General features: G+C 35.8%; 46 protein-coding genes (2 of these 46 cut by a window edge). 25 read left to right on the top strand and 21 right to left on the bottom strand.

The features are described 5' to 3' along the window. A protein-coding gene (locus EG344_RS13445) for a hypothetical protein (RefSeq protein ID WP_123909861.1) crosses the window boundary here: on the top strand, positions 1-421 show its 3' portion. The gene continues 461 nt to the left of window position 1, outside the view; 421 of the gene's 882 nt are visible here — the last part of the coding sequence; its start codon lies off the left edge, out of view; its stop codon occupies positions 419-421. 49 nt (positions 422-470) lie between these two features. Continuing rightward, positions 471-1,502 carry a hypothetical protein gene (locus EG344_RS13440; RefSeq protein ID WP_123909860.1) on the top strand — a complete coding sequence of 344 codons (1,032 nt, stop codon included), beginning with the start codon at positions 471-473 and terminating at the stop codon, positions 1,500-1,502. 113 nt (positions 1,503-1,615) lie between these two features. On the opposite strand, the gene EG344_RS13435 is transcribed toward EG344_RS13440, so the two are convergent. Beyond that, entirely contained in the window at positions 1,616-4,348 is a 2,733-nt protein-coding gene (locus EG344_RS13435; RefSeq protein ID WP_123909859.1) for a M16 family metallopeptidase, read from the bottom strand. 126 nt (positions 4,349-4,474) lie between these two features. Between EG344_RS13435 and EG344_RS13430 the strand changes: the two genes are divergently transcribed. Continuing rightward, positions 4,475-5,185, top strand: coding sequence for a diphthine--ammonia ligase (locus EG344_RS13430; RefSeq protein ID WP_123909858.1), 711 nt, complete (start codon positions 4,475-4,477; stop codon positions 5,183-5,185). 150 nt (positions 5,186-5,335) lie between these two features. Here the strand turns inward: EG344_RS13430 and EG344_RS13425 are convergent, their stop codons facing one another. After that, positions 5,336-6,745, bottom strand: coding sequence for a pyridoxal phosphate-dependent decarboxylase family protein (locus EG344_RS13425; protein ID WP_123909857.1), 1,410 nt, complete (start codon positions 6,743-6,745; stop codon positions 5,336-5,338). A 176-nt stretch (positions 6,746-6,921) separates the two neighbouring features. On the opposite strand from EG344_RS13425, the gene EG344_RS13420 reads away from it, so the two are divergent. Then, positions 6,922-8,028, top strand: a complete 1,107-nt coding sequence (locus EG344_RS13420; protein ID WP_123909856.1) for a serine hydrolase domain-containing protein — start codon at positions 6,922-6,924, stop codon at positions 8,026-8,028. Here the strand turns inward: EG344_RS13420 and EG344_RS13415 are convergent. Genes EG344_RS13415 through EG344_RS13405 form a run of 3 tightly spaced genes read right to left on the bottom strand, consistent with a single transcriptional unit; the run spans position 8,012 to position 9,721 of the window. Then, a complete protein-coding gene (locus EG344_RS13415) occupies positions 8,012-8,626 on the bottom strand; it encodes a hypothetical protein (RefSeq protein ID WP_123909855.1) in 615 nt (204 codons plus the stop codon). The genes EG344_RS13420 and EG344_RS13415 overlap by 17 nt on opposite strands. A 43-nt stretch (positions 8,627-8,669) precedes the next feature. Next, a complete protein-coding gene (locus EG344_RS13410; RefSeq protein ID WP_123909854.1) occupies positions 8,670-9,398 on the bottom strand; it encodes a hypothetical protein in 729 nt (242 codons plus the stop codon). After that, positions 9,398-9,721 (bottom strand): PadR family transcriptional regulator, encoded by a 324-nt coding sequence (locus tag EG344_RS13405; protein WP_123909853.1) that lies wholly within the window; start codon positions 9,719-9,721, stop codon positions 9,398-9,400. The genes EG344_RS13410 and EG344_RS13405 overlap by 1 nt, the downstream gene beginning before the upstream one ends. Before the next feature lie 81 nt (positions 9,722-9,802). Here EG344_RS13405 and EG344_RS13400 point away from each other — a divergent pair, with 81 nt between their 5' ends. Further along, complete coding sequence (locus EG344_RS13400) at positions 9,803-10,333, top strand: 2'-5' RNA ligase family protein (protein WP_123909852.1); 531 nt, start codon at positions 9,803-9,805, stop codon at positions 10,331-10,333. Positions 10,334-10,452: 119 nt separating this feature from the next. Further along, positions 10,453-11,007 (top strand): crossover junction endodeoxyribonuclease RuvC, encoded by a 555-nt coding sequence (ruvC, locus tag EG344_RS13395; protein WP_123909851.1) that lies wholly within the window; start codon positions 10,453-10,455, stop codon positions 11,005-11,007. A gap of 13 nt (positions 11,008-11,020) precedes the next feature. On the opposite strand, the gene EG344_RS13390 is transcribed toward ruvC, so the two are convergent. Together EG344_RS13390 and EG344_RS13385 are read right to left on the bottom strand one after the other, a co-directional pair. After that, a complete protein-coding gene (locus EG344_RS13390; RefSeq protein ID WP_123909850.1) occupies positions 11,021-11,677 on the bottom strand; it encodes a hypothetical protein in 657 nt (218 codons plus the stop codon). A 59-nt stretch (positions 11,678-11,736) separates the two neighbouring features. Continuing rightward, complete coding sequence (locus EG344_RS13385; protein WP_123909849.1) at positions 11,737-12,201, bottom strand: hypothetical protein; 465 nt, start codon at positions 12,199-12,201, stop codon at positions 11,737-11,739. 215 nt (positions 12,202-12,416) lie between these two features. On the opposite strand from EG344_RS13385, the gene EG344_RS13380 reads away from it, so the two are divergent. From EG344_RS13380 to EG344_RS13370, 3 genes are all read left to right on the top strand, one after another. Next, a complete protein-coding gene (locus EG344_RS13380) occupies positions 12,417-13,487 on the top strand; it encodes a DUF4407 domain-containing protein (RefSeq protein ID WP_123911816.1) in 1,071 nt (356 codons plus the stop codon). Positions 13,488-13,501: 14 nt separating this feature from the next. Then, complete coding sequence (locus EG344_RS13375) at positions 13,502-15,394, top strand: AAA family ATPase (protein ID WP_123909848.1); 1,893 nt, start codon at positions 13,502-13,504, stop codon at positions 15,392-15,394. Positions 15,395-15,566: 172 nt separating this feature from the next. After that, positions 15,567-15,764, top strand: a complete 198-nt coding sequence (locus tag EG344_RS13370) for a KTSC domain-containing protein (RefSeq protein ID WP_123858013.1) — start codon at positions 15,567-15,569, stop codon at positions 15,762-15,764. Between the two features lie 50 nt (positions 15,765-15,814). On the opposite strand, the gene EG344_RS13365 is transcribed toward EG344_RS13370, so the two are convergent. From EG344_RS13365 to EG344_RS13325, 9 genes are all read right to left on the bottom strand, one after another. Beyond that, entirely contained in the window at positions 15,815-17,680 is a 1,866-nt protein-coding gene (locus EG344_RS13365) for a T9SS type A sorting domain-containing protein (RefSeq protein ID WP_123909847.1), read from the bottom strand. A gap of 310 nt (positions 17,681-17,990) precedes the next feature. After that, positions 17,991-19,451 (bottom strand): IMP dehydrogenase, encoded by a 1,461-nt coding sequence (guaB, locus tag EG344_RS13360; RefSeq protein ID WP_123909846.1) that lies wholly within the window; start codon positions 19,449-19,451, stop codon positions 17,991-17,993. A gap of 189 nt (positions 19,452-19,640) precedes the next feature. Beyond that, complete coding sequence (locus EG344_RS13355; protein WP_123909845.1) at positions 19,641-20,345, bottom strand: hypothetical protein; 705 nt, start codon at positions 20,343-20,345, stop codon at positions 19,641-19,643. 25 nt (positions 20,346-20,370) lie between these two features. Beyond that, positions 20,371-20,871: a DUF4252 domain-containing protein gene (locus tag EG344_RS13350; RefSeq protein WP_123909844.1), complete on the bottom strand. Its 501-nt coding sequence runs from the start codon at positions 20,869-20,871 to the stop codon at positions 20,371-20,373. A gap of 10 nt (positions 20,872-20,881) precedes the next feature. Further along, positions 20,882-22,162: a DUF4252 domain-containing protein gene (locus EG344_RS13345; RefSeq protein WP_123909843.1), complete on the bottom strand. Its 1,281-nt coding sequence runs from the start codon at positions 22,160-22,162 to the stop codon at positions 20,882-20,884. Positions 22,163-22,207: 45 nt separating this feature from the next. Then, positions 22,208-22,879 (bottom strand): hypothetical protein, encoded by a 672-nt coding sequence (locus EG344_RS13340; RefSeq protein WP_185145560.1) that lies wholly within the window; start codon positions 22,877-22,879, stop codon positions 22,208-22,210. Next, positions 22,854-23,363 (bottom strand): RNA polymerase sigma factor, encoded by a 510-nt coding sequence (locus EG344_RS13335; RefSeq protein WP_123858023.1) that lies wholly within the window; start codon positions 23,361-23,363, stop codon positions 22,854-22,856. Before EG344_RS13335 ends, EG344_RS13340 begins: the two co-directional genes overlap by 26 nt. A gap of 99 nt (positions 23,364-23,462) precedes the next feature. Beyond that, complete coding sequence (locus EG344_RS13330; protein ID WP_123909842.1) at positions 23,463-24,623, bottom strand: putative sugar nucleotidyl transferase; 1,161 nt, start codon at positions 24,621-24,623, stop codon at positions 23,463-23,465. A 281-nt stretch (positions 24,624-24,904) separates the two neighbouring features. Next, complete coding sequence (locus EG344_RS13325; protein ID WP_027375398.1) at positions 24,905-25,156, bottom strand: type B 50S ribosomal protein L31; 252 nt, start codon at positions 25,154-25,156, stop codon at positions 24,905-24,907. A gap of 183 nt (positions 25,157-25,339) precedes the next feature. Between EG344_RS13325 and EG344_RS13320 the strand changes: the two genes are divergently transcribed. The 6 genes from EG344_RS13320 (at position 25,340) to EG344_RS13295 (ending at position 30,821) form a co-directional block, all read left to right on the top strand. Beyond that, positions 25,340-26,749, top strand: coding sequence for a hypothetical protein (locus tag EG344_RS13320; RefSeq protein ID WP_123909841.1), 1,410 nt, complete (start codon positions 25,340-25,342; stop codon positions 26,747-26,749). Next, a complete protein-coding gene (locus tag EG344_RS13315; protein ID WP_123909840.1) occupies positions 26,749-27,075 on the top strand; it encodes a nucleotide pyrophosphohydrolase in 327 nt (108 codons plus the stop codon). The genes EG344_RS13320 and EG344_RS13315 overlap by 1 nt, the downstream gene beginning before the upstream one ends. Before the next feature lie 75 nt (positions 27,076-27,150). Then, positions 27,151-28,377 (top strand): 3-phosphoshikimate 1-carboxyvinyltransferase, encoded by a 1,227-nt coding sequence (locus EG344_RS13310; RefSeq protein WP_123909839.1) that lies wholly within the window; start codon positions 27,151-27,153, stop codon positions 28,375-28,377. 84 nt (positions 28,378-28,461) lie between these two features. Further along, on the top strand, positions 28,462-28,950 hold the full coding sequence (locus EG344_RS13305; RefSeq protein ID WP_123909838.1) for a hypothetical protein: 489 nt from the start codon (positions 28,462-28,464) through the stop codon (positions 28,948-28,950). A 19-nt stretch (positions 28,951-28,969) separates the two neighbouring features. Next, on the top strand, positions 28,970-29,650 hold the full coding sequence (locus tag EG344_RS13300) for a hypothetical protein (protein WP_123909837.1): 681 nt from the start codon (positions 28,970-28,972) through the stop codon (positions 29,648-29,650). A gap of 172 nt (positions 29,651-29,822) precedes the next feature. Beyond that, entirely contained in the window at positions 29,823-30,821 is a 999-nt protein-coding gene (locus EG344_RS13295; protein ID WP_123909836.1) for a phosphatidylinositol-specific phospholipase C, read from the top strand. Between the two features lie 312 nt (positions 30,822-31,133). On the opposite strand, the gene EG344_RS13290 is transcribed toward EG344_RS13295, so the two are convergent. The 3 genes from EG344_RS13290 to EG344_RS13280 all read right to left on the bottom strand — a co-directional run bounded on the left by EG344_RS13290 (position 31,134) and on the right by EG344_RS13280 (position 37,501). After that, the gene (locus EG344_RS13290; protein WP_123909835.1) at positions 31,134-32,960 is read right to left on the bottom strand and encodes an alkaline phosphatase; all 1,827 of its coding nucleotides are present in this window, start codon (positions 32,958-32,960) and stop codon (positions 31,134-31,136) included. Positions 32,961-33,076: 116 nt separating this feature from the next. Beyond that, positions 33,077-34,585 (bottom strand): RagB/SusD family nutrient uptake outer membrane protein, encoded by a 1,509-nt coding sequence (locus EG344_RS13285; RefSeq protein WP_123909834.1) that lies wholly within the window; start codon positions 34,583-34,585, stop codon positions 33,077-33,079. 27 nt (positions 34,586-34,612) lie between these two features. Further along, positions 34,613-37,501, bottom strand: a complete 2,889-nt coding sequence (locus tag EG344_RS13280) for a SusC/RagA family TonB-linked outer membrane protein (RefSeq protein ID WP_123909833.1) — start codon at positions 37,499-37,501, stop codon at positions 34,613-34,615. Between the two features lie 414 nt (positions 37,502-37,915). Between EG344_RS13280 and EG344_RS13275 the strand changes: the two genes are divergently transcribed. The 10 genes from EG344_RS13275 (at position 37,916) to EG344_RS13230 (ending at position 53,358) form a co-directional block, all read left to right on the top strand. Next, positions 37,916-38,704: an SDR family oxidoreductase gene (locus tag EG344_RS13275; RefSeq protein WP_123909832.1), complete on the top strand. Its 789-nt coding sequence runs from the start codon at positions 37,916-37,918 to the stop codon at positions 38,702-38,704. Positions 38,705-38,809: 105 nt separating this feature from the next. Further along, the gene (locus tag EG344_RS13270) at positions 38,810-40,414 is read left to right on the top strand and encodes an autotransporter assembly complex protein TamA (RefSeq protein ID WP_123909831.1); all 1,605 of its coding nucleotides are present in this window, start codon (positions 38,810-38,812) and stop codon (positions 40,412-40,414) included. Positions 40,415-40,703: 289 nt separating this feature from the next. Then, the gene (locus EG344_RS13265) at positions 40,704-43,862 is read left to right on the top strand and encodes a SusC/RagA family TonB-linked outer membrane protein (RefSeq protein WP_164464433.1); all 3,159 of its coding nucleotides are present in this window, start codon (positions 40,704-40,706) and stop codon (positions 43,860-43,862) included. Positions 43,863-43,880: 18 nt separating this feature from the next. Further along, positions 43,881-45,401 (top strand): SusD/RagB family nutrient-binding outer membrane lipoprotein, encoded by a 1,521-nt coding sequence (locus EG344_RS13260; RefSeq protein WP_123909830.1) that lies wholly within the window; start codon positions 43,881-43,883, stop codon positions 45,399-45,401. A gap of 82 nt (positions 45,402-45,483) precedes the next feature. Then, positions 45,484-47,826, top strand: coding sequence for a phosphocholine-specific phospholipase C (locus EG344_RS13255; protein WP_123909829.1), 2,343 nt, complete (start codon positions 45,484-45,486; stop codon positions 47,824-47,826). A 189-nt stretch (positions 47,827-48,015) separates the two neighbouring features. After that, positions 48,016-48,594, top strand: a complete 579-nt coding sequence (locus EG344_RS13250; RefSeq protein WP_123909828.1) for a hypothetical protein — start codon at positions 48,016-48,018, stop codon at positions 48,592-48,594. A gap of 105 nt (positions 48,595-48,699) precedes the next feature. Then, positions 48,700-49,500, top strand: coding sequence for a WxL protein host-binding domain-containing protein (locus tag EG344_RS13245; RefSeq protein ID WP_123909827.1), 801 nt, complete (start codon positions 48,700-48,702; stop codon positions 49,498-49,500). Beyond that, positions 49,493-52,243, top strand: a complete 2,751-nt coding sequence (locus EG344_RS13240; RefSeq protein ID WP_123909826.1) for a hypothetical protein — start codon at positions 49,493-49,495, stop codon at positions 52,241-52,243. The genes EG344_RS13245 and EG344_RS13240 overlap by 8 nt, the downstream gene beginning before the upstream one ends. Continuing rightward, positions 52,240-52,767 (top strand): hypothetical protein, encoded by a 528-nt coding sequence (locus EG344_RS13235; RefSeq protein WP_123858066.1) that lies wholly within the window; start codon positions 52,240-52,242, stop codon positions 52,765-52,767. Before EG344_RS13240 ends, EG344_RS13235 begins: the two co-directional genes overlap by 4 nt. A gap of 9 nt (positions 52,768-52,776) precedes the next feature. Further along, the gene (locus EG344_RS13230) at positions 52,777-53,358 is read left to right on the top strand and encodes a hypothetical protein (RefSeq protein ID WP_123858068.1); all 582 of its coding nucleotides are present in this window, start codon (positions 52,777-52,779) and stop codon (positions 53,356-53,358) included. A 108-nt stretch (positions 53,359-53,466) separates the two neighbouring features. Here the strand turns inward: EG344_RS13230 and EG344_RS13225 are convergent, their stop codons facing one another. Next, on the bottom strand, positions 53,467-55,362 hold the full coding sequence (locus EG344_RS13225; RefSeq protein ID WP_123909825.1) for a SusD/RagB family nutrient-binding outer membrane lipoprotein: 1,896 nt from the start codon (positions 55,360-55,362) through the stop codon (positions 53,467-53,469). A 16-nt stretch (positions 55,363-55,378) separates the two neighbouring features. After that, a protein-coding gene (locus tag EG344_RS13220) for a SusC/RagA family TonB-linked outer membrane protein (protein ID WP_262697349.1) crosses the window boundary here: on the bottom strand, positions 55,379-57,671 show its 3' portion. The gene runs 461 nt beyond the window's last position; only the last 2,293 of its 2,754 coding nucleotides appear in the window; its start codon lies off the right edge, out of view; it ends in the stop codon at positions 55,379-55,381.

Raw genomic sequence — 57,671 nt, 5'->3', positions numbered from 1 at the left:
TCAGTTTATTACAATTCTTACTCCTTTTAAAAGGTTCAGATCCAGCTCTTTTTCAAAAAACCAGATCAATATTCCTGCAGATAATGTCAGGATGAGCAATATATTCATTTTTGAAGGAACAGATTCTCAAAATGGAGTTCTGAATGACAACAAATCTTTTCTTCTGGTCAATAAGAGAAATATTAAGGAAGATGGAAGTCTGAATCTCAATCTGGACCAGGCAAAGAAGTTTTCTTTTAATCCTAAAAATAAAGACTTCATTTATTTTCTGGATGGAGAGGAGATCACCAAAAAAGAGTTTGAACAATACCAGCAAGAAAATAAGATCGACTCCTATTTTCTACCGGAAATCTATGCTGAGGAACTATTTGGATCCGATTATTATTTCGAAAATGGTGCTATTGTAGCTTATCGAAAATAAATTTTCCATTCTGCTTTACCCATCACAAACATCACAAAAGACTATAATTATGAAAAACTATTTCAAAAGACTTTTATTTCTATCTGCTCTGTGTTTTACAATAATCACATCAGCACAAAAGCAACCTGACGAATTCACTATCAGCCTTCCCGCTAAAAAACTGGATAAGAGCTATTATAAAACCATTAAACTGATTGACCGCAGAATTGATACTACTTCATTAGGAACTTTCCGAAAGGGACTCTTAAATACTCCTGCAAATCTGTTTGCAGCCCAACCTCTTTCTGATCAGTTTCAAAGTGTTTTAAACAGCCTCAATGGGGAGAATACCGAAAACGGGACTTTAGTTTTATATCTCAGACAATTGTTTTTTACAGAAGTTACCGTTCATGGCTATTTTTATTTCCAGGCATTTTTATTTTCAAAAAATGAAGATGGCACCTATTCTCTCATGGATCAGGTCAATCATGTTATTGACCATAAGGCTAAGTCTGATGTTACCAAAGAAATGCTTCAGAAAGGAAGCGAGTTCCTTGTTGATTTTATTGCTGCAAATGCATCTAAAAAACCACAATCCGGGAATCATTATACTTATGAGCAGATTAAAGATTTTGAAGGGATTGCTAAGGAATCCATCAGCTTTTTCCGCTCTTCTGAATTGAAAGATGGCGTATATAATGATTATCAGGCTTTAAGAAATCAGCTGCCCAACAAAGAAATTACCAATGTAAAATTCTACGGTAATGCTCCGAAAATAGTAAGAATCTATGAAACTGTAGATGGCAAAGAAAAAGAAATTAAAAAAGATCATATTTATGCGATCGTCTACAAAGGTGAACTTTATCCCTATCTTTCCATAGAAAACTTATTTACAAAGGCTGAAAAGAGAGACAACGATTATTACTTTATCGGAAAAATAAAATTAAATCCAAACTCACCTAATTTAAATATTCTTCCTTCATTCTCCTATGGAAGTGTAGGGGTTTCCTTCACCAGTAATCCTATTGCTCCATTTGAAATGAAAATTGATTACTTCAATGGGGATTTTATTCCTATCAAAGAAGTTGAGAATAAAAGATAGGTGTTGGATGAAAGCTGGAAGTTGTTTTCTTCATATCATTACTGGCATCACCAACGATATAAAAAAACAAAAACCGCAGAGGATTCTGCGGTTTTACTTTATGGGTATGAAAACTATTTCTTATTGAAATCTCCTGCAAACACAGAAGTCAGTTTGTCTTCACTGATATATTTTTTAAGAACATCATTTACCTGTCCAACTTTTAAGGCTGAAACTTTCGCTTCCAGTGTATCGTAGTCCTCCAAAGGAATACCATACTGAAGCTGAGTGTTTACAAGTCCCATCAATGTACTTTCATTTCCTAAGCTTGTTTTTCTTGAAGTCAGCCATGAAGTTAAGTTGGATTTAAATTCTTCCTCAGTGAATCCTTCTTTCACCGCTTTATTCAATTCTTCTTTTAATGCTGCATTTACAGCATCTTTTTTAGTAGGATTAAAAAATGCATACCAACCCCAAGAGGCCACATTATTATCTGCCGGAACTCCCATGTATGAACCTGCACCATAACTGATTCCTTCTTTTTCACGAAGCCTCATAGGAATTCTTGCAGTCATGAACCCTCCACTACCCAACATTTCATTGGCAATCAATAATGCCGGATAATCAGGGCTTTTTCTATCCATAGAGAAGCTTATTTTCCCAACAGCAGCTCCATTTTCTTTATCCGGAGTCAAATAGATTTTATCTTCTTTTTTAGTCGCAAAAAGTTCAGGTTTGATTTGTTCATAGTTAGACTTAGAGTTCCATTTCCCAAATGTATTTTCCATTAAAGAAGATGCTGTTTTAGAATCAAGATCTCCAATCATGGTTCCTACTCCATTATTACTTCCTATAATTTTATTGTAAAAGTCTACAAGTTCCTGTCTTTTGATTGTTTTATTAGCTTCAATCTGTTCCTTGAAAGATGGAGTATAGTAAATACTTTCTTTAGGGTAATTTTCCGTTACTTTTCCTATCTCAGTAAATGCCAATGCTTGTGGATCATTTAAAGAACCTTCAAGATAAGTATTGTATTCATTAACAGTTTTTACTAGTTCTGCTTCAGGGAAGTTAGATTCTGTAAGGATTTCTTTCATCAGATCCATTACTTTGGGCAAATGTTCTTTGTATGTATTGATATTCGCAGATAATGTTTGCCCTTTGAATGAGAAACTGATAGAAGATTTCCACTGATCCAGCATATCCTGAATCTGTTCTTTGGTATGAGTTTTAGTTCCGGTTTTCATCACCTGAGCCATTAAAGCCCCTATTTGAGCTTTTCCACTTAAATCTTTAGCATTACTTACAGGAAAACGGAAGCTTCCCAACACTTTCCCTCCTTTAATCTCTTTCTTAATAACTCCATACTTCATTCCGTTGCTTAATTTTCCTTCAGAGAGATTCGCTTTTAGATTTTTGATGCTTGCTTCAAAAGGAGCCACTTCTTTTTCTAAAGCTTTCCCTTTGTAGTCTTTCGTCAAGGCCGCAATCTGACCATCAGAATATTCTATATTTTTTACTCTTATTTCATCTTTGGAAGGAACAAATACTCCTACCGTTCTGTTATTGGTTTTAAAATATTTATCCGCAACTCTCTGGATGTCGGCCAAGGTTAATTTTTCAACATTATCACGATACAACATTCCTAATTTATAACTTCCGGCTCCTACAATCTCAGTAAGCCCAATCGCAAAATTGATCGTATTATTTTTAGTATTTTCAATTTGCTTTAAAATCTTAGCCTTGGCTCTTGCAACATCCTGTTCTGTGTATTTAATGGTTGAAACTTTATCGAGCTCTGTTCTGAACTCACCTTCTACCGCTTTTACATCTTTATCTGCAGGAACTTCCAAACCAAAATACATAAATGCAGCATCTCTTACTGTTGGCTGGTAAGAATATACAGAAGCTGCTTTATGAGAATCAATCATTGCTTTATATAAATACCCTGAAGGATCTGCTGTTAAAATTTCTGATAATGCATCTAATGCTGCATAATCTTTATCTGCATAAGGCGCTGTATGATATAATGCCCCTACAATTTTGCTATCTCCTGAACGTTTCAATTCTACAAAGCGTTCTCCATCCTGAGCTGGCTCAACAGTATAGGTCTGATCTAAAACTCTTGTGGGTCTCGGAATTACAGAGAAATATTGGGAAATATAATTTAAAGCCTGCTTTTCATCAAATTTACCTGCTACAACTAGGGTAGCATTATCCGGTTGATAATGTTTCTCATAGAACTTTCTAAGCGTTGGTGCTTTTACTCTTTCGATATCTTCTTTACTTCCGATGGTACTGTTTCCATAGTTATGCCATAAATAAGCAGTGGATACAATACGCTCCATTAAAACCGAACCTGGATTATTTTCACCAATCTCAAATTCATTTCTTACCACAGAAAACTCTTTATCCAAATCAGTCTGAAGAATTGTAGCATTCACCATTCTGTCGGCTTCCATCTCTAGAGCCCACTTCAGGTTATCATCACTTGAAGGGAAAATTTCATAATAATTTGTTCTGTCATACCAGGTTGTACCATTTGCATCTCCTCCTTTATCTGACAATTGTTTTTTAATATCCCCTAATTTCTTTGTGCTTTTAAACAACATATGCTCCAGTAAGTGAGCCATTCCTTTTTCGCCATACCCTTCGTGCTTAGAGCCTACATTATAAATAATGTTTACCACCATATTGCTTTGTGAAGCATCCGGAACCAAAAGGACTTTCATCCCGTTGCCCAGGGTGTATTCTTTTACTCCCTCTGTATTGCTTACAAATTTTGGAGCTTCAGCTTTCTGCGAAAATAATGGGGTCGCAATTCCCGTGAAAAATAGGACGGCAGTCCCAACCAATAGATTTTTCATGTGTTTTATTTTAAATCTGTTTAATTTTGTATGTTTTCAAGTATATTATACTAATTAGACTCTATAAATCACCGAATTGTTACAAATTTTGTCATAAAATTGCAGGATTAATAGAAATTGAAAGTAATGAAGCCTAAAGCCTTATTCAACTGGAGCAGCGGAAAAGATTCTGCATTGGCTCTTTACAAAATCCTACAGCAGGATCAATATGAAGTATGCACTCTATTAACCAGCATTAATAAAGAGTTTCAAAGAATTTCCATGCATGGTGTTCATATTCTTCTTTTGGAACAACAAGCTTCCCTCCTTGGCATTCCGCTTACTAAAATGGAACTTCCAAAGGAACCTTCTATGGAAGAATATCAGGAAATCATGAATACAACAATGGCAGAAATACAGGCTCAGGGTATTACGCACTCTATTTTCGGGGATATTTTTCTGGAAGATCTTCGTCAATATAGGGAGAAACAATTAAATACCATTGGGATGCAGGCTGTATTCCCTCTTTGGAAACAAAACACCTCCGACCTTATCCGGGAATTTTTACATTTAGAATTTAAAACCATCGTCACCTGTGTGAATGGTAGTTATCTGGATAAAAGCTTTGCTGGAAGAATCATTGACCAGAAATTTCTTGATGATCTCCCAGACAATGTAGATCCCTGTGGAGAAAATGGGGAATTCCATACGTTTACTTTTGATGGGCCTATTTTTAGAAGTCCAGTTCAATTTGAAATTGGAGAAACAGTAAAAAAAACTTACCCTAAACCGAAAACCAATCCGGAAGACGAGGATGAAGAATATATTTTCTGGTTCTGCGACCTGATTCCAAAATAAATCAGCAATTTTTTTGCCACGAATCCACGAATAAAAATGCTTAGAATACTTTGATTATTACCAATGGAGAATAATCATTAAATAACTCAGCAGGATACCTTAGCGATGAAAACACAATTAAAAAATTCGTGTATTCGTGGCATTAAAAATTTATTTTAATTGTGTAATGATACTGTTCATGGTTTCAAAGATCAACTGAACATCTGTTTCTGTGGTTTTCCAGTTGACAAAAGCAGCTCTGATCCCTTTACGCTGATTATAGAAAGTGGGAGTCATAAAAACTTTTCCAGTACTATTCAGCATTTCAAGAAATTTCTCTACTTCATCCTGTTTTTTGCCATCTTTGAGGGTGAAACATACTGTATTAAGGCGAACCGGAGCTAAGAGTTTAAAATCATTACTGTTTTCAATCAGCCTTCCAAAGTTTCTGGCCAGCGAAACATTATTTTCTACAATATCTTTATAGCCTTGTTTTCCATAAGCCATTAAAGAAAACCATGCCGGAAGTGCCTTTAAACGTCTTGAATTCTCAGGAAGAAAATTTAAATAGCTGAAATTATTCAATGGATCACCCAAATAAGGAGCATTTGAGTTCTGAAAGGTTTCTACCTGCAACCTATTGTATTCTTCTTTCACCAGAAATAGGGCACTTTCATAGGGAACATTCAGCCATTTATGACAATCTATCGTAATACTGTCTGCATATTCCCAACCTTTTACAAGATGTTTATAGTGTTCTGAACACGCTGCAAAACCTCCAAATGCGGCATCAATGTGCCACCAGAATGTATATTTTTCCTTTAATTTTTTGATCTCCATAAAATCATCGAAGTCTACAGTATTTACTGTTCCACCACTTGAAATCAATATAAAGGGTTCATGGTCCAGTTTTAGGATATGCTCTTCCAGATCTTTAATAGAAATAGCTTCACGATCATTTCCATCTGTTTTAATTTTGATGATATTATTGCTGCCCATTCCTAAAAGAGATAATGACTTTATGGATGATGAATGGGGAGTTGCCGTTAAAACTTTCATGGTTTCAGAAACTCCATCTTTAGCAAAGTCTTTCCCTTTTTCTTTTCCTAGCCATTGGCGGGCCACTGCCAGACAGGTAAAATTAGACATGGTGGCTCCGGTTACAAAGCCTCCTAAAAAATGATCAGGAAGCTCCAGCAATTCAAGAATAAGTTTAACCGTTTCCATTTCTACATTCGCTGAAATATCTCCAGATCCTTTTGTTGATTGGGTATTTTGGTCATAAATGGTGGTAAGCCAATCACCGGCTATAGAAGCTGGAGTAGTACCGCCGGTAACAAATCCAAGATACCTCGGTCCAGCCGATCCTACCATAATAGGTTCAAATCTATTATTGAATAGTTTTATGACTTCTTCTGTTCCATAACCATACTCTGGAAGATCTATTGTTTCCGGTATAAGAGCATTATTGATGGAGGTAGGTCTGTCTGCAAGACTTTTCAGATATTCAGTTCCTTGCTTTTTTATAATGTCCAACAGATGGCTTATATTCACTGAATCGTTGTTCAAATGCTCTTTCATGATTTAGGGATTACATATAATCTATTCAAATGTATTGAATAGTCTTCAAAGAACCATTAAATGTACATTAATTACTTTAAATATCCCTTCTTAGCACGCATTTTGCATCTTACAACGCTCTTAAAAATTTCAGTATCTTTAAGAATATCAATTTTAATTTCAAAAAATAAACACCCGTGATCAAAAATTTAATGTTCCTTCTTCCCTTTTGTTTTTTATTATCATGTAAAACAGAAACTCCACTACCACCTGTCGATAAAAAAGCCATTGTTGATTCCACCATTACGGCTTTTCAGAAAACACTTTTGGAACAGCAGATTGATTCTGTATTCAAAAAGTATCATTTCAACGGAAGTATTGCGGTTTTCAAGGATTCCCTTCCTCTTTACAGAAAAGAAAACGGATATTCTGATTTTAAGAGAAAAGCTAAAATGGACAGTAGTACCATCTTTGCCATAGGATCAATAAGCAAACAGTTCACTGCTGTTATGATTCTTCTTCAGATGGAACAGGGAAAATTAAATGTTACGGATAAAGTTTCCAAATATCTAAAGGAATTCCAAATCAAAGAATATGAAAATATTACGATTCATCAACTTCTGAACCATACTTCCGGACTGAATATGATGGGAGGAAAACTGATGTTTAAAAGTGGAACTGATTTTTACTATTCCAATGATGGATTTAATGCTCTCGGGAAAATTGTAGAAACCGTATCCGGAAAATCATATGATGACAACGCATTGGAACTGTTTAAAAAAGCAGGAATGACCCAGTCTTCAACCGGAGATATTTTTAAAGGCTCTGATTTTGCGTCAGCCTACCTTGGAAATACAAATAAATTTCAGGAAGTTCCCAACATGCCTAAAAGACTAGGTGGAAAAGAAATCGGGACACCTGCCGGAGGAATTCTTTCTACTATCCAGGATCTTCATACATGGAATAATGCACTGTATGGAGGAAAGATTCTGAAACCGGAAACGCTTAAACTCTTTATGGCAAAAAGTGCAGAGAGACGCCATGCCATCTTTGGAAAAATGGGCTATGCCTATGGAATCATGTTGAACATCGGCAAGCCCAATTCTTATTTTCACAGTGGATATGTAAAAGGATCTCCTTCTCTGAATATCTATTATCCTGAAACAAAGACTTCTGTTATTATTCTGTCTAATATTGCAGATGAAGAAAAAGGAAAAGGCTTGGTCTTCAAACCACATATTGAAGTGAAAAAGATTACAGATCATCTTGAAAACACCCTTACTCAGCTTAGATCAGGACACTAGCTTTTCGTGCCTTGTAATACAGGAGCTGAATTTTTACTGCCATCGCATATAAAAAGAAAAATTTCATGATTCCGCTTCCCGCCATTGCCAAGTCATCATAAAAAAGATAAACAGAGGCAAAAAGCACAATACCAACAAGGGCATTCTTTAGAATCAAAGGGTGAAAGCTAAGTTGTATATAATGGTACAGCTTCATTTTTCGAAAGATGATATTATAAGCAAGCAGGGAAACCATGGTTCCTATTAATATCATTTCAGAATACATAAATACATCTGGAACAGTAAATATAAATTTGGAAAGAAGCAATGTGAAAACGGCTGCATACAGCATCATATTTCTAAATCTTTTCTGAAGGATTTCTTTTTCGAGTCTTGTAATTTTCCTGAATGAAAATATATCTGCTTTTATAAGATTCAGCTCTTGTTTCCAGCTCTCTTTCGTATTCTGAAAAGCTTCATCAAAGTTAAATTGCTGTTCTTCCATAAGACCTGAAATCTGTTGGATAAAATGGTCTTTAATTTCAATAAATAATTTGTGATTCAGGTTCTTTGACAAAAGATACTGCTGTATTTGTTTTTCTTGTGTAAGAGTAATCATATAAAAATGGTTATTAGTTTTTAATTTTTTAAAATTAGTCTGTTTACTTACCATCAGTAGTAAGAGTAAGAAAATCGTGCATTTTCAGCAGATTTTTCTTATGTTCATAAAAATTGAGCAATGTAAAAATTACTCCGGTCTGCAACAAAAAAGGGATCAGTAAAGTAGTCATCATCATAAAATTATCTGCATGATTCTGTTCTCTGAAAAACTGATAAGCATAATGGCCATCCCTCATCATCATTTGGAGCATAGACAGAGCACACAAGAACATTAATCCCATATTTTGCTGATACATTGTATATAGGCATTTGCCTTTGTACTTAAAATCCGGTTTCATGTATTGGCGGATTTTAAAATTCAGGATCCATACTGCTGCCAATGCCAATAAAAACATTCCGTTCAATCCTTTAAAAAGAAAACTGTAAGTATCTGCATTATTGGCCAGGTAGATCAACAGGATATTAACGCCTAAAAACAGAAGCCCGGTCAAAAAAGATTTCTTCAACAACTTGTTGTACTTTTCACGGATGACTTTTTTTGCAATTAATGGAATAGGTTCCCGAAAAAACATCCAATAATTTGCTGTGATAAACTCGTCCTTCCATGATTCCTTTACTTTGGAAAAAGCATCTTCAAAACTAAGATTTTCCTCCAGCTGCAGATCCATGATCTGATGGATCATATGATCTTTAATTTCTATCTGTATATCCAGTGAAAGATTTCGGGAAACAAGATAGTCTGTAATTTTGTGTTCCTGCAGAGTATTCATTATATACTAAATATAGATTGAAGATTTACCAGATAGCTTTTCATTTCATTCTCCTGCTCTGTCTGCTGTTTTTTTCCTTTTTCAGTGAGCAGATAATATTTGCGGTCTCTTCCGTTTATTTTCTGAATTTCTGAAGTAATCATTCCTTCTCCCTCCAGCTTATGCAATAACGGATAAAGTGCCCCTTCTGTCATTTCGAGTTCACCTTGGGTAAGCTCTTTGGCCCTTTGGGTAATTTGGTAACCATACATTTTAACCTCTTTTGAAAGTAGCTTCAAAATAATGTTCTGTAAAGTTCCTTTATAAAGACTATTTTTTTTCATGGTGGTCATTTCAATACATTGCAAATCTATGCATAATTTTCTTATGTATTGAAATTTATTTTAAAATTCTTAATTTTCATTATGAAAAAAATGTACTTTATCGCCATTTACCCACCAGAAGAAATCATTGAGGAGATAAGGACTTTTAAAAAAGATCTGGCTTTTTCTTATGGAAACTCTAAGGCGTTAAAAAATGAAGCTCACATCACTCTCTTTCCTCCTTTCTCCAGAGAACTGGAATTAGAAGAAGATATTCACATTGCATTTCAGAAAATTGATACCAATCTGCTACCATTTGAAATTGAATTGAATGGTTTTGGAAGTTTTCCCAATCCTCAAAATCCGGTGATCTTTGTACATCCTGAAAACAATACTCATTTAACAGATCTTTATAACAGGGTAAAGCAGCAGTTCAATTTTTCAAAATATTCTTTTACTCCACATGTGACCGTAGGATACAGAGATCTAACCTGGGAAAATTATCTTAAAGCCTGGGAAAAATATGAACATACAGAATATAAAACTAAATTTTTAGTTAGTAAAATCCTATTATTACGACATGATGGGAAATGGGTTCCTATTGCAGAGAAAGCCTTTACGGAAGTGCAATAAAAAAGCTCCTTACTTATTCTCAATTCTTAGAGGTCACAGTTTCCTTCTATGATCTTTTTGTCTCTTATCTATTCGTCTTCCTTCTCATTATTATCTTATAAAGTCCTATCTTTGACCCAATGATTGCAGAGAAGATAATTTTAGGTATTGATCCCGGAACAACGGTGATGGGATTTGGTCTTATTTCCGTTAAAAAAGGTAAAATGGAAATGATTGCCCTTCATGAACTGATTCTAAAAAAATATCCCAACCACGAGACCAAACTAAAATATATTTTTGAAAAAACACTAGCATTAATTGACGAATATCACCCTGACGAAGTAGCGCTTGAAGCACCTTTCTTTGGAAAAAATGTACAGAGTATGCTGAAATTGGGACGCGCACAGGGAGTAGCTATGGCTGCCAGCCTGTACAGAAATGTTCCCATCACTGAATATTCTCCTAAAAAGATTAAAATGGCCATTACCGGAAATGGGAATGCCAGTAAAGAACAGGTAGCAGGAATGCTTCAGAATCTTTTTAAACTAAAGGAATTTCCAACAAAATATTTAGATGCTTCCGATGGTCTTGCCGTGGCGGTATGTCATCATTTTAATTCCGGAACCATTACGGATACAAAATCGTATTCCGGATGGGATAGCTTTTTAAAACAGAATCCGGATAGACTTAAATAAACCATTTTCATTATCAGTCTAATACTATTGGAATTTTCTTTGTTTTTAGAATACCATGAAATATTTTAATATTGTTTTTTTTCAGGGAATCTAATTGTCCTGTTGGCAGGCACTTTTTTATCTCAGTACTGTCAAAGTTTAACTCAATTTGAATAAAATATTTCTTTTTTTTATCAAAACTATAATAAGTACCTGAAGACTCAAGATCTTTTTTAAAAATTGAAATTTTCTTTGGAAATTTCTTTTCAGCGCCAGGAGTCAAGACAAATTTTGTTTTGGTAATTACCTTGTGATTCTTTGCTCCCCAGTAATCAACCTGAAGCCCCTGAACCAATAATTTTTTCCATAGTAAAGAATCTTTGTGCTCATTGAGTATAAACTGATCCATTTCTTTTCCCGTAGGTGTGCCCTTATTAATATAAGCTGTATGGACAACAGGCTCTTTTCCTTCCTTATCAGTAATCCATACACGTCCTCCCAAATAGCCCCATTTTTCGTGGTCAACAAATGAAGGTGGATAAAAAATATATTTTACATCCGTATTATTTTTAAGTACAAAACAGGAATTCTGATTGGTGTGATATACTGCATCACAAAATTTAAGTTTTACTTCTTTTCGAGTGCAGGTAAAGGACACTGTAAAGACGATCAGTAATACAATCAGTTTCATACTTTTCAATATTTTTTATAATAATTCGGAAATATCACGTCAAAAAATTTCTTTCAGAATCAATTTAATGACCTTTTAAAATAAATCCACTCACTACTTATATAGCTGCAATCTTTACAGATCTTCGTTTCTAAAGAGACTTTAAAACGATACCACTTATTTTTTTCTAGAGGAGAAGTACTAAATATATCGAACTTATATTGTTTTGTCTTATTCTTTTTTAGTAAAAACATATAGGGGAAACATGGCTCCATAAAACAATCAAAATGCTTCTTTGGAAAATCAACATCTTTATATGGCCCATCTTCAGCATCACTTTTTTGAAATGCTGTCACCACCAAAGCATTATTATCAATATGATCAGAAACCCTAATCCATGCTTTCTTGAAATTTTCAATTTCAAGAATTACCTCTCCTTTATTAATATTATCAATATGAAATTTATAAATAAATTCAGTTTGCTTTTCCTGGCCTAAGCAGGCAATAGACACCAGAATAAAAAAAGAAAGTATAATTGGTTTCATCGTAGTATAAAAATTTAGAAAGAGATTATTTTTCTTTCTCTTTTAATTAGCTTTTCACTTTGTACTTTAATTTGTTTAAAAATAATATTTTTTTATTCATAAACCACAGTGACAATAAGCTATTTGAAGCCAATGTTTAAATTACTTGGTAAAACATAATACTATCTTTTACATTGGTATGATTTTTAATACTACCTTTGTATAAATTTTCTATGATGAAAACAAACCAACAAACTATAAATCAACCGAATCATAAAATAAACTGGTTCCAGAAATTCCTGATGGTATGCTCCGGAGGGAACATCCATATTTTAAGGAAGACCCCAAGTGAATGGAATAAATTTTCCGGTATCGGGGGAATTGTACTTTTCACGGCAGTGTTTGCCACTCTTTCTGCAGGTTATGCTATGTATACCGTATTTGATGATATCTGGGCATCCATAGGATTTGGAATTCTGTGGGGGTTAATGATTTTTAACCTTGACCGATACATTGTGTCTTCCATCAAAAAAACCGGGACATGGTGGAATCAGATCCTGATGTCTATTCCCCGTTTAATCCTCGCAACATTTCTAGGGATTATCATTTCAAAACCGTTAGAACTTAAAATCTTTGAAAAGGAGGTAAATAAGCAATTAAACACCATTATTCAAAGGAATAAAAAACAGCTTCAGGGTGAAATGACCGGAAGAATTCTTCAGCAAAGCGGTCCTTTTGAAACTGAGAAGAAACAGATTGCAGAAAAAACAGCTTTATATCAGCAATCGTACGATTCTGCATCTGTAGAACTTGAAAAGGAAATTCTGGGAAAAGAGTCTGGTTTAACCAGTGGAAAAGAAGGATATGGACCTAATGCCAAACGTAAACAACAGTTGAAGGAGCAGCGCAGACAAGATCTTGAGAATTATCAGAAACAGGTAGCTCCAAGACTAGAGTATCTGGATAAAGAGATCTCAAAAGTCTATACCAATCTTGAAACCGAAAGAAAATCTACAGAAACCTTTGAAGATAAGTTTAATGGATTTGCAGCTCGACTTCAGGCCCTGGATGAATTGGGTAAAAACTCTGCTATTATAGGACTGGCAGCTACCTTTATCATGGGACTTTTTATCTGTCTTGAAATCTCTCCCGTTCTGGTAAAACTCATTTCCCATGTAGGCCCTTATGATTATCTCCTGGAAAAAACGGAAAATGACTTCAGGCTCTATTCTAAGGAAAAAATTGAAAAAGGAAATGCTCTGACTGATTTCAGGGTTGAGGATTTTAAGGATAATCTAAAAAAATAGTGTATTTTTCATCCATGATTATTGATAAAGAAGAAATTCGGAAGAAAAAGAAAAAGCTGGACGATTGTAAAGCTTATCTAAAAAAAGAATTCATTGGTATAGATAAGATCATCGATGATATCATGGAATATATCCAGATCTGGTATCTGATGCCTGAGATCTTAACCCGTCCCGTGGTAATCAATTTATGGGGAATGACCGGAGTAGGAAAAACGGACCTGGTGAGGAAGATGGTTCGTTTTCTTGATTTTCAAAATCGTTTTGTGGAAATTGAATTAAGCAATACAGATGAAACATCTTGGAGCAAAAGTGTTTCAGACATCTTACAAACTAATGGATTAAGTGATGAGAAACCAAGCATTGCTCTTTTTGATGAGATCCAGCGTATCAATACCATAGATCCGGATGGTATTCCGGTTCCTCAAACCAAGTTCACTGATTTTTGGGAGCTTTTGAGTGATGGGCGTTTGAGCAAAAGAGAACGGGAAGATCTTGAACATTATCTATTCTCCTATCTTTTCCGAAAAAAAGAAAATGACAGACGAAAGCAGAACGGAGAAACGGAGCTGGATGAAAATCCATATCTGAACCTGTGGGATGCCAAAGAATTAAAAAAATACCTCAGCATGGATGATGATGTCATGAGCATCATTGATATGAAAGAGGAAGATATGATTAAGCTGATCCGCAAAAAGCAGAAAGAAAAGAAAATCTATGAACCCGTAGATTACAGCAAAATGCTTATCATTATTAGTGGAAACCTGGACGAAGCGTTTCAGATGTCAAGAGAAACCAGTGAGGCAGATGTGGATGCCAATATTTACCATGCTTTCACAAAAAAAATAACGGTAGTTGATATTAAAAATGCTTTAGCCAGAAAGTTTCGCCCTGAACAGGTAGCAAGATTCGGGAATATTCATTTAATTTATTTTTCATTAAAAACTGAGGATTTTCATAAGCTTATCCAACGGGAAATCAATAACCTGAAGCATAAAACCAAAACGAAATTCGGGGTTTCTTTAAAAATAAATAAAGCCATCAATGAACTGATATACAGAAACGGAGTTTTTCCGGTTCAGGGAGTGCGTCCAGTATTCAGCAGCGTTGTGGATATTTTAGACACTAACCTCAGCAAATTTCTGTTTGAAGCCATTATCCATGAAGATAAAAATATCGAAATCGATTATCTCCAGGATAAAAATATCGAAATCGATTATCTCCAGGATAAAAAGATTATTACCGGAAAGATGGGTTCCCGAACTATTGAAATTCCATATCTAGGCAGAATCGACAGTATACGTCAGGCTAATCAACAGGATGCAGTGGCCAATATCAGTGTTCATGAATGCGGGCATGCCGTTTCTTATATGCTGTATACAGGTTTTGCCCCACTACAGCTTAAAAGCAAAGTAGCAAGCAGTTATGCAGCCGGTTTTACTTTCCCACATCAAATTCATGATACCAAGGAAAGTATTCTAAACAGAATCAAAATCTATCTGGCAGGAGGAATTGCTGAAGAAATTATTTTTGGAAACCAGCATGCCAGTATCGGCAGAAGCCACGACAGGGAGCAGGCAACAAGCCTTGTCATTGATTTCATCAGAAAATACGGTTTTGAAGAAGAGTATCAGGCTGCTTATAATCTGGAAGCCTATCCTCATCGTATGCAGCAGCACATCACCGACGAAAGAATCGAAACACTGATGCAGGAACTCGTACAAAAAACAAGAGAAGATCTGATTCTACATCTTGATTTGCTTAAAAATATGAGCAAAACCCTTAGTAAAAAAGGAAGTATGTCTCCAAAAGAAATTTACGATATAGCGGTCAAACATCAATTAGAGGTCAGTATCAAAGAAGAAGGATATCTACATATTACCAATTATCATGATTTGCTGAATTCCTAGAGAAAATATCTATAGAAACAGCAAAGTCCATTAATAAATTCAACCCTTTTAGTTCAATCTGAAAGGGTTTTTCTTTTTAAATTTATACTAGTAAAAATCAATAATGGCTTTCGGAATTTCCGGAAGCCTTTTTATTTCATTTTTAGGGAATATTTTTTGCTGGACATAGAATATGCCATCCAGTGTTATCAATCATTTTATCTATTTTCCGGAAACTGAAATAATAAGAATTTTCTATCAGTCCGGAGCGGTGTATGATTATTTTAAGGTACCTTCCCATATTGCTGAAGACTTTGGTAAGGCATCTTCCAAGGGGAAATTTTTGAATTCGGTTATCAAACGTAGATTCAGTTATAAAAAATTAAAATAAAAAATGCCCCCATTTACTGGAGGCATGTATATTTATTTAATTTAGTAAAGTTATTTAATAATCAGCTTAGATGTTTTACTATCTTTTCCATTAGAAACCTGAATCATATAAACTCCTTTTTCAAGTTGTTGACTTACTTTATAAACTCCATTTTCTTCCTGAGATACGGTTGGGTTAGCCACTACTCTTCCTGCCATATCAGAAATTGAAACTTTAAGATTCTTTCCATTTTTGGCTTTAATGAAAATCTTATCTCCAGTAGCAACCGGGTTAGGATAAATCACTAAATCATTATTATTAGCTTTTGTTTCGCTTGTTCCAAGGTTTGAAACTAATGTCACAGAATAGTCCTCTGCCTGTCCATAGTTTAACTGCCCACAAGTTGCAAATGCTATTGGATCTCCCTCATCAAAACCTTCAGCTATCACTCTCATTCTTAAAGGAGTATTCATAACCGCTGTGGAAGGAGGAGTAAATGTTCCCGTGAAAAGTCCTCTTAAATCTGCACCCAGTTGAATATCATCTCCACTGGCAACTAATTCTGATTCTTCAAATAAACCATTATTGTTATAATCAATCCAAACTCTTACAAACTGAGGATTTTGGAAAATTTCCACCTCAATAGTTTGTGGTTGATTAACAGCTAAGGTAGTATGAGAGTTTTTCAAACAAGATTGTAAGGTATAATCTACATAATAAGAAGGATCACCAGTCCATAGCCCTGAGCTAGCATTATTAATTTGTCCTAGTTTAACAGAAGTAGGACCGATCAAATAATCTCCCATATTCGTTACACCAGTTGGAGCACAAGCTGCTATAGGTGTAGTAGATCCTGTAGATGTAGAAATTGGCGTACCACCTGGTGAGGTCGTCAAGCTACTTCTAAGTAACATAAACAATCCCTGTATTTTATCCCCTTGCCCAAGAGTAAATTTCTGTGCTATTGAATTTGTATAATTCATCATATTATACTGTACTCCCTGATAATTAGTTGATGTACAAGGATTGGTCTGTGCATTTGTAGGTGGAACACCAAAATAAGCTGCCCCCGCTCTTTCCGTATCGCAAACCATATCATTATCTTTTGTACAATCTCCTGTAGTAGCAGGTGGACAATAGTTAGCATTGGAACTGCTTACTTGATAATTTCCTCCCTGGAATGTATGATATAGCCCCATAGCATGCCCAAACTCATGAGCAAAAGTTGTATCATGAAGAGTACTTACAGTTCCGGCCTTCATAAAAGATTCATATTGGCTATCCTGCGAATTCGGAAATGCAGCAAATCCCATTAAACCGGCATTTGGAGTAGGGTCTCCATCAAACATATTGATCAAATAAATATTGAAATAAGAAGATTCAGGCCAGTGTGGAGCTAATCCCTTAATAGCTGCTCTCGTAGCACCATTAGCTGTCTGTTGAGCCATTCCAGAAGTACTATATCCAGGAAGAGAACTTCCGTTATATCTTACAATACCTGTTGTTTCCGTACATTGTGGAGTTCTTTTTGCCAGCACTAATCTAATTGGGAATACAGCTGCTGTACCAAAATCAGCCGGCACGCCATTAGAAGGCCATGGATATGTTCCTGCATACATTTTATTAGCATTCTCTATCCATGTCTGAATCTGTGCATTTGTTCTGCTAAATCCACCATCTCCCCCTTCAATTACATGAACAACAACTGGAATTTCATAAATTCCATTTACCGTTTTATTAAAGGCAGATGGATTTTTTTTCTGTTCTAATTGAATTTTTCTTGCAATGTTTTCAAGGGCTTCCCTTGCTCCTGGATTTTCTTTATCTTGCTGTTCTAAAAGCTGGTCAAATCCACATAGTTTCTGTTTTGGCAGCTGTTGCTGCGCAGACAGCGAAAGCGAAAATAGCGCTGCTCCATAAAGGAAAGTTTTCTTCATTTCTATAATTTTTAAATAGGTTTTTAAATTTTAGATTTCAAACACATTTCAATCAGTTACATTCATTTTCTACATATAAAAAACAAACATATTTTTAAAATCACAATAGTTAGTCGGAAAACATATATTTTTGTTACATAATTCTAAATACTTATTTTCAAAAAGAATCAAAACTTATTTGATACTAATTAAATAAATTATTTATTTTGATTAACAATTTTAAAGCCATTAAAAAAATAGACTCAGGAATCTGAATATAAAAAAAGCCGCACAGATGTGCAGCTTCTTTTATATTATGAATATTCTTTCTCTATAAAGAATAGTTTGGAGCTTCCTGAGTGATAATCACATCATGTGGGTGCGATTCTTTCAATCCGCTTCCTGTAATCATTACTAATTTGGAATCTTTCTGTAAAGTTTCAATATCTTTAGCTCCACAGTATCCCATACCCGCTCTTAAACCTCCGGTTAACTGGAAGATCACATCTTCTAATTTCCCTTTGTGTGGTACTCTTCCTTCAATTCCTTCCGGAACGAATTTTTTAGCTTCACTCTGGAAATATCTTTCTTTTCCACCTCTCTTCATTGCGGAAAGGCTTCCCATTCCTTGGTAAGACTTGAATTTTCTTCCCTGGAAAATAATTTCGTCTCCCGGAGCTTCGTCTGTACCTGCTAAAAGAGAACCTAGCATTACTGCTCCTGCTCCACTTGCAATAGCTTTTACAATATCTCCTGAAAGCTTGATTCCACCGTCAGCAATTACTGTTACGTTTTGAGATTTAGCATATTCGTATACATTGTAAATAGCGGATAACTGAGGTACTCCAACTCCGGCAACCACTCTTGTTGTACAGATAGAACCTGGGCCAACCCCTACTTTAAGAACGTTAGCTCCTGCTTTGATTAGATCTGCAGCCGCTTCAGCCGTTACAATATTTCCTCCTACGATATCTAAGTTTGGATAGGCTTTTCTGATCTCAGAAATTTTATCTAAAACACCTTTAGAATGTCCGTGAGCAGAATCAATTGCAATAATATCCACTCCAGCCTGTACTAAAGCTTCAATTCTGTCTAAAGTATCTTCTCCAACTCCAACTCCGGCCCCTACGATAAGACGACCGCTCTGGTCTTTGTTGGCATTTGGATATTCAAGTTGATTATCGATATCTTTAATCGTAATTAAACCTACAAGCTTGTTATCCTTATCTACGATTGGTAATTTTTCAACTCTGCTTTTAAGAAGAATTTCTTTCGCTTTTTCAAGGTTGGTATCTTTGTCTGAAGTGATCAGGTTTTCTTTGGTCATGATCTCCTCCACTTTCATATCAAGATCCTCCTGATATTTTACATCTCTGTTGGTAATAATTCCGATAAGAACATTATCAGCATCCACAACAGGAAGTCCTGAGATTTTGAACTGAGCCATCATCTCTTTAGCCTGTCCTAAAGTGTGGTCTTTTGAAAGGGTAACCGGATCGGAGATCATTCCGTTTTCGGAACGTTTCACACGGTTTACCTGTGCTGCCTGCTCGGCAATCGTCATGTTTTTGTGGATAAAGCCTAACCCTCCAACTCTTGCCAGGGCAATTGCTAAATCACCTTCAGTAACAGTGTCCATTGCAGCGGAAACTATCGGAACATTCAGCGTGATTTTGTCGGTAAGTCTTGATTTTAATGAAACCTGGTTAGGTAAAACTTCTGAATAAGAAGGGACTAGAAGAACGTCATCGAAAGTGATGGCTGTCTCTACAATTTTGTTATGAATAGACATCTTTACTTTCTTTGCAAAATTAGGTTATTTTGATGACATATGAAAATCATTTTTAATAGTTTAAATAAAATTTAATAATCAATAAGTTAAATCGAAAAACCGCCCTTTTTAAGAACGGTTTTCCTTCACAAAATAAATTTAGTATGTCTGAAACTACTTGTCTAGGATCAATATTTTGATCAATAACAATTATTTTACAAGATTCCCATTCTCGTCCAGATTCTCAATATGGGTCTGATTATTTTTATCTACATATAACTTTAGCCTTACTTTTCCTTTGGTATCACGGATAAAAACTCCAACATCTCCGTTTGCTGTTTTCCCTGCAAAAAATCGTTCATTGGTTAACCTGCCTTGTTCTCTAAGCATTGCGTATGCTTTTTTACTGGCAACAGCATCATTGAGCTTTTTCAGGGAATCCTCAAACTTAATAATAGCTTCCAAAGGGAAATCATCCGGACGATCCCAAAGTTTTAAGCCGTACACTCTTTTTTTATCTTTTCCGGTTTCTTCAAGATACTGGAGCTGCATGATCTGATCTGTATTTCTCTGATCTATTGAATATACCATTCCTGATCCTTTTTCATCAGCATCATATACGAGTCCCCCACATTCATCTCCTAATGAATTAAAGAAAATCAATCCTGCATCCCTTTCTCTCTGATTCATATTTTTATGATTCACCATTCCCGGATGCTGACGCTCTTTATTACTGATGACCATTTTTAAAGTTCCATCTTTTTCAACGATATTGATGCGTTCTACATCTATTTCTTTAAAACGTTCTACAGAAGGATTGGCTTTAAATGCCAGTATAAAAAGTAATACACAAACTACAGTAAGCGAAGCCGCATATATTTTTAACATACGAACTTCTTTAATAAGCTTTTCCATAGGAAGATTTTTGAAGTGAAATCAATTACTTATCTGAAACAGCATTAATCATTTTTGAAATATCATCAGGTGTAAAACTCCCTCTTACATCTACAAAGACTAATTCTTTATCTGAATTCACTGTAATCAGCATATTCTTAATAGCCTCTCCTTTTTGCTTTACTCGCAGGTTTACATTTTCACCATTATGTTTTATGGTAGCCCAGTCTTCATAATGATTAGTATTCAAAAATTTGGCATAATCATTCAACATTTCTTTGCTGCCGTTTTCTACGGTAAGAACTTTTATTTTAGAAACCTTTTTAATGAGACTAATAAGTTCTTCACTCTCTCCGTCTTCTCTTAAGGCTTTCTTGATATAGGGCTTAGCCAGCAGTAACGGCACATTAAAACTTGTAAACTTGGCATCTTTAAAATCATATCTTGCATCTGAAAAGAAGTCTATGTTAGGTTTTTCAGAAACAATACAGGATTGAAGACTACCGATTACCAAAATTGAGAAGAAAATAGTTTTGAGCGTTTTCATGGTAATCATTTTAATCCATTGGTCTTAGTAATCCTCCTGATGTCTTACTGATGTTGGACTCTATTTCCGGTCTTCCTTTATATCTCACAGATCCTCCTGAAGATGCTCTTACTTTTAATTTATCCGATACGTTTACGGTAACATTCCCTCCGGAAGTAGCTTCCGTTTCAAGATAAGTAAATTTCAAATCATCTGCTTTACATAATGCCCCACTGCTAATATCTATAGTTCCGGAATCTGCTTTTCCACTCAGACTCATATTAGATCCGCTTGAACTTTTAATTCCGATATTTCCGGCAGTAATTCCTGCTCTGATATTTGACCCTGAGGATACTGAAATACTTGCTGCATTTGAGACTTTAAAGTCACCGGTAATATTAGCTCCGGATGAAGCATCAATCTTCATATTTTTCTCCTGAATAGAGTTTACAACAGTAAGATTAGAACCGGATGACACATCAATATTGTCCATTTTTGGAGAAGACACATTGACACTTAAGTTTTTAAATCTCAGATTTCTTACTCCTTTATTATCAATATAAATTTTTAAAGTACCATTCTCCACCTTGGTAATAATGTATTCTAATTTATCTGCATCTGCAATCACTTTTACACTGGTTGGTGTTTCCTGTTTAAAAATTACATTGACACCGGTGCTGACCTGAATTCCTGAAAAATCACCAACGTTTCTGGCTTCTCCGTTAAGATAAGACGAATTATTACCTGAAGTAAGATTATTTCTTGTATTGGAAATTGGATTCTTTTTGGTTTCACTGGAGTTAATGATCTTGCTTACATCGTCCATAGAAAGCTTTCCGTCAAGCATGACAAAAATACTTTCCCCACTTCCGCCGTCAATACTTAGTAACAGATCATCCAGAATACCGTTTTTAGCTTCCGCGGATAAAAATTTCACTTTAGCTCCGGCATTATTCACTGACATGATTTCGTTGTAGTTCAGATTCTTTAGATAAGAAGAAATATCTTTACTCAATTGGGACATGTTACTCTGAACTTTACGCCCTTCCGCAGTATTTCCTTTCTCTGGATTTTCCGTAATAAGAATCTTGAGCCCGTTAATTTTTGACAATAACGGTTTTATCTGATCCAACTGGGAATCATCAATATTAAGACTGCTAAGCATGCCGAACATCGGTTTGGCAATCTTAATAGAGGTTACTCCCTCAACTTCCTGATATTTATCAAAGAGTTGGTCAAATTTATCTTTTTGTCCATATACATTAAAGAAATGGGAAAAAGCGAGAGCGAATATTATGAATAGTTTTTTCATGAGTCAATTTTATTTTTAAGTTAATGATGGCAACTGTTATTCTGATTAATAATCATCATCTACCACCGTAGGCTGTGCCAATTTTTCACTAACGTTATTTGCAAATATCTGGAATGAGTATTTTGTTACATTAATAGCTTCTTCTACATTGTCAATTCTTTTCCCGTTTACAATAACGTAAGAATTTTCATATCCTGTAGAATCTTTAGATTTGTTATTTTTAAAAGAGGAATTATCAGCATATCTTGGCCTTCTTTCTTTTTTAAGCCTTCCTCTTTTCGGTAAGATTTCATCCATAACATCTTTTTCTGCCACATGATTATCCTGAAAGATGGAATCTTTTTTAGCTCCTGAAATAGAATCGGTATGATTCACTGCTACTTGTTCCTGGTGATTATTATTTTCTTCAATAAACCCGGACTTTTGCTTTAGCACTTCGTTTTTCACCAGACTTTCCTTGTCATGAACTCTTGTTCCTGAATTATTTTTAAGGAAAAATCCGATCCCAAAGACCAACATTACACTGGCAGCCATCCAGAACCATTTGGGAAACGAGGGCTTCTTCTTTTCTTCTAATGGAATAATAAGGGTTGTGTTTTCTTCAGAAGTTTTATTTTCTGCCTGCTGAAGGAAATCATCAAAACTCCATTCCATTTTTTCTTCCTTTATATCCCGGAAGATTTCGTCGTATTTATCTTGTAATTGATCTTTTTTCATAGCTCATCAGTTGTGAGATTTGTTCTTTTACTTTTTGTCTTGCCCGCATAAGGTTTACCCTTACTGCATTTTCCTCCATTTCCAGCATTTCAGAAATTTCGGAAACTTCGTACTCTTCTACATCTTTCAAGTGGATCACCAGCTTTTGTTTCTCGGGGAGCTGATTGATAAATCCTACAATATGTTCCTTAAGGTTATCAACTTCCATACTGTAAAGCTCGGACCGGTGAAGCTGCATATCCGCAAAGCCTATCTTCACATCGTGATGCTTCAGACGGTTCAGGCATTCATTCCGGACAGACTTCAGCGCATAGGATTTTAAGTTTCCAAATTGTCCCAGTTCTTCCCGTTTCTGCCAGAGTTTTATCATGATATCCTGTACTACATCTTCCGCCTCATCACTACTCATGACGAATCGCTTCGCAAAACGATACATCTCGTCTTTGAGAATAAACACCGTATTCTTGAAAGTTTCTTGGGTCATGAGTTTTGTTTCTTATAGGTAAGACAACCAGTCTTTACAATCTATTACATCAAAAATAAAAAAACTTCAAAAATATTTGAAGTTTTTATTATAATAGAATTAATACGTCTCAAAAACATGCTTCAAAATAGCCTTATCTTCCTCTGTTAAAGCTACTTTTCTTCGGGCCATTGCTCGTTCTGCCACTTCATAGACTTTATCCAATCTGAATCTTTCATCATCTTTTAAGCCACCCCATGAATAGTTTTCCACAAGATTCGGTGGAAAACCTGGTTTGAAGATATTAGAGGCAACTCCTATTACAGTTCCGGTATTCAGCTGCGTATTGATCGCAGTTTTCGAATGGTCTCCCATGATCAGACCTGCAAACTGTAAACCAGTGTCTTCGAAAGCTTTGGTTCTGTAATTCCATAGCTTAACATGGCTATAGTTATTTTTAAGATTGGAAGAATTGGTATCTGCTCCAAAATTACACCACTCTCCTATTACAGAATTTCCTACAAATCCTTCATGTCCTTTGCTCGTATATCCGAAGATTACAATATTATTCACCTCACCTCCTACTTTACAGTGCGGACCAATGGTAGTAGCTCCATAAATTTTTGATCCTAAATTAAATTTGGAATCATCCCCAAGAGTTATAGGACCACGAAGGTTACAACCTTCCATTACTTCAGCATTCTTACCGATATAGATCTTTCCGGTTTTAGTATTCAATGTGGAAAACTCAATTTGAGCACCTTCTTCAATGAACAAATCTTTTTTATCTCCTAAAAACCCGTTGGTAGAAGATAATTCCTGTGATGTTCTACCGTTGGTAAGCAGATCAAAATCAAAATCAATGGCGTGATGATTATAAGTAAACAGATCAGTAGGCTTTTTAAAGAAAATAAGCTCTTCTTTGATATCTGTCATTTTTTCGATCTGATTCAGGGAAAATCCTTTCATATTGATCTTCGCGGCTACCAATTCATCTTCATACACCAAAGCTTCCCCTTGTTTAAGATCTTTGATCTGCTGGATAACGGATGCTGTGGGGATAAAGTTCGGAACGATGAAAAGACTTTCCTTTTCTTCCGGAGTTTTAAATTTATCCTGAAGATACATTTCTGTAAAATAAGAAACTTCGGTATTCTCCAGAATTCTCTGCCATCTTTCAGAGAAAGTAAGGATTCCGCATCGCATGGCTGCAACCGGTCGGGTAAAGGTAAGCGGAAGAAAATCTTCCCAATATTGTGCGTCTGAAAATACTAATTGCATTTTTTAGAAGTTAAAGGTTAAAAGGCAAAGGCTAAAGCAGATCCTTATACTGCCTAGAAACAAAAATACAAAAAGATGAGAGAAGTTAAGATGTAAGTTAAAAGATAATAAACAGATCAACCTGAATATCTATATTCCAGCGAAATTTTAGATTTTGGCTAAAGTCAGTGGAGCTTTTTATTTATTGTAAATGGGTTAAAGCCTATTTCTATTGAATTTAAAACAACAAAAAAGCCTTCCAAAAAAAATTGAAAGGCTTTAATATTTTGAGTATACAAAAATTACTTAGCGAATTTTTTGTATTTGTTCATGAACTTATCAACTCTACCTGCAGTGTCAACTAATTTCACTTTACCAGTGTAGAAAGGGTGAGAAGTTGAAGAGATTTCCATTTTGATTAATGGATACTCTTGTCCTTCGAACTCGATAGTATCTTTTGTTTCTGCAGTAGACTTGCAAAGAAACACCTCGTCGTTACTCATATCTTTGAAAACAACAAGTCTATAATTTTCTGGGTGGATTCCGTTTTTCATAATGCTATTTTTAAAAAATTAAAGTTTGCTTTCGAAATAGTAATGGATATTTCTCTGCTAATTTTAGGTTGCAAAAGTACAACTTTTTTTCTAATTTCCAAATAGTGAATTCAATATTTTTTTCTTGATAAGAAATTCAAAGTATTTTCGTTAAATTTGGAACTTACTTAAACTTTAATTTCAATGAAATTCAAATTATTACTGGCTTTTTCTTTCTGGATGCTCCTGGTAACAGTATCATGTAATAAGGATGATATTACCTTTGATACCCCTACACAACAACTGAGGTTTTCACGGGATACTGTATTCTGTGACACAGTTTATCATCAGGTACGTTCAGAAACCTATGTAGTAAAAGTATATAATAATGAAGATAAAGATGTTCTGATCCCAAGGGTAAATCTTGAGAAAGGGGCGACCTCGTTATACAGAATTAATGTGGATGGAAAACCGGGATATGATTTTAAGGATGTTCCATTAAGAAAAAAAGACAGTCTCTATATATATGTAGAAATTGCTCCTCAGGCAACAGGACCTGAAGCCATTGCCGAAGACAAAGTGATTTTTTCCGGACCTGCCGGACAACAGCATGTTACTTTGTTCTCCGTAGTTCAGGATGCTGAATTCTTTATTCAGACACCAACCAATCCTAATGTAATTACAAGTTCTACCACATGGACCAATAATAAAGCGAAGATCATCTACGGTGATCTTACTCTTGATAAGAATGTAACATTGGATATAGATCCAGGCACAAAGGTATATTTTCATAAAAACAGCGGAATGAAGGTTTCTTCAAATGCTGTTTTAAATATCAACGGAACCCTGGACAATCAGATCATTCTTCGTGGGGATAGAAATGACCCTTATTATGATACCATTTCTAAAAACTGGAATTCTATTAAAATGGAACCTAATTCTATTCTTAATATGAACCATGCAAGGCTATTTGGAGGAACAAGAGGCTTAGAAATGAAGCAAACAACGGCTAATATCTCCAATTCCTTCATTCATACTTTCTTTGAATATGGAATGTATGCTGTAAACTCTACCGTTACTGCAAGTAATTTAGTCATGAATAACTGTGGCTTGTCATGTATTGGAATCTTCAAGGGTGGAAAACATAACTATACCCATGCTACGATTGCCAACTACTCTAAATCGATGGGAACGTTTGACAGAAAAGGAATCTTTGCAACAAATGAATGGAAAAATGATGCTGGGCAAACAGAACAGGGAGCCTTGCAGCAATTTAATTTATATAACAGTATTGTATATTCTGACAGGGATAATGCTGTACAGTTTGAACAAACACCAGGGCAACAATTTGAATATTTAATTCAAAACTGTCTTTTAAAATACTCCAGTACATCTGAAGCAGGTTTTACCTTCGATAATAATGTGAATGTGATACAGAGCATCAAAAATACAGATCCGCAGTTTATGAATTATTTCGCTGCAAAAATGAATCTGAGAGTTAAAACAACTTCTCCGGCCAAAGGCAAAGGAAATACCACCATAGCAGGAACCGTACCTTTTGATATCGTAAACGAACCAAGAACCACTAATCCTACTATCGGAGCTTATCAATAATGGAAATCACTCAATTACAACAACAGGTTAACGAATGGATTAAAACCATCGGCGTAAGATATTTTAATGAACTGACCAATATGGCTATGCTGACGGAGGAAGTAGGTGAAGTAGCAAGAATTATCGCCAGAAGATATGGTGAGCAGAGCGAAAAGGAAAGTGATAAAAGTAAAGACCTCGGAGAAGAACTGGCTGATGTGCTTTTTGTAACATTATGCCTGGCTAACCAAACCGGAGTTAATCTGCAAGATGCTTTTGATAAAAAAATGAAGATCAAAACTGACCGCGATAAGGAACGGCATCAGAATAATGAAAAATTAAAATAAGATTCCTGGTCACATACTTCTGATATATAGGAAGGTATTTAAAGTATGTGACCAGGATTGAAATATGAAGAAATAATGAAGAAGCTAGAAAAATCAACATTAATAGGAAATAAAACAGTACAGATCAGCGGTTCGAAAAGTATTTCGAATCGTTTATTGATTCTGGAAAGCCTGTTTAGTAATATAAAAATCGGGAATTTATCCAATTCTCAGGATACCCAATTGCTGAAAAAAGCCTTGTCTGAAGTTAAAGAAGTAGTGGACATTCACCATGCAGGAACAGCCATGCGTTTTCTTACGTCCTACTACTCTATTCAGGAAGGAAAAACCACGATTCTTACCGGTTCCGGAAGAATGAAGGAAAGACCTATTAAAAATCTGGTAAGTGCCTTGAAAGATCTTGGTGCTGAAATTGAATATATGGAAAACGAAGGTTTTCCGCCTTTAAAAATTACAGGAAAAAAGATTACACAGACTTCTGTAAATGTTCCGGCTAATATTTCCAGCCAGTTTATTACTTCCCTGCTACTTATTGCAGGAAAACTTGAAAACGGATTGGAGATTCACCTTGTGGGTGAAGTGACTTCAAGGTCTTATATTGAAATGACCCTTGATATTCTTACAAGATTCGGAATTACAAACAGTTTTGAAGGAAATACGATTAAGGTAGAACCCTTCACTCCAAATGATGAAGCTTCTCTCAAAAGTTATGAAGTGGAAAGTGACTGGAGTTCGGCCTCCTACTTCTACTCGATCTGTGCATTGGGAAGAGAAACTATTCATTTAAAAAGTTTTTACAAAGAATCTACACAAGGAGATTCTGCCATTGCAAAAATCTATGAGGATTTCTTCGGAATTAAAACAACCTATTCTGAAGCGGAGCACAAACTGACTTTAGAACCTCAGCCTGATTTTACTTTCCCTGAAAAAATTGTTCTGGATATGAACAACTGTCCAGATATTGCACAAACCCTTTGTGTAACTGCTGCAGCTCTGAAAATTCCTTTTGAAATTTCAGGATTAGGAACGTTAAGAGTAAAAGAAACTGATAGATTGCAGGCTCTATATAATGAACTGAAAAAGCTCGGCACTGAAACAAAAATTACTGATTTAACCATTGAGTCTGTAAGTTTCGGAGAGCCTGAAGCACATATTTCAATTAAAACATACCAAGATCATAGAATGGCTATGAGCTTTGCGCCTTACTGCCTCATTGGAAAGCTTACTATTGAAGATGAAGAGGTTGTGGAAAAATCTTATCCGATGTTCTGGGAAGATCTTGCCGATATAATGACGAAATAATTTGAAAATCTAAAATGCGGTAATTTGAGAATGAATCATTGAGCATTCTCAAGTTACTGCATCAACTATAAACTACACCCAATCATGAAAAAATTACTGGTCTTGTTTGCCTTGGCACTTCCGTTGTCAATTTGGGCACAATATCTTTTACCCAATGAAGAAATCATCTATTCTTTTGAAACAAAAAATGGAAAGAAAATGGCATTGGTAAAGGATAAAAAAGATGAATACATCCAATATCGTTTCGGAAACAAAAATAAAGTAGAAATGGAGTTCCCGTCAACAAAAACCAAGGATAGCTGGAAACAATTCAGCTACAGGTCTTATATGAGAGGCGGAGGGAAACAGAATGCCGGAATGGAACTTCATTATCTGTCATTTTCTCATAATGGTTATCAATATCAGGTATACAAATCTTACTATGCAGAAGACGCATCTTATTCCACTGGAGTTACCGTAACTGATGCCAAAGGGAAAGAAACCGATATTACTGGAATATACAAATCAATAAAGGGTAATCTAAGCAGCTTGGACGAATCTAAACTGATCGTAAAAGAGGATACCGGATTATAATTTCTGAATATTATGCCCAATGAAAAAGATATTTTCTTTTATTTTCATCCTACTGGCTACTCTATCATATGCTCAAAATCTGAAAAATTTCTCCGTTCCAAAAGGTTACAAAAAAGTTACTGAGATCAAAGGAGATTTGGATAAAGACGGAAAAGAAGAAACGATTATTGTATTTGATACAGATAAAACGGCATCTGACTATGAAAGGGCACCCGGGAAAAAAGATTATCAAAGAGTTTTCTATATCCTGAAAAATGAACAGGGACAAGCTAAAATTTGGAAAGAGAATTCCTCTCTACTCTATTCAAGTGGATTAGGCTTTTACCCAGATGATAATATTCTTAACATTCAGATAAAAAATAACTGCCTAATTGTAGAACAAAGTTTTTTCTCCAATTCAAGGCATACTCAGGTTAACAAACATACCTTCAGATTTCAGAACGGTGATTTTTACCTGATTGGTTCCTTTGATAATTTTAATGACACCTGTGAATTTGATTTTACCAATGAAATTAATTTTTCTACCGGAAAAGTCATTGTAGACAGAGAGTACTCCTCATGTGATGATGAGGTAAAAGTACCAGAAAATATTCATAAGGAGTTTATCCATAAAATTCAGCCTCTTATTACAATGGATAATTTCAAAATGGGAGAACATAGATTCAAAATTCCGGGAATGAAAGAAGATTTTGTGTTTTAAGTAGGAGAGGGATGATGGAAGCTGGAGTTGATCTACCCCTGACTCAAAGTATTTCTTTCTTCTAACTCCTAACTTCCTGTCTCTACACAACAACTTAATCATCTCTTAAAACTAAGTTAACTCCTCATTGCTTGACATATTCTTAATTTTAGCTACAATTAAAATATAAACTATGTTCAAGCGCCCAATCAAATATGTAAAAATTTTTACACTTAGTATTGCAACTGCAGCTGTATTCTACTCATGCTCGGAAGATATGGCAGAAAGAGATTCTAATGACACAGGTCTTACCTCTCTTAATAAAGCAAATTACAAAATGGCATCAGCCGTTCCTGTGGAAATGAACAGCTGGATGGCTGGCCTGCAGGATAATATTTCAATTTCAAAAATCTCTATTCCCGGAACTCATGATTCCGGAGCGCGTATAGATGCTCCTGTAGTAACAGGTACGGCGAAAACACAAAACCTCAGTATTGCTGAGCAGCTGAATGCAGGAGTTCGATTCCTGGATATCCGTTGCAGACATATTGATAATTCATTTACGATTCATCATGGTGCTATTTATCAGAATTTAAATTTTGATGATGTCCTTAATGCTTGTTATTCATTCCTTGAAAGTCATCCGTCGGAAACCATCATCATGTCTGTAAAAGAAGAACATGACGCCTCCAACACAACAAGAAGTTTTGAAAGTACTTTTGATTCATATATTCAGAAAAATCCTTCAAAATGGAATCTTGGAACTACGATTCCTACTCTTGGAGAGGTAAGAGGAAAGATCAGACTCTTAAGAAGGTTTTCAGCCAACACCGCTAAAGGTATTAATGCTACTTCATGGGCAGATAACACAACCTTTGAAATCAATAATCCGGGAGCTCAGCTGAAGGTTCAGGATTACTATAAGGTTACCAATAATGATGATAAATGGAACGGAATTTCCAATCTCTTCAATGAAGCTAAAAACAGCAATAGCGACAAGCTTTTCATCAATTTCACCAGTGGTTATAAACCGGGGATATTCGGAATTCCTAGTATTCCTACGGTTTCCAACGCTATCAATCCGAAACTTAAAACGTTCTTCCAAAGCAATACAAAAGGATCGTATGGGATAATGCCTATGGATTTTGTGAATGCTGAACTGGCAGAACTGATTGTAAAAACGAATTTTTAGTATCGTTAAATATAAATTGTAGTCTTGAAGCTGCCTCTTTGCTGAGGCAGCTTTTTTACTCTCGCAGATTGAGCAGATAACGCAGATTATTTGTTGGCCATAAAAATCAATACTATAATTTTCTTATCCGGAAGTATCTGCGTAAATATGTGTAATCTGTGGGAAATAAAATAAGCACACTAAAACCTTGAAAATCTAGCAGTTATCATTGGGTGTTTTTTTTTAATGTCGTGATATTGACAACAAATAAAAAGTAGTCTTTATCAGATAGAGACTACTTTTTTATTAAGAATAGAAGTTGATTGGATTCAGCTATTTTTCAATGCCATAAGCAGCCATGATTTTGTTGAAAATTTCTGTATTTTCAAATAATCCTGTGAACTCTTTGGAATTCGGGCCATAGGCAAAAACACTTGACGGAATAGAAGTATGGTCGTTGGTACTAAAATTTCCGAATACCCAACCCTCTTTCAGGCTTCCATCTAAAAGTGTTAAACCACCGGTTTCATGATCTCCCACTACGACTACTAAAGTTTCTTTATTTTCATCAGCAAATTTCATTGCTTTTCCTACTACATGATCGAAGTCCAGTAACTCCGTAACCAATTGTTCTATATTGTTGCTGTGTCCGCCGCCATCAGTTTGGGAAGCTTCCACCATCATAAAGAATCCTTTTTTATTATTCTTCAGGTCATTTAAGGTAAGATCAAAAGCATCTGCTAACCAGTTTCCTCTTCCGCTTGTTACTCGTTGTGAAGCCAAAGGATCAATAATCAGTGTTCTGTTGTTTATTTTTTCAGCTGATGTAAGACTATGGTATAAATCTACTTTTGCTTCTTTCAATTTCTTTTCTGTTTCCGGTGTCAATCCGCTCGTAGGGCCACCAATCAGAATTTTTGTTTTGGAGGTTGCAAAATCTTTTAGAATAGGTTCAGAACTATTTCTGTTATCAGAATGAGCATAGAAATCCGCTGGTGTTGCATCGGTTACATCGCCGGTAGAGATCAATCCGGATACTAACCCTTTTGCAGCAATAATATCTGGAATTTGGGCCAGAGATTTACCTGTTCCATCTACCCCAACAAATGTATTTTTTGTTTTTACTCCTGTAGAAAAGGCGGTAGAACCTGGTGCTGAATCAGTAATATAGGCGTTCGATGAATTGGTCTTGGATAAACCTGTAGATCTCATATTGAAAACATTCAGCTTTCCTTTATTAGCTGTAAAAGCTGCATAATATTGAGGTAAGGAAGTTCCATCCGGAATTAAAAGAATTACATTTTTTACTTTTTTACTGATTCCATCTGTTTTATAAGTTGGTGCATAAGCAGCATATTCTTTGGTATTTTTATAGAAATTCCTTGGAATGGTATTCATAAACTTTTTTAAATCCGGAATATGATCGGTATTGATATAATCTACTCCCATATCCATCAGATTTACCCAGGCATTAGGAAAATCAGGAGCTCCATAGAAACGCATCGGTTTCTGTTGAGCATGGGCCTTATCTACAGCCTTTTTGATTTTCTCCGTTTCTTCGTATCTCGGAATTCCTTTTCCGTTCCATTTTACCAGTTCTGGCAAATCTGCACTGAACATTCCCACTCTTTTTAACTGATCGGTAGAATAATCTTTATTCAGATCTCCATCAAAATAAAGATAATTGGGATAGTTTTTAAAATCACCTGGCTGAGGTCTTCCACCTGTAATCACTATTTTCACTCCAGAATTACCCGTAATTTCAGGATATTTTTTCAATGTATTGACCAAAGCGCTCAGGGTTGTCTTATAATCCTGTTTAATATCGATCAACAATTGTAGCTTTTTAGTGGTATCCTTATAGATATTTCCTTTGTTCAGTTTGATCTGCTTTGAAATATTGTCCAGATAAAGATTCTCCAACGTTCTGTCTGCAGAAAGTTCCTTTTCCGTATGGGCCACCCAAAGCTTTCCTTTCACCAGAAAAACATCTGCTTCAATAGACCCGAAATTGGCATAATACGCTTGCCAAAAAGGGATTTCCTGCATATAATCATTATGAGAATGGGCATTTCCTACATTATAATTCAAATAATTCTGTGCTTGGTTTTCAGAGAAAACAGCAAGAGCAAGTAAACCCAATATTTTTGATAGTTTCATTCGTTTATTGTATTGTTTTTATACGTCAGATGGAATCTTTCACCTTCCTTTTTAAAAAGACTATATCATCACAGAATTTCTGCAATGATATAGTGATAATATATATGACTAAAATTTTACCAACCTTCGTTTTGCTTAATAACGCCGTGGCTGTTTACAATCTCAACCTGCGGCACCGCCCAAACATTATGGATTGCCGGGTTAAAGTTTCTTGCAGCCCAAGCTTCTTTTCCATCCATTCCATGAAGTGGTTTAGCATAGGTTGCCTGTGCATCTCCCCAACGGACAAGGTCTCTGTGTCTGTCAGCCCATTCACCGGCAAGCTCGCAGCGTCTTTCATGTTTCAGGTCTGCCATTGTACAACCGCTTTTAGAAGTAAGACCAGCGCGTTTTCTGATCATATTGATTTCCTGATCTGCAGGTTTATTTTGCATAAGCAATGCTTCCGCTTTAATAAGAATTACCTCAGCATAACGCATAATAGGAACTGCAAGGTCTGTACAAGGATAATCTCCATTAGCATTTACGTGCCCTTCTTTAAATGGGTATTTGAAAGCATCCATATATTTGTTAAACTGGGCTTTTGTAAGGGAGTTTGAGGTAGCATATGTTCTTACCGCTCCATCAAAAGTAAACTGATCTCCTTCTTTAAGAATGGTTACACTTCGTCTAAGGTCTCCGGTTTCATATTCATCATACAGCTCTTTTGTGGGCTGGAAGTATCCCCAACCATTATATTTTCCCCAACCTTTGTTTTCTAACATTACCCCCGGAAGGATACTTCCTACTCCATTAAATTTAGTAGTACTTGGGACTGACCAAATATATTCTGAACTGTAATTGTTTTCAGCTTTAAAAACATCGCCAAAATTATTCAGTAAATTTCTGTTTCCTTTAGTCATTACTTCATTCGCCCAATATTCTGCATTCTTCCAATCTTTCATAAACAGATATACTTTTGCCAGCAATGCCCAAGCTGCGGCTTTATGAGGTCTTCCATAATCTTTGGTTGGAAGTTCTTCCTGGCTAGGCAGTAATTCTGCTGCTTTTTTCAGGTCATTTACAATATAATTGTAATTTTCCATGACATTGGCTGCTCTTGGAATTGGGTTAGGATCCGGTTCTTTCGTACGGTCTATAATTGGAATACCGGCTTTTTCATTTCCATAACTGTAAGCCATTTCAAAATACATTCTGCTGCTCATAAACAAAGCTTCTCCCAGATACTTATTTTTGATAGCTTGTGAAGTCTGAATATTATCAATATTACGGATAACACGATTCGCAACACCAATTACTGTATATCTTTTGTTCCATTGGGTTTCCAGATCTCCGGCAGCAATATAATTACTGCTAAAATTCTTCACATTATCTGCCTCACTTTTTGATCTTCCTGTTACCATATCATCACTGGCATTAATAAACCAGAAAAAGCCTCTTCCATAAAATTCGCTGTCAGAAAGCGGTTTATACATTGCATTAGCTCCGGTAATCAAGTCATTTTCGCTTTTCCAGAAGTTAGCTTCAGTTGGAGTACCTTCCGGCTCTATATTCAGTTCATTGGTACATGATAATACTGATGCAGACAGCCCTGTTATTAAAATTATTGTATTGAAAATCTTCATCTTTTTACTTTTAAATTTGTTTTTAGATTAAAACCCGACTTCCAATCCGAAAATAAATGAACGGGCCTGAGGATATCTTCCGGTATCTACACCATAGCCCTCCATTCCTACTTCAGGATCAAAGCCTGTATATTTAGTAATGGTGAACAGGTTATTGCTGGTCACATACACTCTGATTTTATTCACATCAAGTTTCTTATAAAGTTCTTTTGGTAATGAATATCCAACCGTTAGGTTTTTAAGCCTCAAATAAGAACCGTCTTCCACATAGAAATCCGATACTTTAGAGTAATTACCACTTGGATCGCCCTGTACCACTCTTGGAATATTGGTATTGGTGTTCTGAGGAGTCCATGCATTCAGAATGTCTCTGTCCATGTTATAATTCTGTCCTGTTCCCCCTGGGTTTAAAGAAATAAATTTCAATCCGTTGAATATTTTGTTTCCATATACACCCTGGAAGAATAAATTAAGATCAAAGTTCTTCCAGGTCATGTTGTAAGATAATCCGTAGGAGAACTTAGGGTATGGATTTCCAAGGTTTACAAAATCATTATTATTCAATGCTCCTGTATTGCCTTCTTTTTTCAGGAATTTAATATCTCCAGGCTTAGCATTAGGCTGAATAAGATTTCCATTAGCATCTTTATAATTGTTGATTTCTGCCTGGCTCTGAAAAATCCCATCGGTTTTATATCCATAATAAGAATAAAGAGACTCTCCCACCTTTACACGGGTAGGTTTCAAGACCCCACGTACGTTATTACTGTTGATAAAGATCTCATCTACATCAGCTAATTGCTTCACCGTATTTTTTAGTTGACTCAATGTTGCTCCAATGGAATAGGTAAAATCTCCGGTATTTTTACCGTTAAAATTAATTCCTACTTCATATCCTTTATCCTCGAATAGTCCTGCATTTACATACTGATCTACATAGGTTGCTGTACTTTGAAGGTTGACATTAAAGATCTGATCGGTTGATTTCTTCACGAAGTAATCAAATTGCATAGAAAGCCTGTTGCGGAAGAAGGAAGCATCCACCCCAAAGTTGGTTTGTTCTGATTTTCCCCATTTTAAATCCGAATTGGGTCTTGTCCTCGCATAATAAGCAATATTCTGTGATGGATCCTGGCCGAAAATAATGTTATTATCACGAATCATCTGCGGATTTACTGCCTGATAAGAAACGCCGCCAAGGTTTCCTAAAATACCATGACTTCCTCTTAATTTCAGGTTGGATAGCCATACAATATCTTTCATGAAATTTTCTTTGGAAACCATCCATGCTCCTGAAATGGAATAATAATCAGAAAAATGTTTTTCTTTAGAGACTAAAGATGTTCCATCTCTCCTTCCCAATAAGCTGATCATATATTTCCCGGCATAGTCATAATTTACTCTTGCCAGATAAGAAGTTAAAGCACTCCTGTATTTATAACTTTCTGCTTCTTTATAAGTATCTGCAGCATTCTGAAGATATCGGAAGGCTTCCGCTTCATTCCTGAAATCAAAAGTTTTTGCACGGAACCCGTCTTCAGTGGTTTTCTGGAATGTTAACCCTGCAAGGAAGTCAAAACTATGTTTACCTGTTGTGAATTTATAAGTAAGGAGTTGCTCTGCCAGAGAAGTGGATACATTGTTGTTCTGATATTCCAAACTGTTGGTATCAAAAATCTTTCCTACTTCCAGCACTCTGGAAGTAAATTCTTTAACATTTCCAATTCTAAATGTTTGAGCAAAATTGGATCTGAATTTCAAATCTTTAGCTAAAGCAATTTCGATATAAGGATTGATCAAAATCTCATGGGTAGGATTCTGAATGCTGATTCTTTTCAAATAAGCAACAGGGTTAATCATATCTCCATATCCTCCTGCCACATCAATCGGTAATCCTGAAAAGGCTCCGGATGGTGTATATACCGGAACGTTGGGTGGATAGTACATTGCTGCAACCAAAGCTCCTGTGTATCCGTTCCTTGTGTTGGCTGTATTTCCGTCAGAATAATTATAATACATATTCTCTCCGATGGTCAACCAGTCTTTCACTTTATGTTCAGAATTTACTCTGAAATTGTATCGTTTTGCCTGCGTATTTAATAAAATTCCCTCAAGGCTTCTATGGTTCATTCCTACGAAGAATTTGGATTTATCACCTCCTCCGCTTAGATTTACATTATATTCCTGGATAGTCCCTGTACGGAAGATCTCTTTCATCCAGTCGGTTCGGGTAATTCTTCCGTCAGCATATTGATCTGCATTGAATGCCAATGGAAGGTTGCTGAGTTTTCCCGCATTCTCATACGCTTGCCTCATTACATCCTGGAACTCTGCAGCATTTAAAGATTTTTTTAACCTCCACGCCTGATTAATTCCATATTTAACATCAAAATCTACTGTCAAAGTTCCTTTTTTACCTCTTTTGGTAGTAATCAGGATCACTCCTCCGGAAGATCTTGCTCCATAAATAGCGGCTGAAGCATCCTTAAGCACAGAAATATCCTGAATATCGTTAGGGTTAATAGCAGGAGTTCCGTTAAAAACAACGCCATCCACAACATAAAGAGGAGATTCTCCATTCACCCCGCCGAGACCACGGATATTTACTTTAGGAGAGCCATTAGGATCTCCACCTTCGTTCACAACAGTTACTCCGGGAGCTTTTCCCTGGAGAACTTCCCCTACTCCAGACAGAGATCTGGAAGTAAGTTTATCCAATGAAGCCTCCGAAACAGCACCGGAAACCTTACTCTTCTTTTGCGTTCCGTATCCAACAACAACAATCTCATCGATGGATTTTTCTTTTAAACTGTCTTTTTTTTGAGAGAGGAACATCGGTGAAGCTGAAATTGCACCAATAAGTAATACCCTACCCGTTAAGTATGTTACTGAGACAGGGATTTTAAATACATTCATGACATCCTTTTTAATTAGATGCAAAATTAGAACAGCCCCACCTCCTGTTACATTAAGATTTCCTTATGTTTTTATTAAGAAATTTTAGTTTTTCAACAAGCCTCGATTTCTCTCCCAAAAACTAATACTCTTATTTTCAATACAATAAATTAATAAAATAATTATTCCTGAAATATTCTATGCATAACTGAGATTAACTTTATTTTAAGTTTGTCATCCATCAGGAGGTAATAAATAATAATGGAATAACAGATTTCACATCTTTCTACTGAAGTATTCCAGGGTAATAAATGACAGACTTCCCTTTTCTTTTTTTACATTTGCTGAAAATAGATTTTCCTGCTCACCGAGCATCAAAAAAACGGATTAGTAATGACCAGGAAAAATGAAACTCATAAAAACAGTACGAATTAAATGACCATTATCATCACAGGAACTTCCTCCGGAATTGGATTTGCTTTGGCGGAATACTTCGGTAAAAAAGGACACAAAGTATTTGGTTTAAGCCGAAAATATACGGAAAGTCAGTATTTCAAATCTATCCCGACAGATGTTACTGACAACACCGCTGTTCAGAATGCTATTGCTGAGGTCCTGAAAATAGAAACCAAAATTGATGTCCTTATCAACAATGCCGGAATGGGAATGGTAGGTGCTGTGGAAGATTCTACCAAAGAAGATATCCTTAAACTTTTCAGCCTTAATCTTACCGGGCCTGTTCAGATGATGAGCGCGGTTCTTCCTACAATGAGAGCACATAAATTTGGAAAAATCATTAATGTATCCAGTATCGGAAGTGAAATGGGATTACCTTTCCGCGGGTTTTACTCTGCTTCAAAATCTGCTTTGGATAAAGTAACGGAAGCGATGAGATATGAAGTGTATCCTTGGAATATCGATGTGTGCTCTTTACATTTGGGTGATATTAAAACCAATATTGCAGACAACAGAGTGATTGCACAGGTCTCCCAGCCTTATAAAAATGTTTTCGATAAAGTGTATGCTTTAATGAATGCTCATGTAGACGAGGGAACTGAACCAATGGAGGTAGCAGAATACATTGAAAAACTTTTAGGAAAGAATAAATGGAAAGCTCATTATTATTTTGGTAAATTCGGGCAGAAAATCGGAGTTCCGTTGAAATGGATTCTTCCACAAGGAATTTATGAGAATTTAATGAAGAAATATAATAAACTGGATTAAAATTAGTTGATTGATAAAACGCATTGTCATTTTGAACGGAATGAAATGCAGTGAAGAATCTTTGTATTTTTTCACAAGCCTTCAACTTATATTCGGAATGGTCAATTGAAGTTATTTTTAAAAATATTTTTTGTTCTGTTCTGCGTTTTTACACAAGCGCAGAAGAAACAGTATTGGCTTATTGATACTGAAACAAAAGTCAGAAAAAAAGTAAAAGATTCAACTTCTGCGGTAAAGTTTCTGGATTCTCTAACTCAGAATAATTATTTTTTCACTCAGCTGAAGGAGGTAAAGGTAAAAGGTGACAGTACAGAGATTTTTTTCAACAAAGGAAAAAACTTTAATGAAACCTATGTGAATCTTTCTGATTCCATTGTGCATAAGCTGAAAGTTCAGAAAGATTTTTTCACTAAAAATTTAGATTCTACCAAAAAAAGTATCAATAAAAGTTATATTGATGAAGGCTATTCATTCAGCAGAATCAAATCAAAATATAAAGGTCAGAAAAATGGATATCCAATTATAGAGCTGGATATCAATAAGAATGATAAAAGAACGATCAATGGCTTTGTTGTAAAAGGTTATGACAGGGTTCCAAAAAGGTTCATTAAAAATCTTGAAAAAGAGTTCAAAGGAAAAAACTATGATGAGAAGAACTTATTAGCCATCAACAAGAGTTTTCAAAGCCATCCTTTTGTGATGCTTGACCGGCAGCCACAGACCTTATTCACCAAGGATTCCACCAATATCTACCTGTTTTTACAAAAGAAAAAGACCAATACCTTTGATGGGGTCATCGGTTTTGGAAATGATAAGACGGATAAATTTACCTTAAACGGTACCATGAATGTAAATTTCAGGAATATGTTCAATGGTTTTGAAGCGGTTAACCTTTATTGGCAGAGAAACCCTGACAAAGGCCAGACCTTTGATCTTCAGGTAGACATACCTTATCTTTTTAAATCCAATGTCGGGATGAATACAAAGGTGAATATTTACAGACAGGATTCTACGTTTGCTAATGTAAAATTCCTTCCTGCTTTCTATTACCATATCAATAACCGTAACAAAATCGGTCTGCGTGCAACCTTGGAAACCTCAACGGTGATTGATTCACTGTATGCTATTGGGAAAGATTACAACAAAAAAGGGATCGGGATCTGGTTTGAAATGACTGAGCCTACCGATATTGATCTGTTTCTTTACAAAACAAGAATCAATGCCGGATACGATTATTTAACAACCACCTATACCAAAGGAAATATAAAAGCTGCTCAAAACCAGTTTTATTTCTCCGGGGAACATAATTATCATATTTCAGGAAACCATTTCCTCAATATCAAAGGGGAAGGTGCTATGATGGATTCTAAAATTGAGTTTTCGGCCAACGAACTTTACCGTTTTGGTGGCTGGAATTCCATGCGTGGCTTTAACGAAAACTCCCTCGCCGCCGACTTTTATTATTACGGGAGTCTGGAATACCGTTACCTTATAGGTAACCAGGCTTTCTTTGACTTCTTTGGGCAATATGGCCAGCTCAATAATAAATCCCTGAATGTAAAACCCAAGCTTTACAGTGTTGGGCTCGGTTTCAACTTCTTCATTCCGATTGGGCTGATGAGTTTCCAGCTGTCGAATGGTAATGAGTTTGGAAATCCATTTAAGTTCAATGACATAAAAATCCACTGGGGAATTCTGAGTAGGTTTTAGGAGAGAAAGGAAACTGGAAATTACTATGAGGTTACTATTTTTAATAGTTACCCTCTTATTGAAAGTTAATAAAATGTCTTTCAGCGGTTTTCAAAATCTCAATAACTTCCAACCTCTGACTTCCAGCTTCCAGCCTTAATAATAAAGCAAAAACACCCATACAACAATACTTTCTCATTTTACCATTTCATTAATTATTTCTGTTAAAAAATATATAAATTGTATTTTTATCTTAATATGATCGTAAAATTTACGTAATAGTACCCGGCTAAATTTGCATTCAAAAAGAATGAAGAAAACTTTAGCTACGTTTGCCGTTTTTTTACTTCCGTTATATATTACAGCTCAGGAGATTGCCGTTTCCGGAAATGTAAAATCTGAAAATGGAACCAGTGTTTCAGGAGTAAATATTACCGACAAAAATACAGGAAAAACGACGATAACAGATGAAAATGGGAATTTTACCATTTCAGCCAATCCCAAAGATATTCTGGAATTCTTTTCTCCCGATTTTTCCGTTTACACGGTGGAGGTTTCTTCAAAAAAGCAATACGCTGTTGTTTTAAGAAAAGCCAATGAAAAGCAGATTGAAGGTGTTGTTATTACCGCTCTTGGGATCGCTAAGAAAAAGGAAAAGATTGGATATTCTACTCAGGAAGTAGGAACCAAACAGTTTGAAACCATTACTACACCAAGTATCGGAAATTTATTTTCAGGACAGGTGGCCGGCTTGAATGTTTCCAACCCAACAGGAATGCAGCAGGCTCCACAATTTACCTTAAGAGGAAATTCTAATTTGGTATTTGTTATTGATGGAGTGATTGTAGAAAAAGAAGTTTTCCAGAATTTAGATCCTAACAATATAGAAAACATCAACGTCCTGAAAGGAGCTACCGCTTCTGCGCTTTATGGTTCAAGAGGTCGATATGGAGCTATTCTGATCACCACAAAAAGTGCGAAGAAGAAAGGGTTTTCTGTAGAATTTTCTCAGAATACTATGATTACAGGAGGGTTTACCAATCTTCCAAAAACTCAGACTGAATATGGTAATGGTTCTCAGGGAAAGTACGAATTCTGGGATGGAGCCGATGGTGGAGTAAATGATGGAGATATGATCTGGGGTCCTAAATTTGTTCCCGGACTCAAGATTGCCCAATGGAACAGCCCGATCAGGGATAAAGTAACCGGACAGGTCGTTCCGTGGTATGGAGCTGTAACCGGTACTCAGTATAATGATAAAGCAAGATATGAAAGAGTTCCGATTGACTGGAAATACCATGATAATTTAAATACTTTCTTAAAACCTGCTATTATCAACAATAATAATTTTGCGATCAGCTATCGAAATAATAAAGATATCTACAGGTTTTCTGGAAACTTCATGAATTATGATGACAGGGTTCCCAACTCTTATCTACAGAAGTACGGAGTTAATTTCTCTTCTGAAAATCACCTGGGAGACAAGTTCATCTTTGATACAAAATTTAATTTCAATCAGGCTTTTACTCCTAACGTTCCTAATTACGAGTACAACCCTAGTGGACACATGTATACCATCTTGATCTGGATGGGGGCTGATGTGGATGGAAATGCCCTAAAAAACCACATGTGGATTCCGGGAAAAGAAGGCAGGGCTCAGGCTAACTGGAATTATGCATGGTACAATAACCCATGGTTCGGAGCTGAATACTATAAAAATCAAAACAGGACCAATATTATTAATGCCCAAACCGGATTAGAATATAAGGCGACAAAAGACCTTTCCGTAAAAGGAAAAATTTCCCTTGTTGAAAATCATAGCAAATCAGAAACATTCAGTCCCTATTCTTATTTCAATTACAGTGCTCCAAGAAGTGGTGGATATATTGTAAAAGATCTGAAAACCTGGAACCTCAACTACGATGTTTTGGCTACTTATAAAAAGAAAATCTCTGATAATTTTGATTTTACGATCAATGCCGGAGGTTCTGCATTTTACTTTAAAAATAATAGGAATGAAATGTCTACCGACGGTTTAAAGATCCCGGAAATATATTCATTTGACAATTCCATCGGAGCCCTCAAAAATTACACTTATCTGAAAGAAAAGCTAATTTACAGTGCCTATTCTACGATTGATATCGGGTTATACAATGCTTTCTTCATCAATATTTCCGGACGTAATGACTGGTCATCTACTTTACCAAAAGCCAATAGATCTTACTTCTACCCTTCCGCATCCATCAGTGCTGTTATTTCCAATCTGGTAAAAATGCCTGAGGCTGTCAATATGCTTAAACTTTCTGCTTCATGGGCAAAAGTGGCTTATGATTTCCAACCTTACTCTATCAGAAATTATTATTCAAATAATAAAGGAATAAGTTTTAATGGTAATCCAACCTATTTGTATCCTACCATCCTAAATGTAGAAAATACATTGAAACCTGAACAGACCAAATCTTATGAATTGGGATTAAGTGCCGGTCTTTTCAATAACAGAATTACTTTAGATGCTACTTATTTCAGAACTCTTGATTACAACAATATTCTGGAGTTCCCAAGTGCTGAGTCATCAGGTTTTGTCTCTCAGTATGTGAATGGTAATGAATATACTACAAAAGGATTCGAAATTTCACTCGGAATGGTCCCAATAAAGACTACTGATTTCACCTGGAAAACATTAATCAACTGGAGTACGTATGAACAAAAGCTAACTTCTATTTATGATAACATGCCTAACTACAACAATATCAAGTTAGGTGAAAGAATGGACAGCTATTATGATTACACATGGCAAAAATCTCCGGATGGGAAGGTAATTCTGGATGCCAAATCAGGAATGCCAACAAAAGCTAATGCTCCAAGTAATCTAGGACACTTCAATCCGGACTGGACTTTTGGTTTCAACAATACCTTCAAGTATAAAAAACTATCCTTAAATATCGGAATTGATGGAAGCATCGGTGGAATCATGAGATCTCAGGTCGTTGAAAAAATGTGGTGGGGTGGAAAACATCCGAATTCTGTTGCCTACAGAGATCTTGAATATGCTAATCCTGGAAAGTATTATTTTGTACCGGATGGAGTGAATTACAATCCTGCAACAGGGCTTTATACTCAGCATACCAATCCTATCAACTTCCAGGATTGGGCACAGAATTATCCATACCAGGCCAGAGTAACTCAGGATGAAAGTGAAGAATTTGCGAATGTTTTCGACAGAACCTTTATCAAGTTAAGATCTGTAGTATTAGAATATGACTTCTCTTCCCTATTGAATCCAAAAGGAATGGTTAAAGGGTTCACTGCCAATATCTCGGCTTACAATCTGGCTATGTGGAAAAAGTCTAAAAACCTTTATTCAGATCCGGACTTCCAGATCAGATCGGGAAGAACAGGCGATATCGCTAATGATATTCAGGATCCTTCAAGCAGATGGTTCGGAATCGGATTTAATCTTAAGTTTTAATTTAAAGGCGACATTACAATGAAAAATAATATATTCAAAACGAAAGACTTAAAAAGTAAAAAAGCAAAAAGACTAATCACATCTGTATTGACAGCAGGAGTATTGGCATTGACATCATGTGAATCCAATCTTGATAAAATCAATGAAAACCCGAATGATCAGGCAAGTATTGATCCTAAATATCTTCTCACCTATGTTGCTAAAGATGCCTTTTGGGTGAATGGAGACAATATGTATGCTTCAAGAATGATGATTGGTACCGATGGTGAAAATCCTTTTCAGTACATGAAATGGAATGACGCATCTTTTGAAGTCTATTCAAAAGGGCTTCTTAATACAGTAAAAATGATGCAGGAGTCTGAAAAAAGAAATAATAAAAACTATGTTGCCGTAGGTAAATTTCTAAGAGCTTATTATTTCTTTAATACAAGTTTAAAAGTGGGCAGTATTCCCTATTCTGAAGCAGTAAAAGGTGAATCGGGTATTACCCAACCTAAATATGACAGTCAGGATGTTGTGATGGCCGGAGTTTTATCAGAATTAAAAGAAGCCAATGATCTTATTAATACCAATGATAAAATTGAAGGAGATATTATTTTCAACGGAGATGCTAACAAATGGAAAAAACTCATCAATTCATTCCGTTTGAAAATCTTAATCACTCTATCTAAAAAAACAACCGTTGGAAGTTACAATATTGCAACAGAGTTTGCTTCTATTGCAGGAAGCCAGCCTTTGATGACCTCTATTTCAGATAATGGGGAACTTAAGTTTGCTGACGCAGCAGACAGTAGATATTCTATGTTCAACAACAGTGGATATGGATCCAGTTTATATATGGCTGATTATTTCATCAATTTATTTAAAGACAGAAAAGATCCACGTTTATTTACATTTGCCTCTCAAACTACTGGAGCTAAAGAAGCAGGAAAAACCATCACAGATTTTAGCGGATATAATGGAGGAAATCCTACTTCTCCATATTCTGACAATGCTGCCTTAATTACTGCTAAAAACATTTCTAAGGTGAATGACCGTTTCTACAAAGATCCAACTAACGAACCTTCATCAATTTTAAGCTACTCTGAACTGGAGTTTATCCTGGCAGAAGCAACAGCCAGAGGCTGGATATCCGGATCAGCAAAAACACATTATGACAATGGAATCAAAGCCAGTTTCAGTTTTTATCAGACTTACGTAAAAAATTCAGGACAATATTTTACAGGATTTGATGTCAACCAATACCTGGCTACTCCTTTGGTGGTTTATGATAACTCTGCGTCTCTGCAGGTACAATTGGAAAAAATTATGACGCAAAAGTACATGATTATGTTCCACCAGTCACAATGGACTTCTTATTATGATTACCTGAGAACAGGATATCCTAATTACCCTTTAAAACCTGGTGTAGCAGCACCATTCAGATTCAGATATCCTCAGTCTGAGTACAATTATAATAGTACCAATTTAAAGGCAGCTCTTACCACTCAATATGGTGGAAATGATAATATCAACTCTAAACCTTGGTGGTTACAGTAAGAATCTGATTTTTTTTACACAAAACAAAGAAATCGCAGGAAAATCCTATTAACTTGCGGTTTCTTTCTTATTACGATAGATCATGGACAGAAGAGAATTTTTAGAAAAATCAAGTATTTTATTAGCTGGATTAGGAACTTCAAATGTTTTACACCCTGCTATTCTAAAGGCTTTAGCGATAGAACCTGCTGCACAGTCTACTTTTTATGATGCAGAACATGTAGTTATTTTGATGCAGGAAAACCGTTCATTCGATCATGCTTTTGGAGCTCTCAAAGGAGTTCGTGGGTTCCTGGATAAAAGGACTTTTATTAAGCAGGATGGGCATTCCGCTTTTTTTCAAAAGGAAAATACAGGAAAATATGCAGCTCCGGCCCGTCTGGATTTGAGAAATACCAAATCAACATGGATGAGTTCCCTTCCCCATTCGTGGGAAAACCAGCAGCAGGCATTCAATAAAGGAAAATATGACCAATGGCTTCAGGCTAAGGCTTCGGGTAACGAAAATTATAAAAATATTCCGCTTACCTTGGGCTACTACAACCGTGAAGATCTTCCATTCTACTATCAGCTTGCAGATGCTTTTACCATATTTGACCAATATTTCTGTTCTTCAATGACAGGAACCACTCCCAACCGACTTTTCCATTGGTCGGGAACGCTTAGAGAACAGCAAAATGGTAAATCAAAAGCTAATGTGGTGAATGATGATATTGATTATGATAAAGCAAGACAGGCAAAATGGAAAAGCTTCCCCGAAATTTTAGAGGAGCAAAATGTTTCATGGCGTATTTATCAAAATGAGATCAGCCTTCCAAAAGGTTTATCAGGGGAACAGGAAGCATGGCTAAGTAATTTTACAGATAATCCGATTGAATGGTTTTCAAAATTTAATGTTAAGTTTTCAAAAGGATACTATGAGCATATTCCCAACATCATCGCCTCACTAAAGCAGGAAATCCTGAAAAAACCTAACCGGAAAGAAAGGCTGGAGGCCATCATTACTGAACTTCAGGAAGATCTGGTAAAATATCATCCGGATAATTATTCAAACCTTTCCCAGCAGGAGAAAAACCTCCACGAAAAAGCCTTTACAACAAATTCAAAAGATCCCGATTATCACAATCTGGAAATTGGAAAAGATGAACATGGAGAAAGACTGGTTGTTCCCAAAGGAGATGTACTCTTCCAGTTTCGTAAGGATGTAGAAGAGAAAAAATTGCCCTCGGTTTCCTGGCTGGTAGCTCCTGAGCACTTCTCAGATCATCCCGGATCACCATGGTATGGAGCATGGTATATTTCTGAGGTTTTAAATATTCTGACCAAAGATCCTGAAATGTGGAAAAAAACAATTTTCATTATCAATTATGATGAAAATGACGGGTATTTTGACCATGTGATCCCTTTTGCTCCCCCATTAAATCCAAGCCAACCGGTTGATATCAATGGAAAAAGCGGTGTGGAATATGTAGATAAAGCTCAGGAATATATGTCTGATCCAACATTAAAGGATTATGAAAAAGCAGAAGGAACAGTAGGATTGGGTTACAGAGTACCTATGATTATTGCTTCCCCATGGACGAAAGGCGGTTTTGTTAATTCTGAAGTTTCAGATCATACTTCTGTTTTGCAGTTCCTGGAGAAATTTATCATGAAGAAATTTAATAAAAATGTTCATGTAGACAATATCAGTGAATGGAGAAGAGCTATTTGTGGTGATCTTACCTCAGCTTTTAATTCGCCCAATAGCAAAGCTCCAAAAATGGATTATCTTGATCAAAAGGATTATGCTAAAACCATTAATGCAGCCAAAAATAAACCTGTTCCACAGCTAAAATGGTATTCTGAAAATGAACTGAAGAATGATTTACTTGAAATTCAGGAAAGAGGAATGAAGCCTTCCCATCCTCTTCCTTATAATTTTCATGTGAATCTGGAAGCAGGTAAGATTAGAATGACTAATGCAAAAGAAAATGGAGTTCCTCTCCATCTTTATGACAGAACCCAATTGAACAGCCATCATTATTATTTTTCTTATGCATTGTATTCCGGGCAAGAACTGTCTCATCCCACAAGACAATCAGGAAGTTATGATTATGAAGTTTTTGGTCCTAATGGTTTCTTCCGAAAATTCAAAGGAAACAATATTCCGGAATCAGAGATTATCTTAATTAATAATGCTTCAAAAAGCCAGGTTGAACTGATCGTTAAAAATGGGAAAAAAGAAAGTATTATCTTGGAAAACCTGTATGAAAAAACTAAAAAAACAATTTCTATCCACAAACCGGAAGAGAAAATAGTGATTGACCTTAACCCATTTAAAGGCTGGTATGACTTAAAAGTAACATGGGGCGAGCATATCTGGCATTTTGCAGGAAGATTAGAAACAGGAAAAGTTTCTGTTTCGGATCCACATTGGGCGTAAAGTTATATTCTTATAAAAACATTATTAATCCTGTACAAACGTGCAGGATTTTTTATATACGGAAAGTGAAATATTTTTCAATTATATTGCATTACGATAGAAAAATCATCAACAATATAAAAATTATTATATATTTATTTCATAATCTGTTTGATTTTTATTATTTTCACTTAACTAATAATTAAGATCATGAATAAATTAAAATTAACCGTTGCAATGTCTTTATTTGCAGCAGCCATATCCGGAAACCTGAGTGCTCAGGACACTAATACAGATAATCACACCATTACGATTTCTATTCCAGAAGTTGCACTGGTAGACATTGAACCTGCCGCTACGAAAAACATTACATTAGGATTTACGGCTCCTACAGAAGCTGGTAACCCTCTTGTTGCAAGTGCAGCCAACACTACTTTATGGCTTAATTATTCTTCTATCAAATCCGTTGCAGACCCTACCCGTAATGTAAGTGTAAAGGTTAATGCTATCATTCCAGGAGTAGATATCCACGTAACAGCTGCTGCTGCTACAGGTTCAGGAGCTGGTACTTTGGGAACATCTGCAGGGCTACTAACATTAAGTGCTGCTGACCAGACTATTATTTCCGGAATCGGAAGTGCCTATACTGGAAATGGAGCTAATAATGGCCATAACCTTACCTATGTTCTTGCTGCAGGAAGTGGACCTGGGGGTGTAGCAACTTATGCAGACCTGCAAGCAACTGCCACTACTGTAGCTACTGTTACTTATACCATATCAGATAACTAGAATTTAAATAAAATTCAATTCTGCATTTCAAAACCAAGAAGAAATTGGATCCCAGTTTCTTCCTGTTTTTGTATTATCAATAATAAAAATTCCAAATTTGACATAATGATAAAGCGTATTCTTTTTTTAATCACTTTGATTTTGCAGTTTAGCTTTTTACATGCCGGCATTGTGGTTCTTAACGGGCTTACGCATTCCTATAAAGTAGAAAACGGGAAAGTTTACAAAGGAAAAGTTGCCATTGAAAATACAAGTAATAATCCTCAAAGTGTAAAATTGTTTTTGCAGGACTTTACTTATCATGCTGACGGAACGATTAATTATACCGCTCTACATACTCAAAAAAGGACTAATGGAGATTGGATAAAACTTAATACAAATTTAGTAACCCTTAAAGGGAAAGAAAAAACAGAAGTGTTTTATGAAATAACTGTTCCTAATCAGTCAATAGATCCCGGCAGTTATTGGAGTGTTATCATCGTAGAACCTGTAGATGATATCAAACCTAGCGATAAGCAACCTGGAGTAAGCATTACCTCTGTGATACGGTATGCGATTCAGGTCATTACAGATTACGACACGGAAAAGGCCAAACCGGACCTTACATTTGAAAATATCAAAGTAGAAAAAGAAGAAGGAAAAAAAACTGTAAAAATTGCAATAGCTAATAATGGAAATCTCTATTGCAAACCTACAGCATCTATTGAAATCTATAACCGCAAAACAGGAGAAAAAATAGGGACTTTTTCAAGCTTGACAATGGGGTTATTGCCTTCTACTTCTAAAACATTTTACATTGATATCAGTAAAGTACCACCTGCACAGTACAAAGCTACTGTTATAGCAACGGACGAAGATGAGAATGCTTTCGCGCTCAATGTGGAACTAGAAGTAAAAAATGATTAAAACCTGGACGTTATTAATTTTTATATTATTCCCGTTATTTACTTTTTCTCAACAGTCATCTAACCGATTAACGAGTAAAAAAGATAGTTTAATGCCGGGAACGTCTACTTCTATTCCTTTCAGTCTGGAAAATAATTCGCTTGAAAATAAGGTGTATGACATTTCAGTCACTACTTCAAGCCCGCTTATCACTCCCATCCTTGCAAAAGGGGAATTCCAGATTCAGTCCCATGAAGCGTCCGTATATCTTGTCCCTTTACGTATTTCAACAGAAGCTGTTCAGGGTGACTACTCTATTGTATTACATATTACAGATCGATCTACGGGTCTCATTTTTACAAAAGCTTCACAGATTAAGGTTTCCGCAAGCAGAAAGCTTTCCCTTACTGCATTGGATTCTCCGGAATTTATCCGGGCAGGAGAAACCATCCGGGCTTCCTTCCTTTTAAAAAACAATGGAAATACTACTGAAAATCTTACCCTGGAAAGTAAGAATGCCCTTGTAGATCATGATGCATCAATTATTCTTGCTCCAAACGAATCCAAAGTTATTACCATCCATAAAAAAACCAATCCGGAAGTTGGTCAAAATGAATTTCAAAATCTAAATCTTTCGGTATATTCTAAAGATAATCCTAAAGAAAATCAAAGCGTTTATATCAGTACCCAGGTGATCTCTGTACAACCTGCCAGTCTGGATATCTATCACAGGATTCCGGTGGTTGCTTCATTATCCTTTATCGGAATGAAAAATATGGGAGTTTATCATGATGGCTTTCAAGGCGAAATCTATGGCAAAGGAACACTGGATAAAGAAAATAAAAACCAGATTGAGTTTCATGCCGCCACACACAATCCTATTGAATTCAATACTTTTACTCAGTATGAAGAATATTTTGTGAACTATAAAAGGGATAAATTATTTGTTCATCTGGGTGATAAAACATACTCTTCCTCCTATTTAACTGAATTTGCCAGATATGGTCGTGGGGCAGAAATCCGATATGATTTTAATAAAATAAGTTTAGGTGGTTTTTACAACCATCCCCGATTTTTCAGAGATATTAAGGATGAATTTAATATCTACTCAGCATTTAAAATCCGTAAAGAGTCTGAAATTTCCGTTGGGTATCTTTACAAAATACCGATGAAGGAAAATTCTGATTTTAGGAATATACAATTAGATTCTGAAGCTCATCTTCCTTACGCTAAAGGAAAATTCAAAGTTTCGAAAAACATTAACCTTTCGGGAGAATTTGCTTATAGCACCACAAAGAAAAATGAAGGGACAGCCTATATGGCGCAGGCTGAAGTGAATTTTGAAAAGCTCAATGGAAATCTGATGTATATGAAAGCAAGCCCGCAGTTTGCAGGCTACTTTACCAATACCAGTACTTTCAGTGGATATCTTCAATACAGAGTATCGAAAAAAATCAATGTTTTTGCCAATTATATGGAGGATGCTAAAAACTTTCAGAGAGATACTTTATTTCTGGCCGCACCTTATAGAAAGTATTTTCAATATGGAATACAGTATAAGTACCTTTCCAATGGCTTTATAATGCTTAATAATGGCTATCAAAAATACCAGGATCGTTTAGAGCCTAAACAGTTTGATTATTATGAGCGTTTCCTCAGAGTCTCTGTAGACCAGCATATCGGAATATTTCAGGTTAACCTTGAAGGGCAATTTGGAAAAACAGATAATTATCTGACAGGATTTAATGGAAATTCAACTTTATATTCTGCAAATCTATCATTTGAAAAATTTAAAACATCATTCAACGTTTTTGGAAGTTATGCCATGACTTCCAGATATCAATTACAAAACCAAAAACAGTTGTATTATGGAGCAAGAGTGTTTAGCAGGTTCTCAGATAAAACGAGCTTAAGCATTTTTTACCAAAACAACTACATGCCTGAGGAATACTTTAAAGACAGAAATTTATTTGAATTATTATTCCACCAGCAATTATTTCCAGGAAACGACCTGGATCTTTCAGGAAGATACTCACTACAAAGGGGGCAAATAGGAGATAAGGATTTTATATTTTCAATGCGCTATACCTGGCGGCCAAATATTCCTGTGCAAAGAACTGCCGAATATGTTTCGTTATCCGGTAATATCAATACCCTTGGAATCAAAAAAAAGGAAGGCATAAGATTAATGCTGGGAAGCTATCTATCTGTTACAGACAAAGAAGGTAATTATTTATTTAAAAATGTGATTCCAGGTAATTATTTCCTGGAATTAGATCGTTCCACCATAGAAATCAATGATATCCCAACCCTCTCAATTCCAGCAGCATTATCCCTTAATAACAAGGAAAACATTTTTAATTTCGGACTCACTACAGCCGCAAATATACAAGGCTATATCCAACTTTCGGAAACGGAAGAAAAAAATCAAACGGATATTGAAACATTACAAACTAAAAAAGGAAAAAATAAGAGAGAAAGCATCATTGTAGAAGCCATTGGCAACGATCAGACTTTTCGTAAAATATGTTTTATAGGAGAAGCATTCGATTTTACCTATCTCCGGCCGGGAGACTGGACAGTTAAACTGTATAGAAATGGTCTTGATAAACGATATAAAATTTCAACAGATAAATTTCAAATTACTTTAAAACCTTCAGAAATAAAAAAACTCAACATCCAGATTGTTAAACAACAGATAGAAATTAAATATCAGCAGGAATCCTTAAAAGTAGGATATAATCAAATAAAAAATAAGAAATGATTTTGAAACACTCCCTAATACTAGCATCTTTTATTTTTTCGGGTGTATTATATTCTCAGGCAAATATTACTCTAACTTTACCTGTTGTGACCTTAATGGATATAGAACCAACAGGAAATATTACTTTAAAATTTACAGCACCTACTGAAGCCGGAAATCCTCTTGCCAACCCAACACCTGATACTTCAAAGTGGATCAATTATACTTCTGCAATTACCTCCGGAGGACTTACCAGAAGAATTACAGCAGCTATTAGCGGTACTACCCTCATTCCGGGAGTGAATATCAGGCTACAGGCTGCGGCTGCATCCGGAGCAGGAGGCGGGACCTTAGGAACTCCTTCTGCACAAGTAACCCTTACCAATACTCCTATTACCATCATAAGTGGTATTGGAGGAGCTTACACAGGCAATGGGGTTAATAATGGACACCGCCTTACGATATCTCTCGTTCCAAGCACGTATGCAAATTTATCTGCACAAACCAATACCGTTCTTACCATTGTCTATACCATTACAGAATAAAACGGAAATATGAAAATGAATGGACTCTTCTTCGGAAACACACTTATAAAAAGGTATTTATTTACTTTTATTTTATTTGTAAGCAGCAGCTATATGGAGGCACAGGTAGTAAATGTCTCCGGAAGCTGGACCGCCAGTATACCTTCCATTACTGAAGCGGGAAATAATTATTCCGGAACTTATGATAACACTGGCAATACCGGTACTAATCAGATCATACTCTCCGGAACATTACCAGGATCTTTTCTCAATCTCCTTTCAAGTACGGGAGCAAAAATGACCATGCATTACACCTCCAACCCCTGGAATACTTCTATGACGCTTTCCGCAAGAAGAACCGGAGGGACCACAGCAATACATGGGGTATGTCTTCTGTGTACAGCTACAATCAATGGAGGAACAACCTATATTCCAATACCACAATCACCTGATGTAACATTTCTAACGTTTACTTTTGGTGGGGTTTTAGGACTGGGGAATAGTGTTACTTTCTCAGATATTGTTTTACTCTTACAGGTATCTGGTGTTTCTGTCACCATTCCTGCAAGCACCTATGGCGCGCGGGTAGTTTTCACCATCGTTGCCAATTGATGCCGGGGAAGATCATTGAAAATGATTACCAAATAAAATCGTATCTTCTATGATATAAAAAAGAACCCTTTCCAAAATTTGGAGAGGGTTCTTTTTCAAACATTCAATTTAGTGCTTTGCCCACCAAAGAGGGGTAAGAACTGCATCTTGTCCGCCCAGTAACTGTACTGCTTTTGTGTACCCATCCTGGTCTGTATTCCTGAAAGTACTTGGATATCTTAACCTCTGAGGGAAATTCTGAATAGAGTTTGTCATATAATTTCCTGAATTCAAATTAGGTAAATTAACCAGCGGTGCTTCTATTGCAGGGTTTTCAAAGAAAGGTAATCCCAGTCTTCGTTGATCGCTCCAGGATTCTAAAGGAAGCCATGGCATATTCGCAATATATTTTTGGGTAATGATTTTCGTAAGCTTATCGTTTTTCACTGAGCCATTTTTGTAGATGGTATTTACCGGGTATTTAATTTCAACAGAAACCATATTTCCAGTAGAAGGATCTTTATAATTCATGGTATGACTGGCTCCAGGCTCTGCCACATGGCTATAAGCTACAGAAGTTCCATCACGGTTATAATCCGTTGAGGTAATATACTGAGTATAAAATTGTGATACTCCATTATACGCAAAGCTATCCTGAATTCCTTTATTATAGGCCGCATCATCACTCATTGGAACTGCCCATCCTTTCAGGGCTGCTTCAGCCATCAGGAAATAAGTTTCCCAGCTTGCAAAAAAGATTCGAAAGTTATTGCCTTCTCTATATTGTTTTCCTAAAGCCGGCATGCATCCAATAACTCCTCTTAACCCGTTTCTTTGGCCTTTTACACCCCAGTTCCCTATTGTAGTCGTATTCCAGGTATTTACCGTATTAATTGTTACTTTAGAACCGTTGGCAAAAGTAAGATCTCCATTATTAGTAGACGCTTGATTGGTATAACTAGGATAAAGGGAATAAATTGGATTGTTGAAATCCCCGGGAATATAAAATGTTTTATAAGCCCTTGGATCGATTTTATTTGGAAGTCCATCCAGCCAATATCCTGCACTTGGGTCATTGGTCATTGTTGAGAACTGTTCATCATATTTTATGCCGATATAATCAGCATCTTTCACAGCTGTATGCTGAGCAGCCGGCAATTGATCTGTAGAATTAACTCCACCCAAACCAATATACATATTATTAAGAGTAGCTGATAAAATCTGCGAATTCCATTCCCTAGACATTACCCCTGATAAAGGATTCCAACCGGTATCTTCTTTAACTTTAAAATTATCATCGCTTGTACTGATGAACATATTAGAATTAGCTGCGGCCTCAAACTCTGTTTTTGCTTTGGCAGGATCCACTTCTGAAATTCTCATCGCCACTCTCATTCTCATGGAGTTGGCATATTTTACCCATTGACTCCATTTAAAGCTATAGACCATATCATAAGCATTAGGATTGGAAGGGGCAGGTTGGTTCACATCCATTTTAGCAACTGCATCCTTTAACTCATCTAAAATAAAATAATACACCTCTTTTTCAGAATTAAAACCGGGATTTACTCCTTTAAATGCCTGAATAGGCTGTGGACCAAAATTATCAGAAAACTCACTCATCAGATAAGCTCTCCAAATCCTGGCTACCTGGATAAGATTATCATAATGAGCTTTACCTTGACCTATTGCTTTCTTTTCATTGGCAATTTCAATAGTTGCATTGGCATTATTCAGCCATTCTGAAATTCCTTTCCAATATTCTACAGTCCAGGAATCATCATATGATCCACCTGCAATTCCTGTTGACAAATGCTGTCTTGCAGCAGTTTTCCAATACAAAACAAAAGTACGTTCAGCAATATTGGGATCTTGCTGTGCTCCTAAAATAGAATTATTTAAAAAATACTCCGGTTCTGCCTTATTAATATCTACAGAAAACGGATCGTTATTGATGTCTTCAAAATCATTACATGATGTACAAACGACAGCCAACGCAATGAGGGATAAAATATATTTTTTCATGATGTCAGTATTAATATTAAAAGCCTAATGTAATTGAGAATAAATAAGATCTTGTGGTTGGAAATGAAAGATTTTCAAATCCTACAGCATTAGAATTGATGGCAAATACAGACTCAGGATCTATTCCCTTTGCTTTACTGTAGATCATCCATACATTATTGGCTGTGAAAGAAATCTTAGCACTCTGAAGTGCAAATTTTTGAAATAAACTTTTAGGAAAATTATATGATACCTGAATATTTCTTAGCCTGATATTGGTTGCATCGTAAATGTTCTGTTCTGTAATTCCTAAGTTTCCAGCTGTTACAGCGGCCCAATAATCCTGTTGTGTTATCTCTTTTGTATTGCTTATATAACCCCCATTTTGTTGTACTACTGCATCAAGCACAAAATTATCTCTTCTTCCTCCGGGAGCTGTATCAGAAGCAAGACCTACTTTCTGTAAAGCAGATTGAGTGGATGAATAGAATTTTCCTCCAATTCTCCCGTCAATAAGGAATGAAAGTCCAAAATTTTTATATACAAAGCTATTGGTTATTCCAAACAAAGCCCTCGGTGTCTGATCACCTAAATAATATTGTTCAGCAGTAGCCTGAGGCAAACCATTGAGCCCAACAATAAGTTTTCCATATTGAGGACTGTTAGGATCTTCTACTCTTAAAAATTTTGTTCCATAAATAGATCCATAGGGCATACCTACTTCTGCAAAAAAGCTTACATTATCAAAACCAGCCAAAGGATATTTTAAAACTTCTCCATCAATCCGGTCAATCACACTCTTTAGTTTAGAAAAATTCGCATTTACATTCCATGTAAAATTCTGCTTTTTAAAAATATCTGTATTTACAACTATTTCAATTCCGCTATTACTAAGGCCTCCTGAACTTATCTTTTTATACTCATATCCGGAAAGTGGATTCATTGGTAAATCTATTAACTGATCTGTTGCAGTATTCCTGAAATAACTTACATCTAAGGAAACTCTGTTAAAGAATTTAAGATCTGCACCAACTTCAAAAGTTTTAAGTTTCTCAGCATGTAAATTAGGATCATAAAGAATTTTTTTTCTGCCAAGAATGGCATGACCACCTGGATCTGCACCTAGTTTATAAGTATTATACAGTTCGTAAGGATTCAACGAATTTCCGGTTACCGCATAAGCAGCACGAAGCTTAGCAAAAGTTAATACTTTAGAATTGGTCCCGTTTAATTTATTCAACATCTCTGTTAAAACTAAAGAAGTACTGATAGAAGGATAGAAATAAGATCTATTTTCAAGAATGAGGGTGGAAGACCAGTCATTTCTTGCCGTTGCATTAATAAACCAATACCCGTCATAATTAATCTCAGCAGAAGCAAATACAGAATTAATCTTCTTCCAAAAATCAATTTCATTATTAGCAATACCAGCAATATCACTAGTATTATTAACACTAAATGCATTAGGAACAATCAAGTTTTGAGTACTGAAATAAATTGCTTTGGTTCTGCTCTCCATCATTTGTCCATATACAGAAAGCGATCCACCCCATTTTCCAAATAAGTTATCTTTTTTTGCAGTAAGGCTCGCAATATAATTATTCTCATAGAATTTCTCTTCGCTGGTTGCATAAGAATTTCTACGTGAAGATCCTGTCCATACTCTTGCATCTGCATTTAAAGCATAGAAATCCGCCCCCACTCTTACATCTCCACTCAGCCAATCATTAAATTGATATTTAAGATACCCATTTAGCAGAAAACGATCTTTCTTATCTGCATTAAGGCTATTATAAGCAGACCAATAAGGATTTATCCCGTTAGGAGTAATCCAGCGTGATTTTACATCATTTTGGGTTTGTCCTTGTTCGTAATCTCTTATATCAATGTTTTGAGGCATGAGAAGAATATTAGGATAATAATTGCCATCTCCTTTTCCTCCTGAAGGTCTGTTTTTAGCCTTTGTGCTTATATATTGTACCTTTACCTCAGAAGTCCATCTTTTATTTGCTCCAAAATTTGAGTTCATCTTAGCCATAAAATTGAATCTTTCAAATTTAGAATTAGGGATCTGGCTATTATCGTTCAGATAATTCGCCGAGGTATATAAGCTGGTACCTTCTCCTAAGTTTTCCTGAAAGCTCAAAGTATGTTGTGAATTGATACCTGTCTTAAAGAAATTTTTCAGGTTATCATATCTTTTCATATTAGTTCCATCTAAAGCAGGGCCCCAAGAGCTAGAATTATCGCTATTTGCCGAATTAGCTACCCCATTTAGTCCTAAACCAAAACTCTTCTGCATATCCGGCTTCATAAAAATACTTTCAAAA

The sequence above is a fragment of the Chryseobacterium sp. G0162 genome (assembly GCF_003815715.1).
Lineage (GTDB): Bacteria > Bacteroidota > Bacteroidia > Flavobacteriales > Weeksellaceae > Chryseobacterium.
This window is presented reverse-complemented; position numbering and strand designations above follow the sequence as displayed.

What these genes read in the sequence shown, in the direction of transcription:
- EG344_RS13440 (WP_123909860.1), top strand. Translation starts at nt 471, where the DNA reads ATGAAAAACTATTTCAAAAGACTTTTATTTCTATCTGCTCTGTGTTTT.
- EG344_RS13435 (WP_123909859.1), bottom strand. Translation starts at nt 4,348, where the DNA reads ATGAAAAATCTATTGGTTGGGACTGCCGTCCTATTTTTCACGGGAATT.
- EG344_RS13430 (WP_123909858.1), top strand. Translation starts at nt 4,475, where the DNA reads ATGAAGCCTAAAGCCTTATTCAACTGGAGCAGCGGAAAAGATTCTGCA.
- EG344_RS13425 (WP_123909857.1), bottom strand. Translation starts at nt 6,745, where the DNA reads ATGAAAGAGCATTTGAACAACGATTCAGTGAATATAAGCCATCTGTTG.
- EG344_RS13415 (WP_123909855.1), bottom strand. Translation starts at nt 8,626, where the DNA reads ATGATTACTCTTACACAAGAAAAACAAATACAGCAGTATCTTTTGTCA.
- EG344_RS13410 (WP_123909854.1), bottom strand. Translation starts at nt 9,398, where the DNA reads ATGAATACTCTGCAGGAACACAAAATTACAGACTATCTTGTTTCCCGA.
- EG344_RS13405 (WP_123909853.1), bottom strand. Translation starts at nt 9,721, where the DNA reads ATGAAAAAAAATAGTCTTTATAAAGGAACTTTACAGAACATTATTTTG.
- EG344_RS13400 (WP_123909852.1), top strand. Translation starts at nt 9,803, where the DNA reads ATGAAAAAAATGTACTTTATCGCCATTTACCCACCAGAAGAAATCATT.
- ruvC (WP_123909851.1), top strand. Translation starts at nt 10,453, where the DNA reads ATGATTGCAGAGAAGATAATTTTAGGTATTGATCCCGGAACAACGGTG.
- EG344_RS13390 (WP_123909850.1), bottom strand. Translation starts at nt 11,677, where the DNA reads ATGAAACTGATTGTATTACTGATCGTCTTTACAGTGTCCTTTACCTGC.
- EG344_RS13385 (WP_123909849.1), bottom strand. Translation starts at nt 12,201, where the DNA reads ATGAAACCAATTATACTTTCTTTTTTTATTCTGGTGTCTATTGCCTGC.
- EG344_RS13380 (WP_123911816.1), top strand. Translation starts at nt 12,417, where the DNA reads ATGAAAACAAACCAACAAACTATAAATCAACCGAATCATAAAATAAAC.
- EG344_RS13375 (WP_123909848.1), top strand. Translation starts at nt 13,502, where the DNA reads ATGATTATTGATAAAGAAGAAATTCGGAAGAAAAAGAAAAAGCTGGAC.
- EG344_RS13370 (WP_123858013.1), top strand. Translation starts at nt 15,567, where the DNA reads ATGCCATCCAGTGTTATCAATCATTTTATCTATTTTCCGGAAACTGAA.
- EG344_RS13365 (WP_123909847.1), bottom strand. Translation starts at nt 17,680, where the DNA reads ATGAAGAAAACTTTCCTTTATGGAGCAGCGCTATTTTCGCTTTCGCTG.
- guaB (WP_123909846.1), bottom strand. Translation starts at nt 19,451, where the DNA reads ATGTCTATTCATAACAAAATTGTAGAGACAGCCATCACTTTCGATGAC.
- EG344_RS13355 (WP_123909845.1), bottom strand. Translation starts at nt 20,345, where the DNA reads ATGGAAAAGCTTATTAAAGAAGTTCGTATGTTAAAAATATATGCGGCT.
- EG344_RS13350 (WP_123909844.1), bottom strand. Translation starts at nt 20,871, where the DNA reads ATGAAAACGCTCAAAACTATTTTCTTCTCAATTTTGGTAATCGGTAGT.
- EG344_RS13345 (WP_123909843.1), bottom strand. Translation starts at nt 22,162, where the DNA reads ATGAAAAAACTATTCATAATATTCGCTCTCGCTTTTTCCCATTTCTTT.
- EG344_RS13340 (WP_185145560.1), bottom strand. Translation starts at nt 22,879, where the DNA reads ATGAAAAAAGATCAATTACAAGATAAATACGACGAAATCTTCCGGGAT.
- EG344_RS13335 (WP_123858023.1), bottom strand. Translation starts at nt 23,363, where the DNA reads ATGACCCAAGAAACTTTCAAGAATACGGTGTTTATTCTCAAAGACGAG.
- EG344_RS13330 (WP_123909842.1), bottom strand. Translation starts at nt 24,623, where the DNA reads ATGCAATTAGTATTTTCAGACGCACAATATTGGGAAGATTTTCTTCCG.
- EG344_RS13325 (WP_027375398.1), bottom strand. Translation starts at nt 25,156, where the DNA reads ATGAAAAACGGAATCCACCCAGAAAATTATAGACTTGTTGTTTTCAAA.
- EG344_RS13320 (WP_123909841.1), top strand. Translation starts at nt 25,340, where the DNA reads ATGAAATTCAAATTATTACTGGCTTTTTCTTTCTGGATGCTCCTGGTA.
- EG344_RS13315 (WP_123909840.1), top strand. Translation starts at nt 26,749, where the DNA reads ATGGAAATCACTCAATTACAACAACAGGTTAACGAATGGATTAAAACC.
- EG344_RS13310 (WP_123909839.1), top strand. Translation starts at nt 27,151, where the DNA reads ATGAAGAAGCTAGAAAAATCAACATTAATAGGAAATAAAACAGTACAG.
- EG344_RS13305 (WP_123909838.1), top strand. Translation starts at nt 28,462, where the DNA reads ATGAAAAAATTACTGGTCTTGTTTGCCTTGGCACTTCCGTTGTCAATT.
- EG344_RS13300 (WP_123909837.1), top strand. Translation starts at nt 28,970, where the DNA reads ATGAAAAAGATATTTTCTTTTATTTTCATCCTACTGGCTACTCTATCA.
- EG344_RS13295 (WP_123909836.1), top strand. Translation starts at nt 29,823, where the DNA reads ATGTTCAAGCGCCCAATCAAATATGTAAAAATTTTTACACTTAGTATT.
- EG344_RS13290 (WP_123909835.1), bottom strand. Translation starts at nt 32,960, where the DNA reads ATGAAACTATCAAAAATATTGGGTTTACTTGCTCTTGCTGTTTTCTCT.
- EG344_RS13285 (WP_123909834.1), bottom strand. Translation starts at nt 34,585, where the DNA reads ATGAAGATTTTCAATACAATAATTTTAATAACAGGGCTGTCTGCATCA.
- EG344_RS13280 (WP_123909833.1), bottom strand. Translation starts at nt 37,501, where the DNA reads ATGAATGTATTTAAAATCCCTGTCTCAGTAACATACTTAACGGGTAGG.
- EG344_RS13275 (WP_123909832.1), top strand. Translation starts at nt 37,916, where the DNA reads ATGACCATTATCATCACAGGAACTTCCTCCGGAATTGGATTTGCTTTG.
- EG344_RS13265 (WP_164464433.1), top strand. Translation starts at nt 40,704, where the DNA reads ATGAAGAAAACTTTAGCTACGTTTGCCGTTTTTTTACTTCCGTTATAT.
- EG344_RS13260 (WP_123909830.1), top strand. Translation starts at nt 43,881, where the DNA reads ATGAAAAATAATATATTCAAAACGAAAGACTTAAAAAGTAAAAAAGCA.
- EG344_RS13255 (WP_123909829.1), top strand. Translation starts at nt 45,484, where the DNA reads ATGGACAGAAGAGAATTTTTAGAAAAATCAAGTATTTTATTAGCTGGA.
- EG344_RS13250 (WP_123909828.1), top strand. Translation starts at nt 48,016, where the DNA reads ATGAATAAATTAAAATTAACCGTTGCAATGTCTTTATTTGCAGCAGCC.
- EG344_RS13245 (WP_123909827.1), top strand. Translation starts at nt 48,700, where the DNA reads ATGATAAAGCGTATTCTTTTTTTAATCACTTTGATTTTGCAGTTTAGC.
- EG344_RS13240 (WP_123909826.1), top strand. Translation starts at nt 49,493, where the DNA reads ATGATTAAAACCTGGACGTTATTAATTTTTATATTATTCCCGTTATTT.
- EG344_RS13235 (WP_123858066.1), top strand. Translation starts at nt 52,240, where the DNA reads ATGATTTTGAAACACTCCCTAATACTAGCATCTTTTATTTTTTCGGGT.
- EG344_RS13230 (WP_123858068.1), top strand. Translation starts at nt 52,777, where the DNA reads ATGAAAATGAATGGACTCTTCTTCGGAAACACACTTATAAAAAGGTAT.
- EG344_RS13225 (WP_123909825.1), bottom strand. Translation starts at nt 55,362, where the DNA reads ATGAAAAAATATATTTTATCCCTCATTGCGTTGGCTGTCGTTTGTACA.